The 57250-nt window shown below is 59.5% G+C and carries 50 protein-coding genes (2 of these 50 only partly in view); 34 read left to right on the top strand and 16 right to left on the bottom strand.

Annotated elements, in window-relative coordinates:
• The 4 genes from AC1DWG_RS12945 to AC1DWG_RS12930 all read left to right on the top strand — a co-directional run.
• A protein-coding gene (locus tag AC1DWG_RS12945) for an efflux RND transporter periplasmic adaptor subunit (RefSeq protein ID WP_477763902.1) crosses the window boundary here: on the top strand, nt 1–1056 show its 3' portion. It extends 45 nt beyond the left edge of the window; only the last 1056 of its 1101 coding nucleotides appear in the window; the start codon falls outside the window, past its left edge; the stop codon is at nt 1054–1056.
• A 6-nt stretch (nt 1057–1062) separates the two neighbouring features.
• On the top strand, nt 1063–4128 hold the full coding sequence (locus tag AC1DWG_RS12940; RefSeq protein WP_477763901.1) for an efflux RND transporter permease subunit: 3066 nt from the start codon (nt 1063–1065) through the stop codon (nt 4126–4128).
• A 786-nt stretch (nt 4129–4914) separates the two neighbouring features.
• The gene (locus tag AC1DWG_RS12935) at nt 4915–5196 is read left to right on the top strand and encodes a DUF6124 family protein (protein WP_477787866.1); all 282 of its coding nucleotides are present in this window, start codon (nt 4915–4917) and stop codon (nt 5194–5196) included.
• Nucleotides 5197–5339: 143 nt separating this feature from the next.
• Complete coding sequence (locus tag AC1DWG_RS12930; RefSeq protein ID WP_477787865.1) at nt 5340–6686, top strand: Fic family protein; 1347 nt, start codon at nt 5340–5342, stop codon at nt 6684–6686.
• Between the two features lie 45 nt (nt 6687–6731).
• Here the strand turns inward: AC1DWG_RS12930 and AC1DWG_RS12925 are convergent, their stop codons facing one another.
• The 4 genes from AC1DWG_RS12925 to plsB all read right to left on the bottom strand — a co-directional run bounded on the left by AC1DWG_RS12925 (nt 6732) and on the right by plsB (nt 10948).
• Complete coding sequence (locus AC1DWG_RS12925) at nt 6732–7421, bottom strand: DUF4197 domain-containing protein (protein ID WP_007990313.1); 690 nt, start codon at nt 7419–7421, stop codon at nt 6732–6734.
• A 27-nt stretch (nt 7422–7448) separates the two neighbouring features.
• On the bottom strand, nt 7449–7847 hold the full coding sequence (locus AC1DWG_RS12920; protein ID WP_115947766.1) for a YbaY family lipoprotein: 399 nt from the start codon (nt 7845–7847) through the stop codon (nt 7449–7451).
• A 98-nt stretch (nt 7848–7945) separates the two neighbouring features.
• Nucleotides 7946–8287 carry a YbaY family lipoprotein gene (locus tag AC1DWG_RS12915; protein WP_477763897.1) on the bottom strand — a complete coding sequence of 114 codons (342 nt, stop codon included), beginning with the start codon at nt 8285–8287 and terminating at the stop codon, nt 7946–7948.
• Between the two features lie 168 nt (nt 8288–8455).
• Complete coding sequence (gene plsB, locus AC1DWG_RS12910; RefSeq protein ID WP_477763896.1) at nt 8456–10948, bottom strand: glycerol-3-phosphate 1-O-acyltransferase PlsB; 2493 nt, start codon at nt 10946–10948, stop codon at nt 8456–8458.
• Nucleotides 10949–11448: 500 nt separating this feature from the next.
• On the opposite strand from plsB, the gene AC1DWG_RS12905 reads away from it, so the two are divergent.
• On the top strand, nt 11449–11658 hold the full coding sequence (locus tag AC1DWG_RS12905) for a cold shock domain-containing protein (protein WP_007954750.1): 210 nt from the start codon (nt 11449–11451) through the stop codon (nt 11656–11658).
• A 135-nt stretch (nt 11659–11793) separates the two neighbouring features.
• On the opposite strand, the gene AC1DWG_RS12900 is transcribed toward AC1DWG_RS12905, so the two are convergent.
• From AC1DWG_RS12900 to AC1DWG_RS12885, 4 genes are all read right to left on the bottom strand, one after another.
• The gene (locus AC1DWG_RS12900; RefSeq protein ID WP_223442721.1) at nt 11794–12171 is read right to left on the bottom strand and encodes a hypothetical protein; all 378 of its coding nucleotides are present in this window, start codon (nt 12169–12171) and stop codon (nt 11794–11796) included.
• A gap of 81 nt (nt 12172–12252) precedes the next feature.
• The gene (locus AC1DWG_RS12895; protein WP_477787864.1) at nt 12253–13062 is read right to left on the bottom strand and encodes a putative RNA methyltransferase; all 810 of its coding nucleotides are present in this window, start codon (nt 13060–13062) and stop codon (nt 12253–12255) included.
• Nucleotides 13062–14213 carry a succinyl-diaminopimelate desuccinylase gene (gene dapE, locus AC1DWG_RS12890; RefSeq protein ID WP_477763894.1) on the bottom strand — a complete coding sequence of 384 codons (1152 nt, stop codon included), beginning with the start codon at nt 14211–14213 and terminating at the stop codon, nt 13062–13064. Before dapE ends, AC1DWG_RS12895 begins: the two co-directional genes overlap by 1 nt.
• A 195-nt stretch (nt 14214–14408) precedes the next feature.
• Nucleotides 14409–16997, bottom strand: coding sequence for a glycosyltransferase (locus AC1DWG_RS12885; RefSeq protein ID WP_477787863.1), 2589 nt, complete (start codon nt 16995–16997; stop codon nt 14409–14411).
• Nucleotides 16998–17261: 264 nt separating this feature from the next.
• Here AC1DWG_RS12885 and tcdA point away from each other — a divergent pair, with 264 nt between their 5' ends.
• Nucleotides 17262–18080, top strand: a complete 819-nt coding sequence (gene tcdA / locus AC1DWG_RS12880; protein WP_477763892.1) for a tRNA cyclic N6-threonylcarbamoyladenosine(37) synthase TcdA — start codon at nt 17262–17264, stop codon at nt 18078–18080.
• A gap of 107 nt (nt 18081–18187) precedes the next feature.
• Here the strand turns inward: tcdA and AC1DWG_RS12875 are convergent, their stop codons facing one another.
• From AC1DWG_RS12875 to AC1DWG_RS12860, 4 genes are all read right to left on the bottom strand, one after another.
• Nucleotides 18188–18595, bottom strand: coding sequence for a SufE family protein (locus AC1DWG_RS12875; protein WP_477763891.1), 408 nt, complete (start codon nt 18593–18595; stop codon nt 18188–18190).
• A complete protein-coding gene (locus AC1DWG_RS12870) occupies nt 18592–19797 on the bottom strand; it encodes an aminotransferase class V-fold PLP-dependent enzyme (protein WP_477763890.1) in 1206 nt (401 codons plus the stop codon). The genes AC1DWG_RS12875 and AC1DWG_RS12870 overlap by 4 nt, the downstream gene beginning before the upstream one ends.
• A 165-nt stretch (nt 19798–19962) precedes the next feature.
• Nucleotides 19963–20997, bottom strand: coding sequence for a 2,3,4,5-tetrahydropyridine-2,6-dicarboxylate N-succinyltransferase (gene dapD, locus AC1DWG_RS12865; RefSeq protein ID WP_477755104.1), 1035 nt, complete (start codon nt 20995–20997; stop codon nt 19963–19965).
• A 32-nt stretch (nt 20998–21029) separates the two neighbouring features.
• Entirely contained in the window at nt 21030–21392 is a 363-nt protein-coding gene (locus tag AC1DWG_RS12860) for an ArsC family reductase (protein ID WP_477755105.1), read from the bottom strand.
• 155 nt (nt 21393–21547) lie between these two features.
• On the opposite strand from AC1DWG_RS12860, the gene AC1DWG_RS12855 reads away from it, so the two are divergent.
• Complete coding sequence (locus AC1DWG_RS12855) at nt 21548–21679, top strand: hypothetical protein (RefSeq protein ID WP_477763888.1); 132 nt, start codon at nt 21548–21550, stop codon at nt 21677–21679.
• A gap of 25 nt (nt 21680–21704) precedes the next feature.
• On the opposite strand, the gene dapC is transcribed toward AC1DWG_RS12855, so the two are convergent.
• The 3 genes from dapC to map form a co-directional block, all read right to left on the bottom strand.
• Nucleotides 21705–22904 carry a succinyldiaminopimelate transaminase gene (gene dapC, locus AC1DWG_RS12850; protein WP_477787862.1) on the bottom strand — a complete coding sequence of 400 codons (1200 nt, stop codon included), beginning with the start codon at nt 22902–22904 and terminating at the stop codon, nt 21705–21707.
• A 166-nt stretch (nt 22905–23070) separates the two neighbouring features.
• Nucleotides 23071–25773: a [protein-PII] uridylyltransferase gene (locus AC1DWG_RS12845; protein ID WP_477763886.1), complete on the bottom strand. Its 2703-nt coding sequence runs from the start codon at nt 25771–25773 to the stop codon at nt 23071–23073.
• 41 nt (nt 25774–25814) lie between these two features.
• Nucleotides 25815–26597 carry a type I methionyl aminopeptidase gene (gene map, locus AC1DWG_RS12840; RefSeq protein ID WP_015093761.1) on the bottom strand — a complete coding sequence of 261 codons (783 nt, stop codon included), beginning with the start codon at nt 26595–26597 and terminating at the stop codon, nt 25815–25817.
• A gap of 371 nt (nt 26598–26968) precedes the next feature.
• On the opposite strand from map, the gene rpsB reads away from it, so the two are divergent.
• From rpsB to ispD, 23 genes are all read left to right on the top strand, one after another.
• A complete protein-coding gene (gene rpsB, locus AC1DWG_RS12835) occupies nt 26969–27706 on the top strand; it encodes a 30S ribosomal protein S2 (protein ID WP_003222119.1) in 738 nt (245 codons plus the stop codon).
• A 189-nt stretch (nt 27707–27895) separates the two neighbouring features.
• Complete coding sequence (tsf, locus tag AC1DWG_RS12830; RefSeq protein WP_477755108.1) at nt 27896–28759, top strand: translation elongation factor Ts; 864 nt, start codon at nt 27896–27898, stop codon at nt 28757–28759.
• A 210-nt stretch (nt 28760–28969) separates the two neighbouring features.
• On the top strand, nt 28970–29713 hold the full coding sequence (gene pyrH, locus AC1DWG_RS12825) for a UMP kinase (protein WP_108216656.1): 744 nt from the start codon (nt 28970–28972) through the stop codon (nt 29711–29713).
• Nucleotides 29710–30267 (top strand): ribosome recycling factor, encoded by a 558-nt coding sequence (gene frr / locus AC1DWG_RS12820; RefSeq protein WP_477755109.1) that lies wholly within the window; start codon nt 29710–29712, stop codon nt 30265–30267. The genes pyrH and frr overlap by 4 nt, the downstream gene beginning before the upstream one ends.
• A 13-nt stretch (nt 30268–30280) precedes the next feature.
• The gene (uppS, locus tag AC1DWG_RS12815) at nt 30281–31036 is read left to right on the top strand and encodes a polyprenyl diphosphate synthase (RefSeq protein WP_477755110.1); all 756 of its coding nucleotides are present in this window, start codon (nt 30281–30283) and stop codon (nt 31034–31036) included.
• Complete coding sequence (locus AC1DWG_RS12810) at nt 31036–31842, top strand: phosphatidate cytidylyltransferase (RefSeq protein ID WP_477787861.1); 807 nt, start codon at nt 31036–31038, stop codon at nt 31840–31842. Before uppS ends, AC1DWG_RS12810 begins: the two co-directional genes overlap by 1 nt.
• On the top strand, nt 31839–33029 hold the full coding sequence (gene ispC, locus AC1DWG_RS12805) for a 1-deoxy-D-xylulose-5-phosphate reductoisomerase (protein WP_477787860.1): 1191 nt from the start codon (nt 31839–31841) through the stop codon (nt 33027–33029). The genes AC1DWG_RS12810 and ispC overlap by 4 nt, the downstream gene beginning before the upstream one ends.
• Before the next feature lie 53 nt (nt 33030–33082).
• Nucleotides 33083–34435, top strand: coding sequence for a sigma E protease regulator RseP (rseP, locus tag AC1DWG_RS12800; RefSeq protein WP_477787859.1), 1353 nt, complete (start codon nt 33083–33085; stop codon nt 34433–34435).
• A 74-nt stretch (nt 34436–34509) separates the two neighbouring features.
• The gene (gene bamA / locus AC1DWG_RS12795; RefSeq protein ID WP_477763883.1) at nt 34510–36900 is read left to right on the top strand and encodes an outer membrane protein assembly factor BamA; all 2391 of its coding nucleotides are present in this window, start codon (nt 34510–34512) and stop codon (nt 36898–36900) included.
• 45 nt (nt 36901–36945) lie between these two features.
• Nucleotides 36946–37449, top strand: coding sequence for an OmpH/Skp family outer membrane protein (locus AC1DWG_RS12790; protein ID WP_046041136.1), 504 nt, complete (start codon nt 36946–36948; stop codon nt 37447–37449).
• A gap of 3 nt (nt 37450–37452) precedes the next feature.
• Nucleotides 37453–38508, top strand: a complete 1056-nt coding sequence (gene lpxD / locus AC1DWG_RS12785; protein ID WP_108216664.1) for a UDP-3-O-(3-hydroxymyristoyl)glucosamine N-acyltransferase — start codon at nt 37453–37455, stop codon at nt 38506–38508.
• Between the two features lie 108 nt (nt 38509–38616).
• The gene (fabZ, locus tag AC1DWG_RS12780) at nt 38617–39057 is read left to right on the top strand and encodes a 3-hydroxyacyl-ACP dehydratase FabZ (protein ID WP_007978374.1); all 441 of its coding nucleotides are present in this window, start codon (nt 38617–38619) and stop codon (nt 39055–39057) included.
• Complete coding sequence (lpxA, locus tag AC1DWG_RS12775) at nt 39054–39830, top strand: acyl-ACP--UDP-N-acetylglucosamine O-acyltransferase (RefSeq protein WP_046041139.1); 777 nt, start codon at nt 39054–39056, stop codon at nt 39828–39830. The genes fabZ and lpxA overlap by 4 nt, the downstream gene beginning before the upstream one ends.
• Before the next feature lie 2 nt (nt 39831–39832).
• Nucleotides 39833–40963, top strand: a complete 1131-nt coding sequence (gene lpxB / locus AC1DWG_RS12770; protein WP_477787858.1) for a lipid-A-disaccharide synthase — start codon at nt 39833–39835, stop codon at nt 40961–40963.
• A gap of 11 nt (nt 40964–40974) precedes the next feature.
• Complete coding sequence (gene rnhB, locus AC1DWG_RS12765) at nt 40975–41601, top strand: ribonuclease HII (protein ID WP_477755709.1); 627 nt, start codon at nt 40975–40977, stop codon at nt 41599–41601.
• 77 nt (nt 41602–41678) lie between these two features.
• A complete protein-coding gene (dnaE, locus tag AC1DWG_RS12760; RefSeq protein ID WP_477763881.1) occupies nt 41679–45200 on the top strand; it encodes a DNA polymerase III subunit alpha in 3522 nt (1173 codons plus the stop codon).
• 139 nt (nt 45201–45339) lie between these two features.
• Nucleotides 45340–46287: an acetyl-CoA carboxylase carboxyltransferase subunit alpha gene (locus AC1DWG_RS12755; RefSeq protein WP_477763880.1), complete on the top strand. Its 948-nt coding sequence runs from the start codon at nt 45340–45342 to the stop codon at nt 46285–46287.
• Nucleotides 46288–46419: 132 nt separating this feature from the next.
• On the top strand, nt 46420–47748 hold the full coding sequence (gene tilS / locus AC1DWG_RS12750) for a tRNA lysidine(34) synthetase TilS (protein WP_477763879.1): 1329 nt from the start codon (nt 46420–46422) through the stop codon (nt 47746–47748).
• 274 nt (nt 47749–48022) lie between these two features.
• Nucleotides 48023–49654: a CTP synthase gene (locus AC1DWG_RS12745; RefSeq protein WP_223458857.1), complete on the top strand. Its 1632-nt coding sequence runs from the start codon at nt 48023–48025 to the stop codon at nt 49652–49654.
• 5 nt (nt 49655–49659) lie between these two features.
• Entirely contained in the window at nt 49660–50505 is an 846-nt protein-coding gene (gene kdsA / locus AC1DWG_RS12740) for a 3-deoxy-8-phosphooctulonate synthase (protein ID WP_015093773.1), read from the top strand.
• A gap of 171 nt (nt 50506–50676) precedes the next feature.
• On the top strand, nt 50677–51966 hold the full coding sequence (gene eno, locus AC1DWG_RS12735; RefSeq protein ID WP_056720952.1) for a phosphopyruvate hydratase: 1290 nt from the start codon (nt 50677–50679) through the stop codon (nt 51964–51966).
• A gap of 171 nt (nt 51967–52137) precedes the next feature.
• The gene (gene ftsB, locus AC1DWG_RS12730) at nt 52138–52416 is read left to right on the top strand and encodes a cell division protein FtsB (protein ID WP_007996937.1); all 279 of its coding nucleotides are present in this window, start codon (nt 52138–52140) and stop codon (nt 52414–52416) included.
• A complete protein-coding gene (ispD, locus tag AC1DWG_RS12725) occupies nt 52413–53120 on the top strand; it encodes a 2-C-methyl-D-erythritol 4-phosphate cytidylyltransferase (protein ID WP_477763878.1) in 708 nt (235 codons plus the stop codon). Before ftsB ends, ispD begins: the two co-directional genes overlap by 4 nt.
• A 103-nt stretch (nt 53121–53223) precedes the next feature.
• On the opposite strand, the gene AC1DWG_RS12720 is transcribed toward ispD, so the two are convergent.
• Nucleotides 53224–54120, bottom strand: a complete 897-nt coding sequence (locus tag AC1DWG_RS12720) for a LysR family transcriptional regulator (RefSeq protein ID WP_477763877.1) — start codon at nt 54118–54120, stop codon at nt 53224–53226.
• A 107-nt stretch (nt 54121–54227) separates the two neighbouring features.
• Between AC1DWG_RS12720 and AC1DWG_RS12715 the strand changes: the two genes are divergently transcribed.
• The 4 genes in view from AC1DWG_RS12715 to truD are tightly spaced (at most 43 nt apart) and all read left to right on the top strand, a layout consistent with a single transcriptional unit that may run on beyond the window.
• Nucleotides 54228–55340, top strand: coding sequence for an S-(hydroxymethyl)glutathione dehydrogenase/class III alcohol dehydrogenase (locus AC1DWG_RS12715; protein WP_477754886.1), 1113 nt, complete (start codon nt 54228–54230; stop codon nt 55338–55340).
• Between the two features lie 8 nt (nt 55341–55348).
• Nucleotides 55349–56194 carry an S-formylglutathione hydrolase gene (fghA, locus tag AC1DWG_RS12710; protein ID WP_477763876.1) on the top strand — a complete coding sequence of 282 codons (846 nt, stop codon included), beginning with the start codon at nt 55349–55351 and terminating at the stop codon, nt 56192–56194.
• Between the two features lie 43 nt (nt 56195–56237).
• On the top strand, nt 56238–56711 hold the full coding sequence (gene ispF, locus AC1DWG_RS12705; RefSeq protein WP_007970721.1) for a 2-C-methyl-D-erythritol 2,4-cyclodiphosphate synthase: 474 nt from the start codon (nt 56238–56240) through the stop codon (nt 56709–56711).
• Nucleotides 56708–57250: the 5' portion of a tRNA pseudouridine(13) synthase TruD gene (gene truD / locus AC1DWG_RS12700; RefSeq protein ID WP_477763875.1), read on the top strand. Its footprint extends 516 nt past the window's final position; 543 of the gene's 1059 nt are visible here — the first part of the coding sequence; its start codon is at nt 56708–56710; its stop codon lies off the right edge, out of view. Before ispF ends, truD begins: the two co-directional genes overlap by 4 nt.

Genomic DNA, 57250 nt, shown 5'->3' with positions numbered 1-57250 from the left:
TTTTTATTGTCTGCGTGTGGTCACGAAGAGGCACCGCCAGTCAGCGTGCGCCCGGCCATGGTGGTCCAGCCAGAGCCTTCGGCGCAGGCCATGGAAAGCTATCCCGGTGAAGTTCGCGCGCGGTATGAGCCGGACCTGGCGTTCCGTATCGGCGGTAAAGTCAGCCGACGACTGGTCGAGGAGGGGCAGCGGGTCAAGGCCGATCAACCCTTGGCGGAGCTCGACCCTCAGGACGTGCGCCTGCAACTGGAGGCCACCCGGGCCCAGGTCGCCGCCGCTGAAGCCAATCTGAACCTGGTGCGTTCCGAGCGTGATCGCTACAAGACCCTGATGGAACGCCAACTGGTCAGCCGCTCGCAGTACGACAACGCCGAAAACCTCTACCGCTCCGGCGAAGCGCGCCTCAAGCAAATCAAAGCCGAATTCAACGTTTCCAATAACCAGGCCAGCTACGCCGTGTTGCGTGCGCCGCAGGACGGCGTCGTGGCCAAGCGTCTGGTGGAGGTCGGGCAAGTCGTGGCCGCCGGGCAAACGGTGTTCACACTGGCGACCGATGGTGAGCGCGAAGTGTTGATCAGCCTGCCGGAGCAGAACTTCGGCCGCTTCAAGGTCGGTGAACCGGTCTCGGTAGAGCTCTGGACCCAGCCCGACCAGCGTTTCGAAGGGCGTATCCGTGAGCTGTCCCCAGCGGCCGATCCAAAGTCCCGCACGTTCGCAGCGCGCATCGCCTTCGCATCCGGCAAGGTTCCGGTGGAACTGGGGCAGAGCGCCCGGGTGTTCGTGCAGGCTGCCGACGTGGTGCCACTGTCCGTTCCGCTGTCTGCGCTGACGGCGGAAAACGGCGTGACTTATGTCTGGGTCGTCAGCGCCAACAACACCTTGAAAAAGACTCCAGTGCGGGTCGGTGCTTTCGGCGAAAAAACCGTACCGGTGCTCGAAGGGCTCAACGCCAGCGACTGGGTAGTGGCCGCTGGTGTCCATGTGCTTCTCGAAGGGCAGCAGGTGCGCCCGGTGGATCGCTCCAATCGTGTGGTCAATCTGGCGGACAAGGAGTAAGCCCCGATGCGCTTCAACGTTTCCGAATGGGCGCTGCGTAATCGCCAGATCGTCCTGTTCCTGATGCTGTTGCTGGCCATCGTCGGCGCACTGTCCTACACCAAGCTCGGCCAGAGTGAAGACCCGCCGTTCACCTTCAAGGCCATGGTGATTCGCACCAATTGGCCGGGAGCGACCGCCGAGGAAGTCTCGCGCCAGGTCACCGAACGCATCGAAAAGAAACTGATGGAAACCGGCGAGTACGAGCGCATCGTGTCGTTCTCCCGTCCCGGCGAATCCCAGGTGACCTTCATCGCTCGCGACTCCATGCATTCGGTGGAGATCCCGGAGCTCTGGTATCAGGTGCGCAAGAAGATCAGCGACATCCGTCATACCCTGCCGCCGGGGATTCAGGGGCCGTTTTTCAACGATGAATTCGGCACCACTTTCGGCAATATCTACGCCCTGACAGGCGCGGGTTTCGACTACGCCGTGCTCAAGGATTACGCCGACCGCATCCAGATCCAGCTGCAACGGGTCAAGGATGTGGGCAAGGTCGAACTGCTGGGGGTGCAAGACGAGAAAATCTGGATCGAACTCTCCAACGTCAAACTCGCCACCCTCGGCTTGCCGCTGGCTGCCGTCCAGCAAGCCCTTGAAGAACAGAACGCGGTGTCCACGGCAGGTTTCTTCGAGACCAGCAGCGAGCGATTGCAGCTACGGGTGACGGGGAATTTTCAGACGGTCGACGAGATCAAGAACTTCCCGATCCGCGTCGGTGATCGCACCTTCCGCATCTCCGACGTGGCCGACGTGCGCCGTGGTTTCAATGATCCACCGGCACCGCGCATGCGCTTCATGGCGCAAGACGCCATTGGCCTGGCGGTGGCGATGAAGGATGGCGGTGACATTCTCGTGCTGGGCAAGGCGCTGGAAGTCGAGTTCGCCCGCATCCAGAAAAACCTCCCGGCCGGTATGGAGTTGCGCAAAGTCTCCGACCAACCGGCCGCGGTGAAAACCGGTGTCGGCGAGTTCGTGCAAGTACTGGTCGAGGCGCTGGCCATTGTGTTGCTGGTGAGCTTCTTTTCCCTGGGTGTGCGCACCGGCATGGTGGTGGCCCTGGCGATTCCGCTGGTGCTGGCGATGACGTTCGCGTGCATGTATTACCTGGGCATCGGCTTGCACAAGATCTCCCTTGGCGCGCTGGTGCTGGCCCTGGGTTTGCTGGTGGACGACGCGATCATCGCCGTGGAAATGATGGCGATCAAAATGGAGCAGGGTTTCGACCGGGTCAAAGCAGCGAGTTATGCCTGGACCAGTACCGCGTTCCCGATGCTCACCGGTACGCTGATCACTGCGGCCGGTTTCCTGCCGATCGCCACGGCGCAATCGGGCACGGGCGAATACACCCGTTCGATCTTCGAGGTGGTCACCATTGCGCTGCTGGCGTCGTGGGTGGCCGCCGTGGTTTTCGTGCCGTATCTGGGGGAAAAACTCCTGCCGGACCTGGCGAAAATCCACGCCGCCAAACACGGTGCCGGTCAGCCCGATCCGTATGGCACACCGTTTTATCAGCGCGTCCGGCGTCTGGTGGAGTGGTGCGTACGCTGGCGCAAAACCGTGATCCTGGCGACCGTGCTGTTGTTCATCGCCTCCATCGTGCTGTTCAAGTTTGTGCCGCAGCAGTTCTTCCCGGCATCGGGTCGCCTGGAGTTGATGGTCGACCTGAAACTGGCCGAAGGCGCTTCGCTGAGCAATACCGCCGACGAGGTCAAACGCCTCGAGGCGCTGCTCAAGGACAAGGCGGGGATCGACAATTACGTGGCCTACGTCGGTACCGGTTCGCCGCGTTTTTACCTGCCGCTGGATCAGCAACTGCCGGCGGCGAGCTTCGCCCAATTTGTCGTCCTGGCAAAAAACATCGAGGAACGCGAGGCTCTGCGCATCTGGTTGATCGCCACGCTCAATGAACAATTCCCGGCCTTGCGCTCGCGGGTCACGCGCCTGGAAAACGGTCCGCCGGTTGGTTACCCGGTGCAGTTCCGCGTGACCGGGGAGCACATCGAGGAGGTGCGGGCGCTGGCGCGCAAAGTTGCGGCCAAGGTGCGCGAGAACCCACATGTGGTCAACGTCCACCTGGACTGGGAAGAACCGAGCAAGGTGGTGTACCTGAACATCGATCAGGACCGCGCGCGGGCGCTGGGCGTGAGCACGGCGAACCTGTCGAGGTTCCTGCAAAGCTCCCTGACCGGTTCCAGCGTCAGCCAGTACCGCGAAGACAACGAGTTGATCGAGATCCTGCTGCGCGGCACCTTGCATGAGCGCACCGAGTTGTCATTGCTGCCGAGCCTGGCGGTACCGACCGATAACGGTCGCAGCGTCGCGCTGTCGCAGATCGCGACCCTGGAGTACGGCTTCGAAGAGGGCATCATCTGGCACCGCAATCGCCTGCCCAACGTGACGGTTCGCGCCGACATCTATGACAAGGAGCAACCGGCGACGCTGGTGCAGCAGATCATGCCGACCCTCGATCCGATCCGCGCCGAACTGCCCGACGGCTACTTGCTGGATGTCGGCGGCACGGTGGAAGACTCCGCGCGCGGACAGAACTCGGTGAAGGCCGGCGTGCCGTTGTTCATCGTGGTGGTGTTGACCTTGCTGATGCTGCAACTGCGCAGTTTCTCGCGTACGGCGATGGTGTTTCTGACGGCACCGCTGGGGTTGATCGGGGTGACGCTGTTTCTGTTGGTGTTCCGCCAGCCGTTCGGTTTCGTGGCCATGCTGGGGACCATCGCGTTGTCGGGGATGATCATGCGTAACTCGGTGATTCTGGTGGATCAGATCGAGCAGGATATCGCTGCCGGGTTGAAGCCTTGGCAGGCGATCATCGAGGCGACGGTGCGGCGGTTCCGGCCGATTGTGTTGACGGCGCTGGCGGCGGTGCTGGCGATGATTCCTTTGTCGCGCAGTGTGTTTTTCGGGCCGATGGCGGTGGCGATCATGGGGGGGTTGATTGTGGCCACGGCGTTGACGCTGCTGTTTTTGCCTGCCCTTTATGCTGCCTGGTTTCGGGTTCGCAAAGAGTCGGTTTGAGGGTTTGACCTTGGCGGCCTTCGGGCCGACCAAGTGCTTGTGGATGGTGTACATATCCATTCCTGCGGTAACGGCCACTGGCGGTTTCGCCCTTACGGCGACTCACTTTTTTTAACAAGCGCCTCAAAAAAAGTAAGCAAAAAAAGCGCTCGCCCCGAACGTCCGGCCCCTCGCTAAGGCTCGGCGTTCCTTCGCTCCGGTATTCATCCGGGGGCATTGCCCTCCGGTCGGCTTCGCTTCGACCTACATGCAATGAGTTCGACTGCGTCGAACGGCGCTGCGCGCCCATCCCCGGATGAACACCTCCACTCAGCCTCCCGAGGGGGCGGGTGGATCAAGATCAAAAGCTGCAGGCGAGCTAACGCTCGGCCTGATGAGTGGTGACGAGCGTCTGTGTACGCTGCTCTGTTTTTGCTTTTCTGTGGGAGCGAGCTTGCTCGCGATGGCTGCCCAACAGTCAACAGTGTTTATCGCCAATGCCAACCATTCAGACCATTCCCACAAGACTTTCAGGTTGCCTGTCGGAAGCACGATCTCTAGCCTCTGACGGTCGCTGCCAATTCAGCGACCGGGACTGCAAGCCCGCCAATAGTTTGTTAGGCGCCCACTGGCGCACCTATAATCGTGGCGCTTTTTTAGCGACCACCGATTTATGGTGGCTGTGTGCGGGAGATCTTCGGGTCTGCCGAGGTTGCCTAACGACTCGGTCTTGCAGACCTGCACACAGCTGCCACCCATCATCTGCAAGTGATGCTGGCTGCTCCAACTTTCGTTAGGAGCTTCACAATGATCAAACCCAGCCCAAACCCCCCGGCTTCAGAGCCCGAAGAGCATTTCGGCACTTCAAGTCGCCCCTGTCCAATTTTCACCATCCGCCCTGGCATTAATTCCGAAACGCTGCTGGTCCACGCCTACGAAACCCTCGCCTCAGCCAACGTGATGGCGACCGAGTTGTCATCCAGCCTGATCGGCCCAACCTGCAATCTGGCACTCGGCGTTCAGCAGATGATTGTCCTGGCGCAGCTATCAGTGAATCGCGTCCTCGATCAGTTGGATCTGCAGCAATAGCAAAAGGAAAAAGCCCGCTGAACCTGTACCGGCCAGCGGACATTCATTGTTCCTACATTGATCTCGGACCCGTCTGATATTGAGGCTAAAAAGCTCAGGTGTTGTACTCAGAGCCCGGTTTCACGCATGTTTGAGACAGCGCCATGAAAAATCCACCCACATTGAGGGGGCGGTCCAATCCGGTGTTTGATCGGCTGTTGCGATCGCCCCACAAGGAACGCCTTTCGCAATACCTCGCCTTGCTCAAGCCCCTGGACGATCAGGGGCGTTACCTGCCATTCGATTCATTGCGCTACCGCTGGGCGCCTGGGCTGGATTCGAACCTGTGCTGGGCTTTGGTCAAGAAAGCGCGGACTGCACAGTATTCGAGCCTTTTGCCATTGGGTGAACCGGCGTGCTGGCTGAAGTTCATGCTGACGCCGCAGGCGCAAAAAGCCATTTCCGTAGTGGATCGTCAGGCGACAACCGCAGTGCTGGAATACATGACCGGCCAGATTGGCGAGCGCGCTCATTTCAGCTATTTGCTCAATGATCTGATCGAAGACGAGGCCATCAGCAGCAGCCAGCTCGAAGGTGCGGCCACCACGACGCGGGTGGCCAAGGACATGCTCAAGCGCCATCGTTCGCCGCGCACGCCGGATGAGCGAATGGTCATCGGTAACTTCAAGATGATGAACTTCGCCTGGGAGCAGCGTTACGAGCCACTGAGCGTTGAGCTGATTGCAGCCATGCATCGAGTTGGCGTCGAGGGTATCGACGATTCGCAGTACTCGCCTGGAGCATTCAGGACCAACGATGACGTCGTAGTCCAGGATGGCCAGGGCAACACCGTGCATTCGCCACCGCCTGCAACAGGGCTCGTGTCACGTTTGCAGGTGCTGGCCAAGTGGATCAACCAACCTCACAACAACTCTCATCAAGCGGACTACCTTCATCCATTGATCAAAGCCATCGCGCTGCATTTTGTCTTGGGTTACGAGCATCCTTTTCGCGACGGCAACGGTCGGGTAGCGCGCGCGTTGTTTTACTGGTTCATGTTCAAAAATGACTTCTCGGCGTTTCGCTACATCGCCATCAGTGTTTTGTTGCGCAATGCGCCGTTGAAGTACGGGCGGTCGTATTTGAATACCGAGGCGGATGATCTGGATCTGACGTACTTCATCGATTTCCAGTGTTCGGTGGTGTTGCGGGCTGTGGGCAGTTTTACCGGGGTGTATCGGAAAAGTCTGGACGATGCGCAGCAATTTGATTGCTGGTTGCGTGAAAGTGGTTTTCTCGACCAGCTCACCGAGAAACAGCGGGCGTTGTTTCAAGTGGCCAGGAGCGGAATGGCCAAGGAGTTCACGGCGGTCAATGTGAAGGAGAATCTGGGTTGTTCTTACAACACAGCGTCAGCCACGCTCAATGGGCTGGTCGCGTTGAAGTTGTTCGAGAAACGCAAGATGGGGCGCGAGTGGGTATTCTTTCTAAGACCCGTATCAGCGGCCTGAACCTTTGTGGGAGCAAGCCTGCTCCCACAGGTTTTGTGTTGCGGCTCAGAGCGTCCCAAACACCTTCTTCGCTAAACTGGTCGCCGCAGCCGCCGGGTTCTGGCGGATGGTTTCTTCCTGTTTGCCGATCATCTCGAACAAGCCATTCAACGCCTGCTCGGTGACGTAGTTTTCGACGTTGGCGTTTTTCGCATCCACTACGCCCATGGTCGCCGCTTGCCCGGCGAACGAGTTGTACTGCTGGGCCAGGCCAACCTTGTCGGTAGCTTGCTTGACGATCGGCAGGAACTTGGCGCGGATCTGTTCGCGGCTGGTCTTGTTCAGGTATTGGGTGGCCGAGTCGTTGCCGCCGCTGAGGATGCCCTTGGCGTCTTCAACGGTCATTTTCTTCACAGCATCGACAAGGATTGGCTGGGCCTGGGTGACGGCGGTTTCGGCTGCCTTGTTCATGCTGGCTTCCAGCTCATCGACCTGATCGCCCATGCCGAACTGTTTCATTTTGCTGGCGACTTTGCCCAGTTTGCCCGGCAGTTCGATTTTCACGTCGGGGTTGTTGCTGAAGCCGCCCGGGGTGCCGAGTTGCTTTACGGCCAGTTGCGCACCTTGGGTCAGTGCGTCCTTGAGCCCGCCGGTGGCGTCTTTTTGCGACAGGTCGCTGAGGGACAGCGCCAGGGCGCTGGCGGAGATCATCAAGCCTGCGCACAGGCCGGCAAAGCGGAGGGTAGGGCGGAGCATGGCAGCTTCCTTGTTCAAAAAAGAGAGTTAGCGAACGGCGTCGACGCGGATTTTCAGCGGTTGCGGGTCTTTGCCATCAAGCTGCACGGCATGGTTTTCGGTGGTGATGAACATCAGCTTGCCGTCGACTTCGATGCGCGCGCTGACCGAGTAGCGATGGCCTGGTTTGACCTGCGCCGGATCGTAACTCAGATGAAACGGCAGTGGCACCTGGCCTTTGACTTGACCTTTCTGTTCGTCGAGGACAATGGCCGGTGCGTCGGCCAGGGACACGTCCTGCAAGCTTACGCTCAGGGTGGCGGTGGGCGGCAGGGCGCTGCGTTGCAGGTAAAAGACTTCGCCGTCGAGGCTGGCTTTCGGGGCAGATTGCATGGATTGGCAGGCGCCGAGCAAAACCGTAAGCCCGAGGAGAGAGAGTTTTTTCATGAAGCGGATCCTTGTCGTTGGCGCCTGAAGAAAACCGGCGCCAACGACAATTTAGCGGATTTTGCCGGGGATATCGCCCAACTTGCCTCGGGGCGTTCTCAGACGCGGCTGACCAGCACTTCCTGCCCCTTCACATAATCGACACCCAATTCCACCCGGTGTTGTTGAGTGGTGGTGAAGATCAGACGGTCTTCGTGGGTGATGCTCGCGCTGATTGCATAGGTATGGTCGGGCAGGACATCGGCAAGCTTGTACGTCAGGTTGAAGTTCAGCCCGACATTTTCTGCATTGGGAGTGATCTGTACGGCCAGTTCCTTCGCGGCGACATCTTGCAGGCTGACATCCAGCAGGCGGACATGAAGCGTTGAGTTGGGCAGCAGTCCAATCTTTTCGAGATAATGTACTTTGCCATCAATGGTTTTTACGGTTTCGCTGCTCATATTGATTTCCCTATCGATTGATCGTCGGTATTGACGAGCGCCCAGCATAGGTTCGATGCAGCGATTTCTATGTAGGGGAATTCCTGCAAGCAGGGGCGAAGAGGGCGTGGCATGAGTCAGAAGCGTCCTTGCTTCAGCCATAAACCTGCGTGCAGTGATCCGATGAAATCAGAGCGGTGTTACCAACTCCGCCGCATCTTCACTACGATGCAACGCCACCTGCCGAATCGACAAGCGAATCTCCGCCGGCAACACCCGTTTGGCCGCGCCTTCAGCCAGTTCACCGAGCAGTTCGTGATAGCTCAACTTGCCCGCTTCATCGCGCTTGAGCACGTCGAGGTCAAGCATGGTCTGGATGAAGTGGCGGAACAGGCTCTTGTCGAAGAATTCGGGGGCGTTCAGGCCATGCAGGATCGACAGGCGCTGGGCCATGACCGTGCACAGGTCTTCCAGTTCTTCGGCGCTGATGCTGTTTTGGCCGCTGTTGAGCAGCAGGGACACGGTCATGTAGAAGCGTTGCAGGGTCTGGGCGATGCTTTTCGACAGCAGCGTGAGCAGTACGAAATGCCGCGAGCTTGGCGCCGGGCGCAGGTACACATCGTTCTCGAAGCGCAGCAGGCCTTGTTCGACGAAGGCTTCCAGCCATTGATCGATCACCGCATCCAGTTCGTCCAGTGGCCAGCGAGTGAACAGCTCTGCTTGCAGGTACGGATACAGCGCGCGAGTGTAGCGCAGGATCTGCTCGCGGCTCATGCGCGAGGCGCTCTGGAAGAAGCTCGCCAGTAGCGCCGGCAGGGCGAAAATGTGCAGCACGTTGTTGCGGTAGTAGGTCATCAGGACCGCATTCTGCTCGTCCAGATACAGGATCTTGCCCAACGCATCGCTCTGCTCCGAGAGCAGGTCCATGTCCTTCACGTGCTCGATCAGCGCCCGGCCATCGCCTTCTGGCAAGGTGGTGTGCGGCGAATAGGGGACCTTGCGCAGCAGCGCCAGGTACAGGTCGAGCACCCGCGCCATGGCCCGGTCGTCCAGGGCCAGGCGGCTGGTGGACAGCAACGCCAGTGCCACCAGGTTGACCGGGTTGATCGCCGCCGCTTCGTTCAAATGCCGGGCGACTTTCTCACCGAGGCGGTTGGTGGTTTCGTTGAGCCAGGCGGGTCTGAACTGCGGGCCGAGTTCTTGTTGGCGCCAGTCCGGCTGCTCGCCGTCGAGGAATTCCGCCAGCTTGATCGGCTCGCCGAAGTTCACCGCCACCTGGCCGAAGCGCTGTTTGAGCGCGCCGATGACTTTGAAAATATCGAAGATCGACTCTTTCTTCTTGGCCGCACCGCGCAACTCGCCAAGATAGGTTCGACCTTCCAGCACGCGCTCGTAGCCGATGTATACCGGCACGAAGACGATGGGCATGCGCGACGAGCGCAAGAAGCTGCGCAGGGTGATCGCCAGCATCCCAGTCTTGGGTTGCAGCATGCGCCCGGTGCGCGAACGGCCGCCCTCGACGAAGTACTCCACCGGGAAGCCCTTGGTGAACAGGGTGTGCAGGTATTCGTTGAACACCGAGGTGTACAGCGGGTTGCCCTTGAACGTGCGGCGCATGAAGAACGCACCGCCGCGACGCAGCAGGCCGCCGATCACCGGCATGTTCAGGTTGATGCCGGCGGCAATGTGCGGCGGGGTCAGGCCGTTGCGGAACAGCAGGTATGACAGCAGCAGATAGTCGATGTGGCTGCGGTGGCACGGCACGTAGATCACTTCGTGACCCTGGGCGACCTTCTGCACGCCTTCGATGTGATTGACCTTGATACCGTCGTAGATCTTGTTCCAGAACCAGCTCAGCACCACTTCCATAAAACGGATCGCAGTGTAGGTGTAGTCCGAGGCGATTTCGTTGCCGTAGCGTAGCGCTTGAGCTTTGGCCTTCTCCGGTGAAATGTTCTCGCGTTCGGCTTCGTCGAGGATCGCTTGTTTGACCTGCGGCTGGTTCAGCAGGCCTTTGACCAGGTTGCGGCGGTGGGAAATGTCCGGGCCGATCACCGCCGCCTTCAGGTTGCGGAAGTGTACCCGCAGGATCCGCTGGGCCATGCGCACGGTGCGTTCATGGCCCTTGTCGTGCTCGATCAGTTCGCGCAGGTGGATCGGCGCGGAGAACTGCACGCGGGTCTTGCGTCCCAGCACGATGACGCTCAGCAATCGGCGCAAGCGCCCGGTGACCGCCCAGCTATCGGCGAACAGAAGTTTCCATGGGCTGTTTTCGCTGTCCGGCGACTGGCCCCAGAACACACTGACCGGAATGATCTGCGCATCTTCGGCGGCGTTCTGGCTCAGGGCGCTGACCAGGCGGGTCAGGGTCGGCGGCGCGCCGCGCTTGTCCTGGCGGCCGAGCCAGTCCGGGTCCGGCGTCAGGTAGAAGAACGCGGCGGGTTCCAGCAGGTTGCCCACCGATACCGGCAGCACCGGGCGTGGCAGGCCGGCCTTGCTGCATTCGGTGTCGACCACGGCGAGGTCGGTCAGCGAAGGGTTTTGCAGGACGTAGAACACCGGACGACTGCGGTCGAGGTTGAGGGTGAACGACGACTGGTTGATCGTCTCCGAGCGAACCCAGAGGTACAACAGTCGGCGCAAGGTGCCAAACACAAGACGGCGGAACGGGGAGCGGGTCATACGGCTTCTGCATGAGTGAATAAAACCAAGCAAATGCTCGGGCGGCAGGGGGCGTTCTTCATGAGTTTTCGCCCCGCGTTGTCGCCTTAAAGCGGGCCAGGCAAGGCGCAGGCCGCTGGGAATGGTTGTTCCCTTTCCAAGGCCTGCAACGCAGCCTGGCCCGCTTTAAGGCACAACCCGAAGGGCCGCGCCTGCTGTTGTGCAGGGCTGCGTTGCTCGAAGCTTATTTGGAATGACCAATCCACGCTTCTCGCGCCTTGCCCTGCACAACAGCAGGCACGGCGCGGCGCGAAAACTCATGAAGAACGCCCCCTAGTGTGCCGGATTCGTCGAAAATCGGCAAAAAAGCGCGTAAGTAAACTCCTGTTGAGAGTTTTAACGTCTGTCATATACTCGGCGCTCTGTCGCCGTTGCCCTCATGGGACCGGTATGCGCAGGCTGACGTTCCCGAGGCTTTCCTGCGAAAAGCCCGATCAATAATAAAAAGGGAGTATGAACAAATGGCAACACGCGAAACCGGCAACGTGAAGTGGTTCAACGACGCCAAGGGCTACGGCTTCATTCAGCGCGAGGACGGGGTGGACGTGTTCGTGCACTACCGCGCGATTCGTGGCGAAGGGCACCGCTCGCTGACTGAAGGCCAGCAGGTTGAATACGCGGTGGTGGAAGGGCAGAAGGGGTTGCAGGCTGAGGATGTTGTAGGTCTGTAAACCAAATCTTCAGAACACCCAAAAACACTGTGGGAGCGAGCTTGCTCGCGATGACGTCCTTTCAGCCAACGTAGATGTTGAATGTAAGTCCGCTATCGCGAGCAAGCTCGCTCCCACAGGTTCGATGCTCAGGTTTTAAGCAGTTTTCCAGGTGATCTCTTCTTCACCATCGGCGCTGATGCGAATCCAGCGATCCGCCGTCTCCTCACCTTCCTCCTCGACCCAGCTACCCGGTGCGCAACGCACTTCGACGTTCAGCGCGGCAAACGCAGCGCGGGCGCAGGCGATGTCGTCGTCCCACGGGGTCTGGTCGCTTTCCAGGTACAGGCTGTTCCATTTGCCGACGGCTTTTGGCAGCCAGGTCACTGGCACGTTGCCGGCCTTGCACTTGTAGGTCTGGCCCTTCTGGACCCAATCGGTGCACGGACCCAATGCCGCACCGAGCCAGGCGGAAATGGCTTTGTGGTCGACGTCGGCGTCTTTCAGGTAAATCTCGATATCGGGTTGGCGCATGGATGTCCTCACTGCGGGTCTGAAAAATCCATTCGCGGATTTAGCCGGTCTTGAGCCGTTGCCCGAGACCAAAAATTTAAGTTATTGAAGAACAAAATAATCGTAGCGCATCGACACGGTGACCTCGAACGGCTCGGCCTGCTCGATAACAGCAGCACGGCGCTCGGCACTGGCGCGCCAGCCGTGGGGCGTCATCGCCAACAGGTTCGCCCGGTCCTGACCGCTTTCCAGCGTCAGCTTGAATTCCAGGGTTTCACTGTGGGCCAGCACCATGCCATCCGGTACCAGGGCCAGGTGCTTGTCGTCAGTGTATTCACGGACTTCGTCGTACAGCCGCTCACGCAGTTCCATCAGGTGGCCGCTGGTTGGCCCGACTTTCATCAGGCCGCCGCCAACACTGAGCAGGCGCTTGGCTTCTTCCCAATCCAGCGGGCTGAAGACACTGGCCAGGAACTGGCAACTGCCGGAAGCCAACGGCACCCGGGCCATACTGGCGATCAACCAGGTGAGCTTCGGGTTGCGTTTGCAGGCGCGTTTGACCGCTTCGCGGGAGATGTCCAGGGCATAGCCCTCGGCATCTGGCAGGGCCTCGGCGATTTGCGCGGTGTAGTAACCCTCGCCACATCCGATGTCCAGCCAGTGCTGCGGTGCATAACCAGCAGCCAGCTCCGCCAGACGCTTGGCCACCGGGGCGTAGTGCCCGGCATTCAGGAAGTCGCGGCGGGCTTCGACCATTGCCTGGTTATCCCCAGGGTCACGGCTGTTCTTGTGCTGCACCGGCAACAGGTTCAGGTAACCCTGGCGCGCGCGGTCGAAACGATGCCCGGCGGGGCAGGCCACGCCGTTGTCCACCGCATTCAGCGGCTCACTGCAGATCGGACACGCAAGCATCAGGCGAGCAACTTGATCAGGGTCTGGTAGTAGATTTCGGTCAGTACGTCGAGATCCGCTGCCAGCACACGCTCGTTGACCTGGTGGATGGTCGCGTTGACCGGGCCCAGCTCAACCACTTGGGTGCCCATGGTCGCGATGAAGCGCCCGTCGGAGGTCCCACCGCTGGTGGACGCCTTGGTTTCACGACCGGTGATGTCCTTGATGCTCGCCGACACCGCGTCCAGCAGCGCACCCGGTTCGGTGAGGAACGGCAGGCCGGACAGCGCCCAGTCGATGTGCCAGTCCAGGCCATGTTTGTCGAGAATGTCGGCGACGCGCTTTTGCAGGCCTTCGACGGTGGACTCGGTGGAGAAACGGAAGTTGAACACCGCCACCAGATCACCCGGGATCACGTTGGTCGCACCAGTGCCGGAGTTGACGTTGGAAATCTGGAAACTGGTCGGCGGGAAGAAATCGTTACCGTGGTCCCAGTGCTCGGCGGCCAGTTCGGCCAGGGCCGGGGCGGCGAGGTGGATCGGGTTCTTCGCCAGGTGCGGGTAGGCTACGTGGCCCTGCACACCGTGCACGGTCAGCTTGGCGCCGAGGGAGCCGCGACGGCCGTTCTTGACCACGTCACCCACCAGGGTGGTGCTCGACGGTTCGCCGACGATGCACCAGTCCAGACGCTCCTTGCGCGCGGCCAGGCGTTCAACCACTGCCTTGGTGCCGTGGTGCGCCGGTCCTTCTTCGTCGCTGGTGATCAGGAATGCGACTTTGCCCTTGTGATTCGGGTAGTCGGCGACAAAGCGCTCGGAGGCGACGGTCATGGCGGCGAGGCTGCCTTTCATGTCGGCGGCGCCACGGCCGCAGAGCATGCCGTGTTCATCGATCAGCGCGTTGAACGGCTCGATCTGCCAGGCTGTCACCGGGCCGGTCGGGACCACGTCGGTGTGGCCGGCGAAGCACAGCACCGGACCGTCGTCCTGGCCGTGGGTGGCCCAGAAGTTATCCACATCTTCGATGCGCATCGGTTCCAGGGTGAAACCGGCATCGCCCAGGCGCTGCATCATCTGCTTCTGGCAATCGGCGTCGATCGGCGTCACGGACGGACGGCGGATCAGGTCGATGGCGAGTTGGAGGGTCGGCGAAAGGTCGGCGTGGGCCGTCATGGAAAGCTCCGATGTGTGCAGCACGATAAACCTGTAGGAGCTGCCGAAGGCTGCGATCTTTTAATCCTGATTCTGAAAATCAAAAGATCGCAGCCTTCGGCAGCTCCTACCGAGTGTGTTGGCATTGAAAAGGGCGATCATTCTAAAGCAAAACGGCGACCCGAAGGCCGCCGTTTGACGTTATCTAATAACGGATTACGCTGTTGCAGGTTCTGGCTCAACCACCGGTTTGGGCAGCGACGACAGGAACGCCATGATCAGCGCTGCGACGTACGGCAGCGACTGCACCAGCAACATGGTGATCCAGAAGCGCATGTCGTTGCTCGGCATGCCGTTCACCAGGTAGATCCCCAGGGCCGCGCCCCACAACAGCAGCATGATGAACATCTCTTCCCGGGCTTCCGAAATCGCTACCCAGAAGCCGTGGTTATCGGCGTTTTTCGGCGTTCGGAAGAACGGAATGCTGCTGGTGAAGAATCCGTACAGCACCGCTTTGGCGATGGTGTGGGACAACGCCAGGCCGGCCAGCGCCGCGCAGAAGGCATCCTTCAGGTTCACCCCAACCGCACGACGGTAGAGGAAGATGATCTTGGCAACCTTGAACACGAACAGTGCCAACGGCGGGATTGCGAAAATCAGCAGCGGCGGATCGACCCGTTGCGGCACGATGATCATCGCCGCCGACCACAACAGCGCGCCAACGGTGAAGAAGATGTTCATGCCGTCCGCCACCCACGGCAACCAGCCCGCGAGGAAGTGGTAACGCTGGCCACGGGTCAGCTCGGTGTCCTTGCCGCGCAGCAGGCTGGCGGTGTGGCGTTTGATAATCTGAATCGCTCCGTAGGCCCAGCGGAAACGCTGCTTCTTGAAGTCGATGAAGGTATCGGGCATCAGGCCTTTGCCGTAGCTGGTGTGGTAATACGCCGCCGACAGGCCTTTTTCGAATACCCGCAGGCCAAGCTCGGCGTCTTCACAGATGCACCAGTCGGCCCAGCCCAGCTCTTCGAGCACCGAGCGACGGGTCATGGTCATGGTGCCGTGCTGGATGATCGCGTCACGGTCGTTGCGGGTGACCATGCCGATGTGGAAGAAGCCTTTGTATTCCGCGTAGCAGAGCTTCTTGAAGGTGCTTTCGTTCTGGTCGCGGTAATCCTGCGGCGACTGCACCACGGCGATTTTCGGGTCGGCGAAGTGCGGCACCATGTGCTTGAGCCAGTTCGGGTGCACGCAGTAATCGGAGTCGATCACCGCGATCACTTCTGCGTCCTTGGCGGTGTGCGGGATCAGGTAGTTCAGCGCGCCGCCCTTGAAGCCGACCAGCGGTGCCACATGGAAGAACTTGAAGCGCGGGCCGAGGGTTTCGCAATAATCGCGCACCGGTTCCCAGACCGCCGGGTCCTTGGTGTTGTTGTCGATGATCAGGACTTCGAAGTCCGGATAGTCGAGGTTGGCCAGGGCGTTGAGGGTCTGTTTGACCATCTCCGGCGGCTCGTTGTAGCAGGGCACGTGAATCGACACTTTCGGGCGGTAGCTGGAATCGCCTTCCACCGGCAGGAACTCACGCCGGCGCTTGTGCACCCACACCGCTTCGGCCAGTTCATGGGCTTCGGTCAGCAGCACGATAAACACCCCGAGCGCACCGAGGGCGAGCAAGAAGCCCACCGTCAGGCTGAACCAGGTGCTGTATTGCTGGCTGTAGTCGTAACCGATCCACACCAGCACCGAACCACACAGGAACGCAATGAAGGTCAGGAAAGTACGGCCACGCTGGCGCAGGGCCGAGCCGTCGATCATCAGCAGGGTCAGCGACAACAGCGCCAATACCACCGAACCGATAGCCAACACGCGCCATTGCGGAATCGCCACCACCGGGCCTTCGAAGTTGAACTTCTGCTGGCGCGCGGCGTTGAACACGCCCCAGTAGGCGCCGACGGAACCTTCGTCGCTGGCTTTCCACGGCTGGTCAAACGCTTCGATCACGAAGTAGTTGAAGCCCTGGCGGTTGAGCTTGTTGACCAATGTACGCAGGTAGATCGCCTGGTCTGCCGGTGAGGCGTCGGCGCCACCGCGCATGCGGCCGTTGCTCGGCCAGCCCACTTCGGACAGCAGCAGCGGCTTTTTCGGGAACATTTTTTTCAGGTCGCGGGCGCGGTCGAGGACGAACTGCTGAGCCTTGTCCACCGGGATGAACTCCCAGTAAGGCAGGACGTGCGCGGCGATCAGGTCGACGTGCTTGGCCAGCTCCGGGTGCTCTTCCCAGACGTGCCACTGCTCGGACGTCGTGACCGGCACTTTGACGGCGGCACGCACACGGTCGAGCAACACGCTGAGTTCGGCGGCGGTGATTTCCTTGCGGAAGATCGCTTCGTTACCGACCACCACACGAACCACGCTGCGCGAGGAGTTGGCGATCTCGATGGCGCGGGTGATTTCCCGTTCGTTGCGTTCCTGGTCCGGGCTGATCCAGATCCCCAGGGTCACCCGTAAGCCGAACTCTTCCGCCAGTTTCGGGATGTCTTGCAGGGTGCCATCGACCGAGTAGATGCGGATGTTGTCCGTCAGCTTGCTCATGATCTCCAGGTCGCGACGCATTTGATCGTCGGTCGGGTACTGGTCTTTCTGCGGGAACTGGCCCTGCTGGAATGGCGAGTACGAGAAGCCGGAGATCTGTTCAGGCCAGTTGGGGGCGGTGACCGGGCGGTTGATCAGCGCCCAGAAGCCGGTAAACAAGGCTGCGATGGCAAGCACCACGACCAGGTTGAGTCCAAATTTACGCGATGACATAGTTATTTCGGGTTCCAAAGACTGTGGAACGAAGGAACGGTTGGCGGTCGCCAAGGGGCGCGCATCCTACACCGGGCATTCTCTGGTCGTACAGCGGACAGGGAATTGCCGGACATTGGGCAATCCAAGTCGGGTTAAGTTCTTTCTTTAGAGTGTGTAGGGCAAATCTTTGTTCGATGTAGTTTTCGTGGATGCTGCCTGTTCATAGCGCAATGATGCTCTTGCGCGCCGACGGCCCTATAATGCGCGCCGGTTTTTGGGGTAATGGTCATGAGTACAGAAGATCCGCGGTTTGCTGGCATCGCCCGTTTGTATGGCATCGAAGGCCTTGAGCGCCTGAAAGCGGCCCATGTGGCGATCGTGGGCGTCGGTGGTGTCGGTTCCTGGGCGGCGGAAGCCATGGCTCGTTGCGGCGTGGGCGAGATTTCGCTGTTCGACCTGGACGACGTCTGCGTCAGTAACGCCAATCGCCAGTTGCACGCGCTGGACAGCACGGTGGGCAAGCCCAAGGTCGAGGTGATGGCCGAGCGTCTGCGCGGGATCAACCCGGACTGCACGGTGCACGCGGTGCCTGACTTCGTCACCCGCGACACCATGGCGGAGTACATCACGCCGAACATCGACTGCGTGATTGACTGCATCGACAGCGTCAACGCCAAGGCCGCGCTGATCGCCTGGTGCAAGCGGCGCAAGATCCAGATCATCACCACCGGCGGCGCGGGCGGACAGATTGACCCGACGTTGATCCAGGTCTGCGACCTCAATCGCACGTTCAACGATCCGTTGGCGTCGAAAGTGCGCTCCACGCTGCGCCGCGACTACGGCTTCTCACGCACCGTGACCCGCCATTACAGCGTGCCGTGCGTGTTTTCCACCGAACAACTGCGTTACCCGAAACCGGATGGCAGCATTTGCCTGCAGAAAAGTTTTGTCGGTGATGGCGTGAAGCTCGACTGCGCCGGCGGGTTTGGCGCGGTGATGATGGTGACGGCGACGTTCGGCATGGTTGCGGCGACCAAGGCTGTGGACAAGATCGTGGCGGGTGTGCGGCGGCCGGCGGATCGCATCAAACCTCAAATTTAATGGCGATGACCCCTGTAAGAGCTGCCGAAGGCTGCGATCTTTTGATTTTGCTTTTTAAAAGCAAGATCAAAAGATCGTCCGAACGCGGCCCGAGCCTTCGGCAGCTCCTACACGTCGCTCAGGCTCCGCATCCGCTGAAGCACCGCATTCAAGCCATTACTGCGCGATTCGGACAACTGCCGCCCCAACCCCAACTGATTGAACCAGTCCGGCAAATCCACCTGCTGCAACTCAGCCGCCGACAACCCGTTGACCCGCGCCAGCAGCAACGCCACCAACCCGCGAATCAGCCGCGCATCGCTGTTGGCGCTGAACAGCCAATGACCATCGCGCAATTCGCCCACCAGCCACACCTGGCTTTCACAGCCGTGCACCCGGTTGGCATCACACATCTGCGCATCACTCAAGGCCGGCAGACGCTCGCCCCATTGCATCAGCAGGCGCGCGCGTTGTTCCCAGCCGGCCGCTTTCTGAAAGGTTTCGAGTGCCGTCACGGCATCGGCAGGCAGGTTCATCGCAATAGCTCCAGCGCCTGATCCAAGGCTTCAAAGAACCGCTCCAGGTCTTCGGAATCGTTGTACAGCGCCAACGACACCCGAATCGCCCCGGCCAGTTCAAAGCGTTTAAGCAGCGGCATGGCGCAGTGATGGCCGGCACGCACTGCGATCCCTTGTTCGGTCAGCAAATGCGCGAGATCGGAGTTATGTACGCCCTCGACGGTAAAACTGGCCAGTGCCACTTGCGGCTTGCCCAGCAGGCGAATGCCGTTGCGCGCTTCAAGGCCCTTGAGCAGACAGGCATGCAGCGCCGCTTCATGGACGGACACGGCGTCCTGATCAAGCTCTGCGAGGTAATCCAGGGTTGCTCCCAGGCCGATCACACTGGCAATCGGCGGCGTCCCGGCCTCGAAACCCAGCGGTGCCGGGCGAAAGCGTGCGTCGTGATAATTGGCATCCAGCACCATTTCGCCGCCGAACTGCCAGGGACGCAGCTGTTGCAACGCTGTATTGCGCCCGAACAACACGCCCAGGCCATCGGGGCCGTAGAGCTTGTGGCTGGAGAACACATAAAAATCGCAGCCTAGCGCTTGCACGTCGTGGCGGCCATGGACCACGCCTTGGGCACCGTCGATCACGGTCAGGGCGTTGTGCGCCTTGGCCAGTGCCAGCAATTGAGGCAGTGGCTGCCACGCGCCAATCACGTTGGACAGTTGACTGACGGCCAGCAGACGTGTGCGCGAGCCGATCAAGCCGGTCGCGGCTTCAAGGTCGATCACGCCGTCGGCATCCAGCGGCAGGATCACCAGTTTCAGGTCGCGACGGTGCGCCAGTTGCTGCCACGGCAGCAGGTTGGCGTGATGCTCCAGGGCGCTGATGACAATCTCGTCGCCCGGATTGAAAAGATGTTCCAGGCCGTAGGCCAGGAGATTCAGCGCGGACGTCGAGCCGTGGGTAAAGATGATCTGACCGCAATCGCCAGTATTGAGCCATTGCGCGGCTTTGCGGCGGCTGTCTTCGAAAGCCTGGGTGGCGTGGGCGCCGGGCAAATGCTGCGCCCGATGCACGTTGGCCGCGCCGTTGGCGTAGTAATGCGCCAGGGCATCCAGCAGGGCTTGAGGTTTTTGCGTGGTGGCGGCGTTGTCCAGATAGGTCTGGCCTTGCCGTTGCAGGGCGGCGATGGCCGGAAAATCGGCACGCCAGGGAGAGAGAATCATCATGCTATCGGGCCCTGGTGAGGGTACGCCGTACCCATGTAGGAGCGAGCCTGCTCGCGATGGACGCATGGACGACGCGTGCTGTCTGGTGCCGCGCGTAATCGTTGACGTCCATCGCGAGCAATCGAGCGTCGACCGGCTTCTCCTACACAGGTGATCGTGTAACGCTTAGTTGTGAGCGTGCAGCGCTTCGTTCAGTTCGATGGCCGATTTGTGGGTTTTGCATTCCACGGCACCGGTTTCCGAATTGCGACGGAACAGCAGGTCTGTCTGGCCGGCCAGTTCACGGGCCTTGACCACTTTGACCAGTTGATTGTTTTCGTCCAGCAGCGCGACTTTGGTGCCGGCGGTCACGTACAGGCCCGACTCGACGGTATTGCGGTCGCCCAACGGGATACCGATACCGGCGTTGGCGCCGATCAGGCAGCCTTCGCCGACCTTGATCACGATGTTGCCGCCGCCCGACAGGGTGCCCATGGTCGAGCAGCCGCCGCCCAGGTCCGAACCCTTGCCGACGAATACGCCAGCGGAAACGCGGCCTTCGATCATGCCCGGGCCTTCGGTGCCGGCGTTGAAGTTGATGAAGCCTTCGTGCATCACGGTGGTGCCTTCGCCAACGTAGGCACCCAGGCGCAGACGCGCAGCGTCGGCGATACGCACGCCGGCCGGAACCACGTAGTCGGTCATTTTCGGGAACTTGTCCACCGAGAATACTTCCAGCAGCTCGCCGCGCAGGCGGGCTTCGAGTTGCAGTTCAGCCAGTTCGCTCAGATCGACCGCGCCCTGGCTGGTCCAGGCCACGTTCGGCAGCAGCGGGAAGATGCCGGCCAGGTTCAGGCCGTGTGGCTTGACCAGGCGATGGCTCAGCAGGTGCAGCTTGAGGTAGGCCTCCGGGGTGGACGACAGCTGGGCGTCTTCAGCCAGCAAGGTGGCAACCAGCGGCTTGTGACTCTCGGCCAGGCGGGTCAGCAGGGCGGCCTGGGCAGCATCGACGCTTTTCAGTGCTTCAGCCAGTTGCGAGGCCTGGGCGGTGCTGAACGCAATGGCCTGATTGCCTTCGGTGTAGCCCAGAATCGGTGTGATGGCGGCGAGGACTTCAGCCGATGGCTTGAGTACCGGGGCGGCGTAGAACACTTCCAGCCATGCGCCTTGACGGTTTTGAGTGCCGACGCCGAAGGCCAGGCTGAACAGGGTAGTGGACATGTGTATACCTCTAACAAAATTGAACGGGCTGCTTACTTGAGCGCGGCCGCGTAGATGTCTGGCTTGAAGCCAATCAGGGTTCGGTCACCGAGATCGAGCACCGGGCGCTTGATCATCGAGGGCTGTGCGAGCATCAGTTCGATGGCTTTCGTCTGGTCGAGATCGGCTTTGCGTTCGTCGTCGAGCTTGCGAAAGGTCGTGCCTGCACGGTTCAACACCACTTCCCAGCCGTGCTCGTTGCACCATTGGGTCAGGTGTTCACGGTCGATACCGACCGCTTTGTAATCATGAAAGTCATAGCTGACAGCGTGTTCATCGAGCCAGGTGCGCGCCTTTTTCATGGTGTCACAGGCTTTGATGCCGAAAAGGTGCAACGTTTTGCTTGAAACGGCCAAGGAATCGCCCCCTTTACAGGTGCTGGATTTGAAAGGTGACGGATTATGCCATGGCCGAACGGTTTCGCGGCGGCTGTGGCACAAAACCTGTTGTTGCGTGGCGCTGAAGCCAGTCCGGACGACAAACGGCGTAATGAAGTGCGCGGCGCCTGCGTTTGAAGGCGTTGCGGGCGCAGCGCCTGGAGTTGTACAGCCTCAGTCGTCATCACCAGATTGGCGATGACGTGTTGCGTGAGGTGTTGGGGGAACTGGATTTGAGTGAGGCCAAACTCGGCCAGGTGAAATAACACCTGGCCCTGAGCGGCGGCGCGGTTATTTGCGGCGCTGGATGAACGCGCGAATCCGCTCGGCAGCTTCGACACACTCGGCAAGCGGCGCCACCAGTGCCATGCGCACACGCCCGGCACCCGGGTTGACGCCATCCACATCCCGCGACAGGTAAGAACCCGGCACCACGGTCACGTGTTCCTGCTCGAACAGGTCGCGGCAGAAGGCGGCGTCGTCACCGGCTACATTCGGCCACAGGTAGAAGCTGCCATCCGGGCGCTGTACGTCCATGACCGGGCTGAGGATTTCCAGAACCGCATCGAATTTCTCGCGATACAGTGCACGGTTGGCGCGCACATGCACCTCGTCATTCCACGCGGCAACACTGGCCAGTTGTGTTTGAACCGGCATCGCGCAGCCGTGGTAGGTGCGATAGAGCAGGAAGCCCTTGAGGATGTCGGCGTCACCGGCAACAAAGCCTGAACGCAGTCCCGGCAGGTTCGAACGCTTGGACAGGCTGTGGAATACCACGCAACGCTTGAAGTCCTTGCGACCCAGTTCTGCGCAAGCGCTGAGCAGGCCTGGCGGCGGGGTTTGTTCGTCGAAGTACAGCTCGCTGTAGCACTCATCGGCGGCAATCACGAAGTCATATTCGTCGGCCAGGGCGATCAGCTTTTTCAGGATTTGCACCGGAATCAAAGCACCGGTCGGGTTGCCTGGCGAGCACAGGAACAGGATTTGGCAGCGTTTCCAGATGTCTGGCGACACGGCGTCGAAATCCGGGTTGAAGCTGTTTTCGTCCAGGCACGGGAGGTAATGCGGCTTGGCCCCGGCGAGGAACGCCGCGCCTTCGTAGATCTGATAGAACGGGTTCGGGCTGACCACCAGCGCGTCATCGCCACGGTTGACCACGGTCTGGGTGAAGGCGAACAGCGCTTCGCGAGTGCCGTTGACCGGCAACACGTTGCGCGCGGGGTCGATCCAGCCCTTGGGGACGTCGAAGCGACGCTCGCACCATGCCGCGATGGCTTCACGCAGCTCCGGGATACCGAGTGTGGTCGGGTACACAGCCATTTTTTCCAGATTGCTGGCCAGGGCCTCGGCGACAAAGCTTGGCGAACGGTGTTTCGGCTCGCCGATGGACAGCGCGATCGGACGCTTGTCCGGGTTCGGCGTCACGCTGCCAAGCAGGGCGCGGAGTTTCTCGAACGGGTAGGGCTGGAGCTGGGACAGGGCGTTGTTCATCAATGTATCTCGTTCGGTGTGGGAACGGGCAAGCCCTGTTTCCTGTAGGAGCTGGCTTGCCAGCGATGGTCGTCAACGATAACGCGTGCTTACTGGGTAAGCGCGGCGCTCTTTAGTCCATCGCTGGCAAGCCAGCTCCTACAAAGGGCAGGCTCGCGTTGTTGGTTCAGATGCTGATGCGCGACAGTTTGATATCGGATTCCTGGTTGACGCTCAGTTGTTCGACGATCGCATCCTGCAGGCGGCTGCACAGCAGCGGGTCGGACAGCGGCTGATTGTTGGCGTCGGTGATGAAGAACACGTCTTCCACGCGCTCGCCGAGGGTGGCGATCTTGGCGTTCTGCAGCGACAGGTCGAACTCCAGGAAAATCGTGCCGATCCGCGCCAGCAGGCCCGGGCGGTCGGGCGCCGTGAGCTCCAGTACCGTCACCTGACGCTGGGCATCGTTGTGGATCGTCACCTGTGGCGCAAAGGCGAAATGCTTGAGCTGACGCGGAACCCGGCGCTGGATGATGGTCGGGTAGTCGTCCGGGTTGCGCAGGGCTTCGGTCAGGCCGTCACGGATTTGCTTGATCCGCGCCGGGTTATCGCCAATCGAGTCGCCGTCGGTGTCGAGCACGATGTAGGTGTCGAGGGTGAACTGGCTGCTGGAGGTGATGACCCGGGCGTCGTGAATGTTCAGGTTGAGCTGGTCCATCGCGGCCACGGTCACGGCAAAGAAGTCGTGCTGGTCGGGGGCGTAGATGAAGATTTGCGTGCCACCTTCAAATTCGCGCTGGGTAGTTTCCTTGATCAGTACCAATGGCCCGCCGTCGGTCGGCTGCTGGAGGATCGCGTCGCTGTGCCAGGCCACGTCGCCGGCGGTGTGGCGCAGGAAATAGTCATCACCCAACTGCGCCCACAGTTGCTCGACATCGTCCGGGTCGGTGCCGCCGCGCACCAGGATATCCAGGGCGGCGCTCTGGGTCTGGCGGATCTGTTCTTCGCGGTCCACCGGGTTCTCCAGGCCACGACGCAGGGCGCGCTTGGTCTCGGTATAGAGCTGGCGCAGCAGGCTGGCGCGCCATGAGTTCCACAGGGTCGGGTTGGTGGCGTTGATGTCGGCGACGGTCAGCACATACAGATAGTTGAGGCGGGTTTCGTCGCCGACGATCTGTGCGAAATCGTGGATCACCTGCGGGTCGGACAAGTCCTTGCGCTGGGCGGTGGTCGACATCACCAGGTGGTTTTGCACCAGCCACACGATCAGGCGGCTGTCCCACGTGGGCAGATGGTGGCGCTGGCAAAAGGCCTCGGCATCCACGGCGCCGATGTCCGAGTGATCGCCCTGCCGGCCTTTGCCGATGTCGTGGTACAGGCCGGCCATGTAGATCAGCTCGGGTTTGGGCAGCTTGCCCATGAGCTTGCTGGCCAGTGGGAATTTTTCCGACACCTGGGTGTACTGCAACTTACGCAGGTGTTTGACCAGGTTCAGGGTGTGCGCGTCGACCGTATAGATGTGGAACAGGTCATGTTGCATCTGCCCGACGATAAAGCCGAATTCGGGCAGATAGCGCCCCAGGATGCCGTAACGGTTCATCCGCCGCAGGTTGCGGTGGATGCCGATCTTGCACTTGAACAGCTCGATAAACAGGCTGGTGTTGCGAATATCGTTGCGGAAGTCGTCGTCGATCAGGTGACGGTTTTCCCGCAGCAGACGAATGGTATCGGCGCGCACGCCCTTGATTTCCGGCTGCTGGGCCATCAGCACGAAGATTTCGAGCATGGCGAATGGCGTGCGGCGCAAGACGTTGTTGTTGCGTGCCTCGATATAACCGTCATGCAACTGGAAGCGCGAGTTGATCGGCTGCGGTGGGGCTTCGTCTTCCGGTGCGAGGATGACTTCCTCGAAGTGCTGGATGATCAGGTCGCTGAGCTGGGCGATGCTCATCACCACCCGGTAATACTGCTGCATGAAATTTTCGATGGCTTGCTTGGCGTCGTCGCCTTTGAAACCCAGCAGTCCGGCAATGGTGCGCTGGTGATCGAACAGCAGGCGGTCTTCGGAGCGGCCAGCGAGCATGTGCAGGGCATAGCGAACCTTCCACAGGAACTCCTGGGAAGAGGCGAGCAGGGCGTTTTCACTCTCGACCAGGAATCCTTCGCCCGCCAGTGCCCGCAGGTTCAGGGTACCGTACTCGCGACGGGCCACCCACAGGATCGTCTGGATATCCCGCAGGCCGCCGGGCGAGCCTTTGACGTTGGGTTCCAGGTTGTATTCGGTGTCGTTGTACTTGTGGTGGCGGGCCTTTTGTTCGGCACGCTTGGCCAGGAAGAAGTCCTTGCTCGGCCACATGTGCCCGGTGCTGGTGACGTCCAGCATACGCTGGCGCAGATGCTCGGGGCCGGCGATGGTGCGGCTTTCCATCAGGTTGGTGACGACCGTCAGGTCGGCACGGGCCTCGACGGCGCACTCCTCGACCGAGCGAACGCTCTGGCCGACCTCCAGGCCGATGTCCCACAGCAGCGTCAGAAAACGCTCGATGGAATCGCGGAAAACTTCATGGTCGGCGCTGTCCAGCAGGATCAGCAAATCGATATCGGAATAAGGGTGCAATTCACCACGGCCGTAGCCGCCGACCGCAACCAGCGCGATGTCGGCTTCCTCGCTCCAGCTGAACTGATCCCAGGCTTTTTGCAGGATGTTGTCGACGAACCAGGCGCGATCCTCGATCAGTCGGCGAATGTCGCGGCCGCTACGAAAGCGCGCGTCAAGCACCTCGCGGGCCTGGCGGATCGCCTTCTTGAAGGCCGCGATCGGGCTTGCCTTCAGGGCCAGTTCAGCCTGGAACTGGCCACGGTCGAAGAGTTCGGGATCCACCTGCGGCATCGATTGGCTTTCCTTTCTATAGGCGATGTACGGTAACGGGATCAGGCCGAAACGCGAGGGATGGTGTCATCGCTGCGCAGGGTGAAGATCTCGTAACCGGTTTCGGTCACCAGCAGGGTGTGTTCCCACTGTGCCGAGAGCTTGCGATCCTTGGTAATCGCGGTCCAGCCGTCGCCCAGTACCTTGGTGTCGGCACGGCCCTGGTTGATCATCGGCTCGATGGTGAAGGTCATGCCGGCCTTGAGTTCCATGCCCGTGCCAGCGCGGCCGTAGTGCAGGATTTGTGGCTCTTCGTGGAACACCTTGCCGATTCCGTGGCCGCAGAATTCGCGAACCACCGAGAATCCGTTCTTTTCAGCGTGCTTCTGGATGATTTCGCCGATGTCGCCCAGGCGGCAGCCGGGTTTGACGATTTCAATCGCCTTGTACATGCATTCCTGGGTGACCTGGGACAGGCGCTCGGCCCAGACCGGCACGGTGCCGACGTGGAACATGCGGCTGGTGTCGCCGTGGTAACCGTCCTTGATGACGGTGACGTCGATGTTCAGGGTGTCGCCATCTTTCAGCGGCTTGTCGTTCGGGATGCCGTGGCAGACAACGTGGTTGATCGACGTGCAGATCGACTTCGGATAGCCCTTGTAGTTGAGCGGGGCAGGGATGGCTTTCTGCTCATTGACGATGTAGTCGTGGCAGATCTGGTTCAACTGATCGGTGGTAACGCCCGGCTTGACATGTTCGGCAATCATTTCCAGCACATCGGCGGCCAGTTTGCCGGCGATACGCATTTTGGCGATATCCTCGGGGGTTTTGAGGGTGACGGTCATACAGGCTCTCTCTGCGCCAGGCGGCGCTTTCTAAACGGAAAGGGCGTTGCGCGATTGATCTTCGCAGCCCTGAAAAATGCGATTCTACCAGACGATCAGCGCAAATCTGCGCCTGTGTGCATCGCTTCTCTCTATAGAATGGTGCATTCTTGGCGGATTCCAAGGGATGGAGCAAAGCGTCCGCCAGGATTTCAGAATCCGGGTTCCGTTTTGCCCTGCCTTGTGATATAAAATGCGCCGCTTTCCGGGGATGTCCCGAAAAGCCTAAATCCACACACGTGTCGACACGATGACCTGGGTGCCTTCAGCTGATGCTGCTGGTTGGTCATTGGGATACGTGGAGGCCAAACCCGACTTATTAAGGAACTATCATGTCCCAAGTCAACATGCGCGATATGCTGAAGGCCGGTGTGCACTTCGGTCACCAGACCCGTTACTGGAACCCGAAAATGGGCAAGTACATTTTCGGCGCGCGTAACAAGATCCACATCATCAACCTTGAAAAAACCCTGCCAATGTTCAACGAAGCTCTGACTTTCGTAGAGCGTCTGGCCCAGGGCAAAAACAAGATTCTGTTCGTCGGCACCAAGCGTTCCGCTGGCAAGATCGTTGCTGAAGAAGCGGCACGTTGCGGTTCGCCGTACGTCGATCACCGCTGGTTGGGCGGCATGCTGACCAACTTTAAAACCATCCGTGCTTCCATCAAGCGTCTGCGTGACCTTGAAGTTCAAGCCGAAGACGGTACTTTCGCCAAGCTGACCAAGAAAGAAGCGCTGATGCGCTCCCGTGACCTGGAAAAGCTGGATCGTTCCCTGGGTGGTATCAAGGACATGGGCGGTCTGCCAGACGCTCTGTTCGTTATCGACGTTGATCACGAGCGCATCGCGATCACCGAAGCCAACAAGCTGGGCATCCCGGTTATCGGCGTAGTCGATACCAACAGCAGCCCGGAAGGCGTTGACTACATCATCCCAGGCAACGATGACGCAATCCGCGCTATCCAGCTGTACATGGGTTCGATGGCTGACGCTGTCATCCGCGGTCGCAACAATGTTGCCGGCGGCACCGTTGAGTTCGCAGCTGAAGAAACTCAGGCTGCAGCTGAGTAATTGACGCCTTGGCGTTGACTCAGTAAGCAAAAAGGGGGCTTGGCCCCCTTTTTGCCACCTCGAAAACCATTTGTCGGCGCCCACTGCTCTATCTGTAACGTGCGGCAGCTAACAAGGGTGGTTCGGGAAGAATTGATCGCCCGTTCGATCGGGTGGAATGGTTGAAAACCTATCCAAGAGGATTTTGAAATGGCAGAGATTACTGCAGCGTTGGTCAAAGAACTGCGCGAGCGTACCGGCGAAGGCATGATGGATTGCAAAAAGGCCTTGACCAAGGCTGGCGGCGACATCGAGAAAGCCATTGATGACATGCGTGCTTCGGGCGCCATCAAGGCTGCCAAGAAAGCCGGCAACGTTGCCGCTGAAGGCGCTATCGCCATCAAGGCTGACGACAAGGTAGCCGTGCTGCTGGAAGTGAACTCGCAGACCGACTTCCTGGCCCTGCAAGACGACTTCAAGAACTTCGTTGCTGCCAGCGTAGAAAAAGCCTTCGACGAAAAACTGACCGACGCAGCTCCGCTGATCGCCGCTCAGGAATCGGCTCGTGAAGCCCTGGTGGCCAAAGTTGGCGAAAACGTCAACATTCGTCGCCTGGTACGCGTAGAGGGTGACGTAGTCGGCACCTACCTGCACGGTAACAAGATCGGTGTTGCTGTTGTTCTCAAGGGCGGCGATGTTCAGCTGGCCAAAGAGATCGCCATGCACGTGGCGGCAAGCAACCCTGAGTTCCTGCTGCCATCGCAGGTTTCGCCAGAGGCCATCGAGCGCGAGAAGGGCGTTTTCCTGACCCTGAACGAAGACAAGATGAAAGGCAAGCCAGCTGAAATCGTCGAGAAGATGATTGCTGGTCGTATCACCAAGTTCCTGGCTGAAGCCAGCCTGGTCGAGCAAGCTTTCGTCATGAACCCGGAAGTCACCGTGGGTGCCCTGGCCAAGAAAGCCGGCGCTGAAATCGTTTCCTTCACTTACTTCAAGGTAGGCGAAGGCATCGAGAAGCCAGTGGACAACTTCGCAGAAGAAGTTGCTGCCCAGCTGGCTGCCGCCAAGCAATAAGACGGTTTTTTAACTGTCGCCCAGAAGAGGCTGCCCGCTTACGCGCGCAGCCTCTTTTCAGATGGGGCACCAATTTTTATTTGGTTTCCTTTTGGAACTGGCTTACAAAGCCATGTTCCGATGGCGCTGAAGCAGCGCCAAGCTAGATTGAGCGCCAGCTGTAAACAGCTCGCAAAGAATTTTTAAAATACGCCGCAGGAGAGATTCGCAATGGCTCAGCAGGGCAGTGGTTATCAGGCTCGCTATAAACGCATTCTACTCAAGCTTAGCGGCGAGGCCCTGATGGGCTCGGAAGAGTTCGGGATCGACCCGAAAGTTCTGGATCGCATGGCATTGGAAGTTGGCCAACTGGTCGGCATCGGTGTTCAGGTCGGTCTGGTCATCGGTGGTGGCAACCTGTTCCGCGGCGCGGCGCTCAGCGCGGCGGGCATGGATCGGGTTACCGGCGACCACATGGGCATGCTGGCCACTGTGATGAACGCCCTGGCAATGCGCGACGCGCTGGAACGTGCCAATATCTCGGCCATCGTGATGTCGGCCATTTCCATGGTAGGCGTGACCGATCACTACGATCGCCGCAAGGCCATGCGCCACTTGAACTCCAAGGACGTGGTGATTTTCGCGGCCGGTACGGGTAACCCGTTCTTTACGACGGATTCGGCTGCCTGCCTGCGTGCAATCGAAATCGATGCCGATGTCGTGCTCAAGGCGACCAAGGTCGATGGCGTCTACACCGCTGACCCGTTCAAAGACCCGCATGCCGAGAAGTTCGATCATCTGACCTACGATGAAGTGCTGGATCGCAAGCTGGGTGTGATGGATCTGACGGCCATTTGCCTGTGCCGCGACCACAAGATGCCGCTACGCGTATTTAACATGAACAAGCCCGGCGCCCTGCTGAACATCGTGCATGGCGGCGCTGAAGGAACCCTGATCGAGGAAGGCGAACAATGATCAACGAAATCAAGAAAGACGCTAAAGAGCGCATGCAGAAGTCCGTGGAATCGCTGGCGCACAACTTCGGTCGTATTCGTACCGGCCAGGCGCACCCGAGCATCCTGGAAGGCGTGATGGTGCCGTACTACGGCGCCGACACTCCGATCAAGCAAGTGGCCAACATCTCCGTCAAGGACGCCCGTACCCTGCAAGTCGTCGCCTTCGAGCGCAACATGCTGGGTGCTGTCGACAAGGCGATCGGCAGTGCTGGTCTGAACCTGAACCCGACCAACCTTGGCGAGTTGCTGCTGATCAGCATGCCGGCGCTGACTGAAGAAACCCGTCGTGGCTTCACCAAGCAGGCTCGCGACGTTGCTGAGGATGCCCGTGTAGCGGTGCGTAACATCCGTCGTGATGCCAACAGTTCGCTGAAAGATCTGGTCAAGGAAAAAGAAATCAGCGAAGACGAAGAGCGTCGCGCCACTGGCGAGATTGACGATCTGACCAAGAAGTTCGTGGCCGAAATCGACGCGAAGCTGGCAGAGAAAGAAAAAGACCTGATGGCCGTATAAGGGTCGCGTTTTCATGGAAAAGACCAAGCAGACTGCACCGTCCGCGGTGCCGCGCCATGTCGCGATTATCATGGATGGTAACAATCGCTGGGCGAAAAAGCGCTTTATGCCGGGTGTCGCCGGGCATAAAGCGGGTGTGGATGCGGTGCGTGCGGTCATTGAGGTTTGTGCCGAGGCCAAGGTCGAAGTGTTGACCCTGTTCGCCTTTTCCAGCGAGAACTGGCAGCGTCCGGCCGATGAGGTCAGCGCCTTGATGGATCTGTTCTTCAGGGCGCTGCGTCGTGAGGCCAAGCGCCTCAACGACAACAACATCAGCCTGCGCATCATTGGTGACCGCTCGCGTTTTCATCCGGAGCTGCAGGCTGCCATGCGTGAAGCCGAGGCCATGACGGTTGGCGCCAATCGTTTTATCCTGCAGATCGCCGCCAATTACGGCGGTCAGTGGGATATTGCGCAAGCTGCGCAACGACTGGCACGAGAAGTTCAGGCCGGGCACTTGCGTCCGGAAGACATCACACCTGGTCTGCTGCAGACCTGCCTGGTCACGGGCGACCTGCCGTTGCCGGACCTGTGTATCCGTACCGGTGGCGAGCGCCGCATCAGCAACTTCCTGCTCTGGCAACTGGCCTATGCCGAGTTGTATTTTTCCGACCTGTTCTGGCCGGACTTCAAACACGATGCCATGCGCAATGCGCTGGCCGATTTCGCTTCCCGCCAGCGCCGCTTCGGTAAAACGAGCGAGCAGGTCGAGGCTGGAGCCCGGGTTTAATGCTTAAACAACGAATCATCACCGCGCTGATCCTGCTGCCGATTGCCCTGTGCGGGTTTTTCCTGCTTGAAGGTTTCGGTTTTGCACTGTTCATCGGGCTGGTCGTGACCCTGGGTGCCTGGGAGTGGGCGCGCCTGGCGGGTTTCGCCGCTCAGGCGTTCCGCGTCGGCTATGCCGCCTTGGTCGCTTTTGCACTGTTCCTCATGTACATCCTGCCCGGCCTCGCGCCTTGGGTATTGGGTGCTTCGGTGTTGTGGTGGGCGGTGGCGACGTATCTGGTGCTGACCTATCCGCATTCGAGCGAGCATTGGTCCAATGTGGCGACCAGGTTGGTGATCGGCCTGTTGATTCTCCTGCCGGCCTGGCAAGGTCTGGTGCAGATCAAGCAATACCCGCTGGGTAACTGGCTGATCATGGCGGTGATGGTGTTGGTCTGGGGGGCCGATGTTGGCGCCTACTTCTCTGGTCGTGCTTTCGGCAAGCGCAAGCTCGCACCGCAGGTCAGTCCGGGCAAGAGCTGGGAAGGCGTTTACGGTGGTCTGGCGCTGAGTCTGGTGATTACCGCAATGGTTGCCCTGGTGCGCGACTGGACGGTGGCCGAGCTGCTCAAAGGGCTGATCGGTGCCGCGCTGATCGTGTTCATTTCGGTGGTGGGCGACCTCACTGAGAGCATGTTCAAGCGCCAGTCCGGGATCAAGGACAGCAGCAATCTGCTTCCGGGGCACGGCGGCGTGCTGGATCGTATCGACAGCCTGACAGCAGCGATTCCGGTATTTGCCGTGCTGCTGTGGATGGCGGCCCCATGAGCCGCTCGCAACAGATTACCGTTCTGGGTGCGACCGGCTCGATTGGCCTGAGTACGCTCGACGTCATCGCTCGCCATCCTGACCGTTATCAGGTCTTTGCCTTGAGTGGCTTCAGCCGCTTGAGTGAATTGCTGGCGCTGTGCGTGCGCCATGTGCCGCGATTTGCTGTCGTGCCTGAGGTCGCTGCTGCCCGCACCTTGCAGGATGATTTGCGCGCAGCAGGTCTTTCGACCCGTGTTCTGGTGGGTGAGGAAGGTTTGTGTCAGGTCGCTTCCGATCCGGAAGTCGATACGGTCATGGCGGCCATCGTCGGTGCAGCGGGATTGCGCCCGACACTGGCGGCGGTCGAGGCTGGCAAAAAGATCCTCCTGGCCAATAAAGAAGCACTGGTCATGTCCGGCGCGCTGTTTATGCAGGCGGTGCGCAAGAGCGGTTCGGTGTTGCTGCCGATCGATAGCGAGCACAACGCGATTTTTCAGTGCATGCCGCTCGATTATGCTCGTGGCCTCGAGGCGGTCGGTGTACGTCGGATTCTGCTGACAGCTTCCGGCGGTCCGTTCCGGCAGACGCCAATAGCTGAACTGGCGCATGTTTCTCCCGATCAGGCGTGTGCGCACCCGAACTGGTCCATGGGGCGAAAAATCTCCGTTGACTCGGCCAGCATGATGAACAAGGGGCTTGAGTTGATCGAGGCTTGCTGGCTGTTCGATGCCAGGCCATCCCAGGTCGAGGTGGTGGTTCACCCGCAAAGTGTGATCCATTCGCTGGTCGACTACGTCGATGGTTCTGTTCTGGCGCAGTTGGGTAATCCGGACATGCGCACGCCCATCGCCAATGCCCTGGCCTGGCCGGAGCGGATTGACTCGGGTGTGGCTCCGCTGGATCTGTTTGCCATTGCGCGGCTGGATTTTCAGGCACCGGATGAAGAGCGTTTCCCTTGCCTGCGTTTGGCCCGTCAGGCAGCCGAGGCGGGGAACAGCGCGCCGGCGATGCTCAATGCGGCGAACGAAGTGGCGGTGGCGGCATTTCTCGACGAACGGGTTCGTTACCCGGAAATCGCGAGTATCATCGAAGAAGTATTGAATCTTGAGCCCGTAGTAGCAGTAGGTGATCTCGAGGCAGTGTTCACGGCGGACGCGAAGGCGCGATTGCTGGCCAGACAATGGTTGAGTCGTCACGGGCGCTAAATGCTGCGGATAGTTGACCCAGGCAGCAGCGGATCGGATTGCGGAGAAAGTAGATGAGCGCGCTCTATATGATTGTCGGCACCCTGGTCGCTCTGGGTGTGCTGGTTACCTTCCACGAGTTCGGCCATTTTTGGGTCGCGCGTCGTTGTGGGGTCAAAGTGCTGCGCTTCTCCGTAGGCTTCGGCATGCCTTTGCTGCGCTGGCACGACAAGCAAGGCACCGAGTTCGTCGTCGCCGCCATCCCGTTGGGCGGCTACGTCAAAATGCTCGACGAGCGCGAGGGTGACGTCCCCCTCGATCAGCTCGGCCAGACCTTCAATCGCAAATCCGTTCGTCAGCGCATTGCCATTGTAGCTGCAGGGCCGATAGCCAATTTCCTGCTGGCATTGGTGTTCTTCTGGGGTTTGGCAATGCTCGGCAGCGAGCAGGTGCGTCCAGTCATCGGGGCTGTCGAGTCCGGCAGTATTGCGGCCAAGGCGGGTTTGAGCCCCGGTCAGGAAATCGTGGCCATTGATGGTGAGGCGACTTCCGGCTGGGCGGAGGTGAATCTGCAATTGGTTCGTCGCCTGGGTGAAAGCGGCTCGTTGCAGATAATGGTTCGCGAACAGGGGGGCACAGCTGATTCTCCTCGTGAACTTGCGCTGAACAAATGGCTCAAAGGGGCTGACGAGCCTGACCCTATCCACTCATTGGGGATTCGCCCGTGGCGCCCGGCATTGCCGCCTGTCCTGGCTGAACTCGATCCAAAGGGGCCAGCTCAGGCTGCCGGCCTGAAGACGGGTGACCGGTTGCTGGCGCTTGATGGTCGTACGCTGGATGACTGGCAGCAGGTCGTCGATACCGTCCGTATGCATCCTGATACCAAAATCATGCTGCGGGTTGAGCGCGACGGTGCTCAAATCGACGTCCCGGTGACGCTGGCCGCTCGCGGCGAGCGCAAATCACCCAGCGGATACCTGGGGGCGGGGGTGAAGGCTGTCGATTGGCCGCCGGAGATGATCCGCGAGGTCAGTTACGGGCCGTTGGCAGCGATTGGCGAGGGGGCTCGACGCACCTGGACCATGAGCGTGCTGACCCTTGATTCTCTGAAGAAAATGTTGTTCGGCGAGCTCTCGGTAAAAAACTTGAGTGGACCGATAACCATTGCTAAAGTGGCGGGCGCTTCGGCCCAGTCGGGTGTTGCTGATTTCCTGAATTTCCTTGCTTATCTGAGTATTAGCCTGGGCGTTCTGAATTTGTTGCCCATTCCGGTACTGGATGGGGGGCATTTGTTGTTTTATCTGATCGAGTGGGCGCGTGGTCGTCCCTTGTCGGATCGGGTGCAAGGTTGGGGGGTACAGATCGGTATCAGTTTGGTGATCGGGGTGATGTTGCTTGCTCTGGTCAATGATCTGGGTCGATTGTAACGCTTCGCTGAATTGCGAATCTGCCGCATTTTGCGGCAGTTTGTTTATTGCCAGTTGGAATAAGAAAGGACTTCATGAAACGTCTGCTGCTAACTGCGGTTCTCACCGTATTGATGATCGCCGAAGTTCACGCCGAGTCCTTCACTATCTCTGATATTCGCGTCAATGGCCTCCAGCGGGTCTCCGCGGGTAGCGTCTTTGGTGCTTTGCCGTTGAACGTCGGTGAACAGGCGGATGATCGTCGCCTGGTGGAATCCACTCGTGCGTTGTTCAAAACCGGTTTCTTTCAAGATATCCAGCTGGGCCGCGATGGCAACGTCCTGGTCATCACGGTAGTCGAGCGCCCGTCTGTTGCCAGTATCGAGATCGAAGGTAACAAGGCGATCTCTACCGAAGACCTGATGAAAGGCCTCAAGCAATCCGGTCTGGCCGAAGGCGAGATATTCCAGCGTGCCACCCTTGAAGGTGTTCGTAACGAACTGCAGCGCCAGTACGTCGCCCAGGGTCGCTACTCGGCTACCGTCGACACCGAAGTGGTGCCGCAACCGCGTAACCGCGTTGGCCTGAAGGTCAACATCAACGAAGGTACGGTTGCCGCTATCCAGCACATCAACGTGGTGGGCAACACGGTTTTCCCCGATGAAGACCTGATCGACCTGTTCGAACTCAAGACCACCAACTGGTTGTCGTTCTTCAAGAACGACGACAAGTACGCCCGTGAAAAACTGTCCGGTGACCTGGAGCGTCTGCGTTCCTACTACCTGGACCGTGGCTATATCAACATGGATATCGCTTCGACCCAGGTATCCATTACTCCGGACAAGAAACACGTCTACATCACCGTCAACGTCAACGAAGGCGAGAAATACACCGTTCGTGACGTCAAACTCAGTGGCGACCTGAAAGTCCCTGAAGACCAGGTCAAGTCCCTGCTGCTGGTGCAAAAAGGCCAGGTGTTCTCGCGCAAGCTGATGACCACCACCTCCGAACTGATCACCCGCCGTCTGGGTAACGAGGGCTATACCTTTGCCAACGTCAATGGCGTGCCTCAACCGCACGATGAAGATCACACCGTAGACATCCTGTTCGCGGTCGATCCGGGCAAGCGTGCTTACGTGAACCGCATCAACTTCCGTGGCAACACCAAGTCCGAAGACGAAGTGCTGCGTCGTGAAATGCGCCAGATGGAAGGCGGCTGGGCTTCGACCTACCTGATCGACCAATCCAAGACCCGTCTGGAACGTCTGGGTTTCTTCAAGGAAGTCAACGTTGAAACCCCGGCCGTGCCGGGTGTCGATGACCAGGTGGACGTCAACTACAGCGTTGAAGAGCAAGCCTCCGGTTCGATTACCGCCAGCGTCGGTTTCGCCCAGAGTGCCGGTCTGATCCTCGGTGGCTCGATCACCCAGAACAACTTCCTGGGTACCGGTAACAAGGTCAGCGTCGGCTTGACCAAAAGCCAGTACCAGACGCGTTACAACTTTGGTTTTGTCGACCCCTACTGGACGGCTGATGGCGTGAGCCTGGGTTACAACGCCTTCTACCGCACCACCGACTACAACGACCTCGACGTCGATGTAGCGAGCTATGCCGTGGATAGCCTGGGTGCAGGGGTGAGCGTCGGCTACCCGATCAGCGAGACTTCGCGTCTGACCTTCGGCCTGACTGGGCAACAGGACAAGATCAAGACCGGTCAATACACCGTCGACGAGATTTTCGACTTCGTTAACCGTGAAGGCGATCAGTACCTGAACTTCAAGGCTTCGGCCGGCTGGTCCGAGTCCACCTTGAACAAAGGCGTATTGGCGACCCGTGGTCATTCTCAAAGCTTGACGGCGGAAGTCACCGTACCGGGTAGCGACCTGTCGTTCTTCAAACTCGATTACCGTGGCCAGTTGTTCCAGCCATTGTCTGACAACTACACCATGCGCTTGCACACCGAATTGGGTTATGGCGACGGTTACGGTTCGACCGATGGCTTGCCATTCTATGAAAACTACTATGCTGGTGGTTTCAACTCGGTTCGTGGCTTCAAGGACAGTACATTGGGGCCGCGTAGTACTCCGAGCCGCGGCGCACTCAGCACTGGCAACCCGGGTACTCTTGCTGACCCGGACCAGGATCCACTGCCGTTCGGTGGTAACGTCCTGATTCAAGGTGGTGCTGAGATTCTGTTCCCGCTGCCATTCGTCAAGGATCAACGATCCCTGCGTACCTCGGTATTCTGGGATGTGGGTAACGTGTTCGACTCCAAGTGCGAGCAGACGACCAATACCAACCCTGCGTCGAAGTCCAACACGCAGTGCAACGATGTCAGTCTGAGCAACCTGGCCAGTTCCGTCGGTGTAGGTGTGACGTGGGTCACCGCACTGGGTCCTCTGAGTTTCGCGTTGGCCATGCCAGTCAAGAAACCGGATAACGCTGAGACTCAAGTGTTCCAATTCTCTCTTGGCCAGACGTTCTAAGCGTCTGTCCCAAAATAACGACAATGGATTTTGTAGGAGTGCATCGTGCGTAAGTTGACTCAATTGGTTCTCCTGGCGACCGTACTGGTAGCAGGTCCGGCGTTCGCCGACATGAAAATTGCTGTTCTGAACTATCAGATGGCTTTGCTGGAGTCTGACGCGGCCAAGAAATACGCCGTGGATGCCGAGAAGAAGTTCGGTCCTCAGCTGACCAAGCTCAAGGCGCTGGAAACCAGCGCCAAGGGCATTCAGGACCGCCTGATGGCCGGTGGCGACAAAATGCAGCAGGGCGAACGGGAGCGTCTGGAGCTTGAATTCAAGCAAAAGGCCCGTGACTTCCAGTTCCAGTCCAAGGAGCTGAACGAAGCTAAAGCCGTTGCCGACCGTGAAATGCTGAAACAGCTCAAGCCGAAACTGGACAGCGCTGTGGAAGAAGTCATCAAGAAAGGTGCTTTTGACCTGGTCTTCGAGCGTGGCGCAGTGATTGATGTCAAGCCGCAGTACGACATCACTCGCCAGGTTATCGAGCGCATGAATCAGCTGAAGTAACCTATGACCGTGACCATTAAGCTCGGCCAGCTGGCCGAGTTCCTCGGCGCCACGCTACGTGGCGACCCCGAGAAAGCAATTACTGGGCTAGCCACCTTGCAGGAGGCTGGCCCAGCTCAGTTGAGCTTTCTTGCAAACCCCCAATACCGTAAGTACCTGGCAGGCAGTCAGGCTGCAGCCCTGTTGCTCAAAGCCGCTGACGCCGAAGGTCATTGCGGGGATGTGCTGGTGGTGCCGGATCCGTACGCAGCCTACGCGCGTGTTTCTCACCTGTTCGATCCCAAGCCCAAGGCCGCTGCCGGCATACATCCCACGGCAGTGATCGCTGCGGATGCGGTAGTCGATCCTGCGGCGAGTATCGGTGCTTTTGTGGTGATCGAAAGCGGTGCGCAGGTTGCAGCCGGTACGACTGTCGGCGCGCATTGCTTCATCGGTGCTCGCAGCGTGGTGGGTGAGGGTGGCTGGCTCGCGCCGCGTGTGACCCTGTATCACGACGTTCGCGTCGGCAAACGGGTCGTCATTCAGTCCGGAGCGGTGCTCGGAGGCGAAGGCTTTGGTTTTGCCAATGAAAAAGGTATCTGGCAGAAAATCGCCCAGATCGGTGGCGTGTTGATCGGCGATGACGTTGAAATCGGCGTGAATACAGCTATAGATCGCGGTGCGCTGGCCGATACCATCATCGGCAACGGTGTGAAGCTCGACAACCAGATTCAGATTGCCCACAACGTTCAGGTCGGTGATCACACCGCCATGGCGGCGTGCGTCGGGATCTCCGGCAGCACCAGGATCGGCAAGCACTGCATGCTCGCCGGTGGCGTAGGGCTGGTGGGGCACATCGACATTTGTGACAACGTTTTCATTACCGGGATGACCATGGTAACCCACTCGATTACCGAGCCAGGTGCCTATTCTTCCGGTACGGCCATGCAGCCGGCAGCCGAGTGGCGCAAAAGCGCGGCACGCATTCGTCAGCTCGATGACATCGCGCGACGTCTGCGCCAGCTGGAAAAGCAAGTAGGGGAAGTGACCCCTGACGGTAATGCTTCATCAGATGGCTGATACCATTTCCATATCAAGTGTGCACAGCCGCTAGACTGCCTCCTTGATTTGCTAGAGGGGTGCGCGTCAGTCGCGCGCTCCCAATCTTTACATAGGCTTCCCCCCGAAATGATGGACATCAACGAGATTCGCGAATACCTGCCTCACCGTTACCCGTTCCTGCTGGTGGACCGGGTAGTGGAGCTGGATGTTGAAGGCAAGCGCATTCGTGCCTACAAGAATGTCAGCATCAACGAACCATTCTTCAACGGTCACTTCCCTGCGCATCCAATCATGCCGGGCGTATTGATCATCGAAGCAATGGCTCAGGCTGCCGGGATCCTTGGTTTCAAAATGCTCGACGTGAAACCGGCCGACGGCACGCTCTATTACTTCGTCGGTTCGGACAAGCTGCGCTTTCGCCAGCCGGTTCTGCCAGGCGATCAGCTGATCCTTGAAGCCAAGTTCATCAGCTGCAAGCGTCAGATCTGGAAGTTCGAATGCCAGGCTTCGGTCGATGGCAAGCCTGTCTGCTCCGCTGAAATCATCTGCGCGGAACGCAAGCTATGAGTTTGATTGACCCTCGTGCAATCATCGATCCGACAGCCGTTCTGGCTGACGGCGTCGAGGTCGGCCCGTGGTCGATCGTCGGCGCAGGTGTGGAAATCGGCGAGGGGACAGTCATCGGGCCACACGTGATTCTCAAGGGTCCGACGCGAATCGGTAAGCACAATCGCATCTACCAGTTTTCCTCGGTGGGCGAAGACACACCTGACCTGAAGTACAAGGGCGAGGAAACCCGCCTGGTGATCGGTGATCACAACGTCATCCGTGAAGGCGTGACGATTCACCGCGGCACCATCCAGGACCGTTCGGAAACGACCCTGGGCGATCACAACCTGATCATGGCGTATGCCCACATCGGCCACGACAGCGTTATCGGCAACCACTGCATCCTGGTCAACAACACTGCACTGGCGGGCCATGTGCATGTGGAAGACTGGGCAATCCTTTCCGGTTTTACCCTGGTTCACCAGTATTGCCACATTGGCGCCCACAGCTTCTCAGGCATGGGGACGGCGATCGGCAAGGATGTTCCTGCCTATGTCACTGTGTTCGGTAACCCTGCCGAAGCCCGTAGTATGAACTTTGAGGGCATGCGCCGTCGCGGTTTCAGCGAAGATGCGATCCACGCGCTGCGTCGTGCCTACAAGGTGGTGTACCGCCAGGGTCTGACCGTGGAACAGGCGCTCGTCGAACTGGCCGAGCCTTCTGCGCAGTTCCCGGAAGTAGCGGTGTTCCGCGACTCCATCCAGTCTTCGACCCGCGGCATTACCCGCTAATCATGGCCAATCTGCGTATTGCGCTGGTAGCGGGTGAGGCTTCCGGTGACATTCTGGGTGCGGGTCTCATGCGCGCGCTCAAGGCTCGTCACCCGGCTGTCGAGTTCATCGGTGTGGGTGGTCCGCTGATGCAGGCCGAAGGCCTGACCCCGTACTTCCCGATGGAACGTCTGTCCGTCATGGGCCTGGTGGAAGTGCTGGGCCGGTTACGCGAGTTGCTGGCACGGCGCAAGAAGCTGGTCGCCGACCTGATCGACGCGAAACCCGATGTGTTCATCGGTATCGACGCGCCAGACTTCAACCTCAATATCGAACTCAAGCTGCGTCAAGCCGGGATCAAGACCGTGCATTACGTCAGCCCGTCGGTCTGGGCCTGGCGGCAGAAACGGGTGCTGAAGATTCGCGAAGGTTGCGACCTGATGCTCACGCTATTCCCGTTCGAAGCTAAATTCTACGAAGAGAAGGGCGTACCGGTGCGGTTCGTCGGTCATACCCTGGCCGACGCCATTCCACTCGAAGCCGATCGCACCGCAGCGCGGGCCGAACTTGGTTTGCCTGACGGGCCGCTGGTGGCGTTGATGCCCGGCAGCCGCGGTGGTGAAGTTGGCCGACTCGGCGCGTTGTTCCTTGATACCGCCCAGCGCTTGCGTGCGCTGCGCCCGGGCATGCGGTTTGTCATGCCTTGCGCCAGTCCGCAGCGCCGGGCTCAGTTGGAGGAGTTGCTGGCCGGTCGTGATCTGCCGCTGACCTTGCTCGATGGCAACTCCCATCTGGCCCTGGCAGCCTGCGACGCCGTGCTGATTGCCTCCGGAACCGCAACGCTTGAAGCATTGCTGTACAAGCGGCCGATGGTGGTTGCCTACCGTCTGGCGCCGCTGACGTTCTGGATTCTCAAGCGCATGGTGAAAAGCCCCTACATTTCATTGCCGAACTTGTTGGCCCAGCGTCTGTTGGTACCCGAGTTGTTGCAGGACGATGCCACGGTCGAAGCGCTGGCCCAGACCTTGTCACCGCTGATCGAAGGCGGTGAAGAGCAGACCCGTGGCTTTGATGAGATTCACCGGACCCTGCGTCTGGATGCCTCCAACCAGGCTGCGGACGCAGTTCTGAACCTGATCGGCCAAGTTAAATGAGTAAAACAAGCATGCAGATGGGGCTGGATTTCACCTTGGTCGCGCAAGTCGAAGAGTTGGTTGCCGGTGTCGATGAAGTCGGTCGCGGCCCGCTCTGTGGTGCGGTAGTGACAGCAGCGGTGATCCTTGATCCGAACCGCCCGATCCTCGGCCTGAACGACTCGAAGAAACTCACCGAAGCCCGCCGCGAAAAGCTCTACGACGAAATCTGCGAAAAAGCCCTGAGCTGGTGTATCGCTCGCGCCGAAGTCGAAGAAATCGACGAACTCAATATCCTGCACGCCACCATGCTGGCCATGCAGCGTGCGGTCGCCGGGCTGCATGTCCAGCCGAAACTGGCGATGATCGACGGCAACCGTTGCCCGAAACTGCCGATGCGCTCCGAAGCCGTGGTCAAGGGCGATAGCAAGGTTCCAGCCATCGCTGCCGCATCAATTCTGGCCAAGGTCAGTCGCGACCGAGAAATGGCTGCGTTCGAATTGATTTATCCGGGTTACGGTATCGGCGGGCATAAAGGCTACCCGACGCCCGTTCATCTGGAAGCGCTGGCACGACTTGGGCCGACCCCGATTCACCGGCGTTCGTTTGCTCCGGTGCGGCTGGCGTATGAGGCGCGGGAAGGTCTCATCGAGAGTTAGTCGCGAGGCTGATTTTTTTTACCAAGGCCCGGTACAATCCGGGCCTTGTTGTTTTCATGACTTAACGCAGGATCACTATGCCGGCTTCATTCGTTCACCTACGCCTGCACACTGAATACTCCCTGGTCGACGGTCTGGTGCGGATCAAGCCGCTGGTCAAGACCCTGGTCGGCATGAACATGCCTGCCGTAGCGGTCACCGACCAGAACAACATGTGTTCCCTGGTCAAATTCTATAAAAACGCCATGGGTGCCGGGATCAAGCCGATCTGCGGCGCCGACCTGTGGCTGTCGAACAAGGATCCGGACAACCCGCTGAGCCGGATCAGCCTGCTGGTGATGAACGCCGAAGGCTATCGCAACCTCACCGAACTGATTTCCCGCGGCTATATAGATGGTCAGCGCAATGGCGCGATCATCATCGAGCGCGAATGGGTCGCTGAAGCCAATGCGGGCTTGATCATGCTGTCGGCGGCCAAAGAAGGCGAGATCGGCCAGGCCATGCTCAGCGGCAACTCCGCCGAGGCCGAAACCCTTGCCCGCGAATGGATGGACGTGTTTCCGGATCGTTTCTACCTGGAAATCCAGCGAACCAACCGCCCGAACGATGAAGAACAGCTGCACGGCGCCGTGGCGCTGGCCGAGAAGCTCGGTGCGCCGCTGGTGGCGACCAATGACGTGCGCTTCATCAAGCAGGAAGACTTCGCCGCCCACGAAACCCGCGTGTGCATCGGTGAGGGCCGCGCCCTCGACGATCCGCGGCGTTCGAAGAATTACAGCGATCAGCAGTACCTCAAAAGCGCCGAGGAAATGGCCGAGTTGTTCAGCGATATTCCCGAGGCACTGGAAAACACTGTCGAGATCGCCAAGCGCTGCAACATCGAAGTGAAGCTGGGCACGCACTTCCTGCCCAACTTCCCGATCCCCGATGGCATGACCATCGACGAGTACTTCCGCAAGGTGTCCTTCGACGGCCTGGAAGAGCGCCTTTCCGTTCTGCTGCCCAAGGACACCACCGAAGACTACGAGGCCAAGCGTCAGGTCTATGTCGACCGGCTGAATTTCGAGCTGGATATCATCATCCAGATGGGGTTCCCCGGGTACTTCCTGATCGTGATGGACTTTATCCAGTGGGCCAAGAACAACGGCGTACCGGTGGGCCCTGGCCGTGGATCGGGTGCCGGATCGCTGGTGGCCTACGTACAGAAGATCACCGACCTCGACCCGCTGGAATACGACCTGCTGTTCGAACGGTTCCTCAACCCGGAACGGGTATCGATGCCCGACTTCGACGTCGACTTCTGCATGGACGGTCGTGACCGGGTGATCGACTACGTGGCCGAGAAGTACGGCCGCAACGCGGTAAGCCAGATCATCACCTTCGGCTCCATGGCGGCAAAGGCTGTGGTCCGCGACGTGGCGCGGGTGCAGGGTAAGTCCTATGGCCTGGCGGATCGTCTGTCGAAGATGATTCCGTTCGAAGTCGGCATGACCCTGGAAAAGGCCTACGAGCAGGAAGAGATCCTGCGCGACTTCATCAAGGTCGATGAAGAGGCCGCGGAAATCTGGGAGATGGCCCGAAAGCTCGAAGGCGTTGTGCGTAACGTCGGCAAGCACGCCGGTGGTGTGGTGATCGCGCCGACCAAGCTGACTGACTTCTCGCCGATCTATTGCGACGAGGCCGGTGACGGCCTGGTAACCCAGTTCGACAAGGATGACGTTGAAGCTGCCGGCCTGGTGAAGTTCGACTTCCTCGGCCTGCGGACCCTGACGATCATCGACTGGGCACTGAAAACCATCAACCGCGACCGCGCCAAGGTCAACGAACCGCCGCTGGATATCGCGTTCATCCCGCTGGATGACAAACCGACCTACACCTTGCTGCAAAAAGCCGAAACCACGGCCGTGTTCCAGCTTGAATCCCGGGGCATGAAAGAGCTGATCAAAAAGCTCAAGCCCGACTGCCTGGAAGACTTGATCGCACTGGTGGCACTGTTCCGTCCGGGCCCACTGCAATCGGGCATGGTGGACGACTTCATCAACCGTAAGCACGGCCGCGCCGAGCTGGCATATCCGCACTCGGACTACCAGTACGAAGGCCTCAAACCGGTGCTGGCACCGACTTACGGCATCATCCTGTACCAGGAACAGGTGATGCAGATTGCCCAGGTCATGGCCGGTTACACCCTCGGTGGTGCGGACATGCTGCGTCGAGCCATGGGTAAGAAAAAACCCGAGGAAATGGCCAAGCAGCGCGGCGGCTTCATTGAAGGTTGCGCCACCAACAACATCGATGCGGACCTCGCCGGTAACATTTTCGACCTGGTGGAAAAGTTCGCCGGTTACGGCTTCAACAAATCCCACTCCGCCGCCTATGGCCTGGTGTCGTACCAGACCGCATGGCTGAAAGCGCATTACCCGGCGCCGTTCATGGCCGCGGTACTTTCGGCGGATATGCACAACACCGACAAGGTCGTGACCTTGATCGAAGAAGTGCGGACCATGAAGCTGCGTCTCGACGCGCCGGACGTGAACACGTCCGAATTCAAGTTTACGGTGAACGACGAAGGCCGGATCATCTACGGCCTGGGTGCGATCAAGGGCGTGGGTGAGGGCCCGGTCGAGGCGATCACCGAAGCGCGTCTGGCCGGTCCGTTCAAGGACCTGTTCGATTTCTGCGCCCGGGTCGACCTCAAGCGCATCAACAAGCGCACCCTCGACGGCTTGATCCGCAGCGGCGCGCTGGATCGCCTCGGACCGTATTTCCACGATGAGCAGAAAGCCTACCAGGCCAACATCGACCGCAATCGCGCGGTGCTGCTGACGGCCATGGAAGAAGCGATCAAGGCGGCCGAACAAACTGCACGCACCCAGGACAGCGGTCACTCCGACCTGTTCGGCGGTCTGTTTGTCGAAGAAGACGCCGACGTCTACGCCAATCACCGCAAGGCCAAGGAACTGACCCTCAAGGAGCGGCTGAAAGGGGAGAAAGATACCCTCGGCCTGTACCTGACCGGTCACCCGATCGACGAGTACGAAGGTGAAATCCGTCGCTTTGCCCGTCAGCGCATCATCGACCTGAAACCGGCGCGCGATACCCAGACGGTCGCCGGGATGATCATCGCCTTGCGGGTGATGAAGAACAAAAAGGGCGACAAGATGGGGTTCATCACCCTCGACGACCGCTCAGGACGGATCGAGGCCTCGCTGTTTTCCGAGGCATTCCACTCCGCGCAGTCGCTGTTGCAGACCGACGCGATGGTGGTGGTCGAAGGCGAGGTCAGCAATGACGACTTCTCCGGTGGCCTGAAGTTGCGGGTCAAGCGGGTGATGAGCATGGAAGATGCGCGCACCAACCTGGCCGAAAGCCTGCGCCTGAAGTTGCATGCCAAGGACCTCAAGGGCGATCAGCTACGCTGGCTGGGTGAACTGTTGAAGCGTCACCGCGGTGCGTGCCCGATCACCATGGATTACACCAGCCCTGATGCGAAGGCCTTGTTGCAGTTCGGCGAAGGCTGGCGGATCGATCCGGCGGATGCGTTGATTCAAGCCCTGCGTGACCAGTTCGGGCGAGACAACGTCTTCCTCCAATACCGTTGACCGGCAGGTGATATCAGAACGCCTGCCCGCAACCTGAATTTTTAATCTCGACCTCAACGCGCCTCTCCCTTAAGGTAGGGCGCGAATAGACAACCGGCCGGCCCAAGATCCCTTGGGACTCGACCCAAGACGGACGCCTATGAACCCGAATTTTCTAGATTTCGAACAGCCGATCGCCGACCTGCAAGCCAAGATCGAAGAGTTGCGCTTGGTCGGTAATGACAATTCGCTGAATATCGGCGATGAGATCTCCCGCCTGCAGGACAAGAGCAAAACGCTGACCGAAGACATTTTCGGCAAGCTGACCAGCTGGCAGATCGCACGTCTGGCGCGCCACCCGAAACGTCCGTATACCCTGGACTACATCGAACACATCTTCACCGAGTTCGACGAGTTGCACGGTGACCGTCACTTCTCCGACGACGCTGCCATCGTTGGCGGTATTGCCCGTCTGGACGACCAGCCGGTGATGATCATCGGTCACCAGAAGGGCCGTGAAGTGCGCGAGAAAGTTCGCCGCAACTTCGGCATGCCACGTCCGGAAGGCTACCGTAAGGCTTGCCGTCTGATGGAAATGGCCGAGCGTTTCAAAATGCCGATCCTGACCTTCATCGACACCCCGGGCGCCTACCCTGGCATCGACGCCGAAGAGCGTAACCAGAGCGAAGCGATCGCCTGGAACCTGCGGGTCATGGCTCGTCTGAAAACCCCAATCATCGCCACCGTGATCGGTGAAGGTGGTTCCGGTGGTGCACTGGCGATCGGTGTCTGCGACCAGTTGAACATGTTGCAGTACTCGACCTACGCGGTGATCTCGCCGGAAGGTTGCGCTTCGATTCTGTGGAAAACCGCCGAGAAAGCACCGGATGCCGCAGAAGCGATGGGCATCACCGCCGAGCGCCTCAAGGGCCTTGGCATCGTGGACAAGGTGATTGGCGAGCCATTGGGCGGCGCGCACCGCGATCCGGGCGCCGCAGCCGCATCGATCCGCGCCGAGTTGAGTTCGCAACTGGCGATGCTGAAGAAGTTCGATAACGACGCGCTGCTCAAGCGCCGCTACGATCGACTGATGAGCTACGGTCTCTAACTGACCTCGCGGTATCCTTGTAGGCGCTGCCGCAGGCTGCGATCTTTTGATCTTGTTTTTTTAAAATCAAAGTCAAAAGATCGCAGCCTGCGGCAGCTCCTACAGGGGGTTTATGTGAAGCGATCGATCCTGATGAATCCTTCCGATATTGATTGGCATGCCAGACTCTTGCTGAATCTGAAGCCTTGGCGCAACGCTTTAACCTGGCGCGTCGCCTTCTCTGGCGGCCTGGACTCCACCGTCCTGCTGCACCTTCTTGCACACCTCGCAAAAACCGAATCCCTGCCGGCGCTGAGCGCCATCCACGTTCATCACGGCCTTCAAGTCGTGGCCGATGCGTGGCCGGAGCATTGTCGTTCTGTGTGCGCTGCGCTGGGCGTCCCGTTACAGGTCCTTCGTGTACAGGTGCAGCCCGGTGCCAGTCTGGAGCGTGCAGCCCGGGATGCGCGTTATCACGCGTTCACCGAAGTGACTCGGCCCGGTGAAGTGCTGCTGACTGCCCAGCACCGCGACGATCAGGCGGAAACCCTGTTGTTTCGCCTGTTGCGCGGAGCGGGCGTGCGCGGATTGTCCGGGATGCCGCGTCAGCGCCCGTTGGGCAAGGGGCATTTGCTGCGGCCATTGCTCGATGTCACGCGGGCTGAACTGGAGGCTTATGCCAGTGCGCATGGCTTGAGCTGGATTGAAGATCCCTCGAACCAGGATCGGCAGTACTCGCGCAATTACCTTAGGCATCAAGTCTTCCCCGTGCTGATCCAGCGCTGGCCACAAGCGGTGGCGACCATGGCCCGCAGCGCGGCGCATTTGACTGAAGCGCAGGGGCTGCTCGAAGAACTGGCGGACATGGATTTGCGTGAGGCCAGCTCTGCCAGTGAGTTTGCCTGGCTGGGCTTGCGATCCCTTGAACTGGCGCCGCTTGCGCAATTGTCTGTTGCCCGGCAGCGCAATGCCTTGAGTCATTGGCTCGATCCGCTGACTCGCTTGCCGGATACTGACCATTGGTCGGGTTGGGAGAATTTGCGCGACGCCAACGTCGATACCTGTCCGGTGTGGCAGCTGGCCGATGGCGAACTGCATCGGGCGGGCGGGCGCATCTGGTGGCTCTCCGGTTGCTGGTTGCGCACTGCGCCCTCTGCTGGAGCGTGGCAAAGTCCGGTATCACCGCTGATATTGCCGGATAACGGTGTACTGAGTGTCACCGGCCAAATCCCCGATGGCCCCTTACAGATCCGCTATCGTGAAGGGGGAGAGGTCATGGTTTTGCCAGGCCGCGGCCATCGGGACCTGAAACGTTTGCTCAATGAAAGCGGTGTACCGTCCTTCGTACGCGGCAGATTGCCGCTGCTCTACAAAGACGGGAAACTGCTGGCGGTAGCGAACCTCAAGGGGCTCGATGGTGGTGCGCTCGGCGACTGGCATTTGCATTGGCAGCCACTGAACGAAGATCAAGGTTTGAGCTGAAAGGGGCTTTCCGGTAGACTACGCTCCCTTCTTGATACAACTTCTGTGGATTCGCCTGAATTGCAGGAGTTGCCGATTACCAAGCAGTCTTTGCTGGGCGATTCCAAAAAATGTGTAGCGAGCAACGAACCGGTGTTTCATTTTCCGGTCTGTCCCAACGCGGCGGTTTTTTTGAAAGGTGCGCTGTGATTAATGCAGGTGATCGGGGGCTTCGGCCTTCCTTCGCTTTCCCCGGCGGCTCGGACCGCTTTAACGCAGACTTCTAGGGTTTTTCATGACGCGCTACATATTCGTCACGGGCGGTGTTGTTTCTTCATTGGGGAAAGGCATTGCATCGGCATCATTGGCGGCCATCCTGGAGGCGCGGGGACTTAAGGTCACCATGCTGAAGCTGGACCCGTACATCAACGTCGACCCGGGCACCATGAGCCCGTTCCAGCACGGTGAAGTGTTCGTCACTCACGACGGCGCCGAGACCGACCTGGACCTGGGCCACTACGAGCGGTTCATCCGCACGACCATGACCCAGAACAACAACTTCACCACCGGTCGTGTCTACGAACACGTCCTGCGCAAAGAGCGCCGTGGTGACTACCTGGGTGCAACCATCCAGGTGATCCCGCACATCACCGACGAAATCAAGCGCCGCATCATCAAGGGTGCGGGCGACGCTGACGTGGCAATGGTCGAGATCGGCGGCACCGTGGGTGACATCGAGTCGCAACCGTTCCTCGAGGCGATCCGCCAACTGCGTTTCGAAGTCGGCGCCAAGCGCGCGATGCTGATGCACCTGACACTGGTGCCGTACATCGCCACTGCCGGCGAAACCAAGACCAAGCCAACCCAGCACTCGGTGAAGGAACTGCGTTCCATCGGCCTGCAACCAGACGTGCTGGTCTGCCGCTCCGATCACCCGATCGATATTTCCTCGCGTCGCAAGATCGCGCAGTTCACCAACGTTGAAGAGCGTGCGGTGATCGGCCTGGAAGACGCCGACACCATCTACAAGATCCCGGGCATCCTGCACTCCCAGGGCCTGGACGATTTCGTCGTCGAGCGTTTCGGCCTGCAATGCGGCGGTGCCGATCTGTCCGAGTGGGAAGCCGTGGTCGACGCCAAGCTCAACCCTGAGCACGAAGTCACCATCGCCATGGTCGGCAAGTACATGGAACTGCTGGACGCCTACAAGTCGCTGATCGAAGCGATGAGTCACGCCGGCATCAGCAATCGTACCAAGGTCAACCTGCGCTACATCGACTCTGAAGACATCGAAAACCAGGGCACCGCACTGCTGGAAGGCGTCGATGCAATCCTGGTACCTGGCGGCTTCGGTCTGCGTGGCGTTGAAGGCAAGATCACTGCCGTTCAATACGCTCGCGAAAACAAGGTTCCGTACCTGGGCATCTGCCTGGGCATGCAAGTGGCCGTTATCGAGTTCGCACGTAACGTGATGGGCTGGAAAGACGCCAACTCCACCGAGTTCGATCGTGCAAGCGGTCATCCGGTCGTGGGCCTGATCACCGAGTGGGAAGATGCCACCGGTGCCGTCGAAACCCGTACCGAAACCTCCGATCTGGGCGGCACCATGCGTCTGGGCGCGCAGGATTGCCTGCTGGAGCCGGGTTCCCTGGTCCACGGTTGCTACGGCAAGGACGTGATTGTCGAGCGTCATCGTCATCGCTACGAAGTGAACAACAACCTGCTGCCGCAAATCATGGAAGCCGGTTTGAAAATCTCCGGTCGTTCCGGTGATGGCGCACTGGTTGAAGTGGTAGAAGCTCCGGATCACCCATGGTTCGTCGCTTGCCAGTTCCACCCAGAGTTCACCTCGACGCCACGCGACGGTCACCCGCTGTTCAGCGGTTTCGTCAAGGCAGCGTTGGTTCAACACCAGAAGAAGGCGTAACCCCGATGGCACAGAAGATCATCCGCGTCGGCGACATCGAGATTGCCAACGACAAGCCCATGGTGCTGTTCGGCGGCATGAACGTGCTGGAAAGCCGCGACATGGCAATGCAGGTTTGCGAAGAGTATGTGAAGGTCACCGAAAAGCTCGGTATCCCTTACGTGTTCAAGGCCAGTTTCGACAAGGCCAACCGGTCTTCTGTGACCTCCTATCGTGGTCCTGGCCTGGAAGAAGGCATGCGCATCTTCCAGGACATCAAGCAAGCCTTCGGCGTGCCGATCATCACCGACGTCCACGAGCCGGATCAGGCCGCGGTCGTCGCTGAAGTCTGCGACATCATCCAGTTGCCAGCCTTCCTGTCGCGCCAGACCGACCTCGTGGTCGCGATGGCCAAGACCGGTGCAGTGATCAACATCAAGAAAGCCCAGTTCCTCGCCCCCCAGGAAATGAAGCACATCCTGAACAAATGCGTAGAAGCCGGTAACGATCAGTTGATCCTCTGCGAGCGTGGTTCGAGCTTCGGCTACAACAACCTGGTCGTCGACATGCTCGGCTTCGGCATCATGAAGCAGTTCGAATACCCGGTGTTCTTCGACGTGACCCACGCGCTGCAAATGCCTGGTGGTCGCTCCGATTCCGCCGGCGGTCGTCGCGCCCAGGTCACCGACCTGGCGAAGGCCGGCATGAGCCAGTCCCTGGCCGGCCTGTTCCTGGAGGCCCACCCGGATCCGGACAACGCCAAATGCGACGGTCCTTGCGCCTTGCGCCTGGACAAACTGGAGCCATTCCTGGCCCAGCTCAAAGCCCTGGACGAACTGGTGAAGAGTTTTCCGACGGTAGAAACCGCGTAATCCTCAATTCTCCTGTAGGAGCTGGCTTGCCAGCGAAAGGGCCCTTAAGTCTAGCCGAGATTTTGAGACCGCCTTCGCCGGCAAGCCGGCTCCTACAAAAAGCAATATGACCCACAAGTTATAATTCGAGCGGTACCAAGCGTTTTCGTCAACTTTGGAGTGTTTACAACAATGGCTAAAATCGTCGACATCAAAGGTCGTGAAGTTCTCGACTCCCGTGGCAATCCCACCGTGGAAGCGGACGTGCTTCTCGACAACGGCATCATCGGCAGTGCGTGCGCGCCGTCCGGTGCTTCCACTGGCTCGCGTGAAGCGCTCGAGCTGCGTGATGGCGACAAGAGCCGTTACCTGGGCAAGGGCGTCCTCAAGGCCGTAGCCAACATCAACGGTCCGATCCGCGACCTGTTGAAAGGCATGGACCCAAGCGACCAGAAAGCGCTCGATCTGGCAATGATCAAGCTCGACGGTACTGAAAACAAAGGTTCCCTGGGCGCCAACGCGATCCTCGCCGTTTCCCTGGCCGCGGCCAAGGCAGCAGCACAGGACCAGGACCTGCCGCTGTACGCTCACATCGCCAACCTGAACGGCACCCCGGGTGTTTACTCGATGCCGGTTCCGATGATGAACATCATCAACGGCGGCGAGCACGCCGATAACAACGTCGACATCCAGGAATTCATGGTTCAGCCGGTTGGCGCCAAGTCTTTCTCGGAAGGTCTGCGCATGGGCACCGAGATTTTCCACCACCTCAAAGCCGTGCTGAAGGCACGTGGCCTGAGCACTGCCGTCGGTGACGAAGGTGGTTTCGCGCCGAACTTGGCTTCCAACGAAGACGCTTTGAAAGTGATCTCCGAAGCCGTGGCCAACGCCGGCTACAAGCTGGGCACCGATGTGACCCTGGCCCTGGACTGTGCGGCCAGCGAATTCTACGAAGACGGCAAGTACAACCTGTCCGGCGAAGGCCAGGTGTTCACCGCTGAAGGTTTCGCTGACTACCTGAAAGGCCTGACCGAGCGTTACCCGATCATCTCCATCGAAGATGGCCTGGACGAGTCCGACTGGGCTGGCTGGAAGATCCTCACCGACAAGATCGGCGAGAAGACCCAACTGGTAGGCGACGACCTGTTCGTCACCAACACCAAGATCCTGAAAGAAGGCATCGACAAAAAGATCGCCAACTCGATCCTGATCAAGTTCAACCAGATCGGCACCCTGACCGAAACCCTGGAAGCCATCCAGATGGCCAAGGCTGCTGGTTACACTGCCGTGATCTCGCACCGCTCGGGCGAAACCGAAGATTCGACCATTGCCGACCTGGCCGTGGGCACCTCGGCTGGCCAGATCAAGACCGGCTCCCTGTGCCGTTCCGATCGCGTTTCCAAGTACAATCAACTGCTGCGTATCGAAGAGCAGTTGAACGGCAAAGCCAAGTACAACGGTCGCAGCGAGTTCCGCGGTTAAGCGGTAACTCGTAAAAAAGACAGCGGATTGTGTCGGAAAAATCGCTACAGCGACGTTTTTGCCACTAATCTGATGCCTTACAAGCACAAGCCTGGTTCTTCCAGGCTTCGTGCTATCAGTAGCTTCATGTTTTGGTGTGGCTGTCTTTTTTCACTGGATACCTGATATTCGATGCGCAGTCCCAATTGGTTGTTCCTCGTCTTGCTCCTGCTGCTGGCTGGCCTGCAGTACCGCCTGTGGGTGGGTAATGGCAGCCTGGCGCAAGTAGCCGAGTTGACTCAGCAGATTGCCGATCAGCAAGCTGAGAACCAGGCGTTGCTGGAGCGCAATCGGGTGATGGACGCTGAAGTCAGCGAGTTGAAAAAGGGCATGGAGACCGTTGAAGAGCGGGCTCGCCATGAGTTGGGCATGGTCAAGGACGGTGAAACCCTTTACCAGCTCGCGCAATGAACCAGACGTTACCGGCCTTCTGGGCCGTGATTCCTGCCGCGGGCGTCGGAGCCCGTATGGCCGCGGACCGTCCCAAGCAATACTTGCAACTGGGCGGGCGCACTATTCTCGAACACAGCCTCGGCTGTTTCCTTGATCACCCATGCCTGAAAGGTCTGGTGGTCAGTGTTGCTATTGACGATCCTTATTGGCCGAACCTTGCGTGTGCCAGTGATCCGCGTATTGCCCGGGTCGAGGGCGGTTCCGAACGTTCCGGATCGGTGCTCAATGCCTTGCTGCACTTGCATGCGCAAGGCGCTGATGATGAGGATTGGGTACTGGTTCACGATGCCGCACGGCCGAACCTCAGTCGTGACGATCTGGACAAATTGCTGGCTGAGCTGGCTGACGATCCTGTCGGCGGACTGCTGGCGGTTCCGGCGCGGGATACGCTCAAGCGGGTCGACAAGCACGGTCGTGTGGTCGAAACCGTGGATCGCAGCGTGATCTGGCAGGCCTATACGCCGCAGATGTTTCGCCTTGGGGCGTTGCATCGGGCTTTGGCGGACAGTCTGGTGGCCGATGCCGTGATCACTGACGAAGCTTCGGCGATGGAGTGGGCAGGTTCGGCACCGCGACTGATCGAAGGGCGGTCCGATAACCTCAAGGTTACGCGTCCTGAAGACCTTGAATGGTTGAGACAGCGTTGGGCCAATCGTCGCTAAAAGATCGCAGCCTGCGGCAGCTCCTACGGAGATCGGGTACGACATCCATTTGCGGATCACCCGAAATCCTGTAGGAGCTGCCGCAGGCTGCGATCTTTTGATCTTAAATCCTGTACTCCTGCCTTTCAGCCAATCCCTCCTTCAAAAAATCCACCAACTTGCGCACCTTCGGCGACAAATGCCGCTGCTGTGGATACAGCGCCCAAACCGCGGTGTTCGGTGGTTGGTGCGCTTCCAGCAACGAAATCAACGCGCCGCTATTCAAATGCTCCAGCACGTAATAGTCCGGCAACTGACACAGTCCTACGCCTTGTAGCGCGGCATCGAGTACGGCTTGCCCACTGTTGCAGCGCCAGTTTCCTTGCACTCGTTGCGAAAATTCCCTCCCGTTCTGCTCCAGTTGCCAGAGGTCCGAGCTGCCGATTAGGCAGTTGTGGCGACTCAGCTCCGACAGACTGTGCGGGCGACCGTAGCGCTCAAGGTAGGACGGCGATGCGCAGAGAAACATACGCCGTGGCGCGAGGCGGGTGGCGACCAGTCGCGAATCTTGCAAACGCCCGAGGCGGATCGCCAGATCGAGGCCTTCGTGCACCAGGTCAAGCTGACGATTGGTCAGTTCGATGTCGATGCGCAGTTGCGGATACAGCCCCATGAAGCGGGTCACCAGCGGCACGATGAAGCGCTCGCCGTAAGCCACGGCGCAGGTCATGCGCAGCATGCCCTTGGGTTCGCTGGTCAGGTCGCCCACCGCGCGCAAGGCCTCTTCGCGGCCGTCCTGCAATCGCTGGCAATGTTGCAGGAAGGTTTGCCCTGCTTCGGTCAGCGTGACCCGGCGAGTACTGCGGTAGAGCAGACGGGTTTGCAGACGTTCTTCGAGGCGTACGATTTGTCGACTGATATGGGAGGAAGAAACCCCCAGGCGTTGCGCGGCAGCGGTGAATTGGCTGCATTCGGCAACGGCGACAAACTCGTCGATCCCTTCCCAGCGATTTTCGGACATCAATGATTATCCCTGTACGGCAATAATATTTTGCATTTACATCGATTATTCATCGTTGAGCCATGTATTACACTCCCTGTCTCGTTTTAATTCACTGGAGAGCCATCATGATCAAGTCGCGCGCCGCCGTTGCCTTCGAGGCCAAGAAGCCCCTCGAAATCGTTGAAGTCGATGTCGCCATGCCCAAGGCCGGCGAAGTCTTGCTGCGCGTGGTGGCCTCCGGTGTCTGCCATACCGATGCCTACACCTTGTCCGGTGCCGACCCGGAAGGCATCTTCCCGTCGATCCTCGGCCATGAGGGTGGGGCGATCGTGGAAGCCATCGGCGAGGGCGTGACTTCCGTTGCGGTGGGCGACCATGTGATCCCGCTGTACACCCCGGAATGCCGTCAGTGCAAATTCTGCCTGTCGGGCAAAACCAACCTCTGCCAGGCGATTCGTGCGACCCAGGGCAAAGGCTTGATGCCGGATGGCACTTCGCGCTTTTCCTACAAAGGCGAAACGATTTTCCACTACATGGGCACCTCGACTTTTTCCGAATACACCGTGCTGCCAGAAATCTCCGTCGCCAAAATTCCTAAAGAAGCACCGCTGGAAAAAGTCTGCCTGCTGGGTTGTGGCGTCACCACTGGCATCGGCGCGGTAATCAATACCGCCAAGGTCAAACCGGGTGACACCGTCGCCATCTTCGGCCTGGGCGGCATCGGTCTGTCGGCTGTGATTGGCGCGGTCAAAGCCAAGGCAGGGCGGATCATCGCCATCGACATCAACCCGGCCAAGTTCGAGATCGCCAAACAATTGGGCGCTACCGATTGTGTAAACCCGAAAGACTTCGATCGTCCGATCCAGGAAGTCATCGTCGACATGACCGACGGCGGCGTGGACTTTTCCTTCGAGTGCATCGGCAACGTGCAGCTGATGCGCGCGGCGCTGGAGTGCTGCCACAAGGGCTGGGGCGAGTCGGTCATCATCGGTGTTGCCGGTGCTGGTCAGGAAATCTCGACACGTCCGTTCCAGTTGGTCACCGGCCGCGTCTGGCGCGGTTCGGCGTTCGGTGGCGTGCGTGGCCGTACCGAGTTGCCGAGCTATGTGGAAATGGCCGAGACCGGTGAGATTCCGCTGGATACCTTCATCACCCACACCATGGGCCTGGAAGATATCAACAAGGCGTTTGACCTGATGCATGAAGGAAAAAGCATCCGCTCCGTCATCCATTTCTGAGGTCCGCCATGAGCCTGGAAAACATCTCCTGCCAGAAAAGCTTCGGCGGCTGGCACAAGCGCTATCGCCATCGCTCCGAAGTGCTCGGCTGCGACATGGTGTTCGCCGTCTACCTGCCACCGCAGGCGGAGCAGGGTGGCAAGCTGCCGGTGTTGTACTGGTTGTCCGGCCTGACCTGCACCGACGAGAACTTCATGCAAAAGGCCGGCGCCATGCGCATGGCCGCCGAGTTGGGGCTGATCATCGTCGCGCCGGACACCAGCCCTCGCGGTCCCGAAGTGCCGGGAGATCCGGATGGCGCCTGGGACTTCGGCCTCGGCGCCGGGTTTTACCTGAACGCCACCCAGGAACCCTGGTCGCGCCACTATCGGATGCATGACTATGTCGTGCAGGAATTGCCGACTTTGGTCGAAGCCCATTTCCCTGCTTCCGACAAACGCGGCATCAGCGGTCATTCCATGGGTGGCCACGGTGCGCTGGTCTGCGCATTGCGCAATCCGGGGCGCTATCTGTCGGTGTCGGCGTTCTCGCCAATCAACAATCCGATGGATTGTCCGTGGGGGCAGAAAGCGTTCTCCCGCTATCTGGGAGAGGACCGTTCGAAATGGCGCGAATGGGATGCCTGCGCGTTGATTGCCGAGGCTGATGAAAAGCTGCCACTGCTGGTCGACCAAGGCGATCGCGACGATTTTCTCGCCAACCAACTCAAGCCGGACGCCTTGCAACAGGCGGCCAAACTGGCCGGTCATGCGTTGAGGTTGCGTCTGCAACCCGGCTATGACCACAGCTATTTCTTCATCGCCAGTTTCATTGACGATCACTTGCGGCATCACGCGCATGCTCTAGGTGCCTAATGCAGGTAGAATCACGCCCTGACAAAAATCGGGGCGTTTTTTTATGCGTATTGGCCACGGCTATGATGTGCACCGTTTCGCTGAAGGCGATTTCATCACTCTGGGCGGCGTGCGCATTGCACACAGCTTCGGGCTGCTCGCTCACTCTGACGGTGACGTCCTCTTGCACGCCTTGAGCGATGCCTTGCTCGGCGCCGCGGCGCTGGGCGACATCGGCAAGCATTTCCCGGATACCGACCCGCAATTCAAGGGCGCCGACAGCCGTGCGCTGTTGCGTCATGTCGTTGCACTGGTCCATGCCAAAGGCTGGAAAGTCGGCAACGTCGATAACACCATCGTCGCCCAGGCGCCGAAAATGGCCCCGCATATCGAATCGATGCGCGCGCTGATTGCCGCGGATCTTCAAGTAGAGTTGGATCAAGTGAACGTGAAAGCTACCACCACCGAAAAGCTCGGCTTTGTCGGTCGCGAAGAAGGCATTGCCGTGCACTCCGTTGCCTTGTTGCTGCGCGCATGAACGAACTGCAACTGCTCGGCCCGCGGGCCTATGGTGAGCCCCTCGGCACCGCGGTACTGAAAGCCATCGCGGAAGATTTCCAGGTCGACGAAGTCCTCGACATCCCCCTGAGTGGCGAAGGCGAACACTTGTGGATCTGGGTGGAAAAGCGCGGTCTGAACACAGAAGAAGCGGCACGGCGGATTGCCAAGGCAGCAGGTGTGCCATTGCGCACAGTCAGCTATGCCGGGCTCAAGGATCGTCAGGCGTTGACTCGCCAGTGGTTCAGCGTGCAACTGCCGGGCAAGGCCGACCCCGATCTGTCGGCCGCGCAAAACGATACGCTGAAGATCCTCAAGACCGCCCGCCACAAGCGCAAACTGCAACGCGGTGCGCACTCAGCCAACGGTTTTACGTTGCGCCTGACTCAATTTGCCGGTGACAAGCCTGCTCTTGAACAGCGACTGCAACTGATTGCCAAACAAGGTATCCCCAATTATTTCGGCGCCCAGCGTTTCGGCCATGACGGTGGCAACGTCGTCGACGCACGCGCCTGGGCC

The sequence above is a fragment of the Pseudomonas sp. P4_B3 genome (assembly GCF_056402295.1).
The sequence above is the reverse complement of the archived record's forward strand: the minus strand, read 5'-3'. Positions and strand labels throughout refer to the sequence as shown.

Coding starts and splice junctions, on each gene's coding strand:
- AC1DWG_RS12720 (WP_477763877.1), bottom strand. CDS start 54,120: ATGTCCGAAAATCGCTGGGAAGGGATCGACGAGTTTGTCGCCGTTGCC.
- map (WP_015093761.1), bottom strand. CDS start 26,597: ATGACCGTCACCCTCAAAACCCCCGAGGATATCGCCAAAATGCGTATC.
- AC1DWG_RS12885 (WP_477787863.1), bottom strand. CDS start 16,997: ATGTCATCGCGTAAATTTGGACTCAACCTGGTCGTGGTGCTTGCCATC.
- plsB (WP_477763896.1), bottom strand. CDS start 10,948: ATGACCCGCTCCCCGTTCCGCCGTCTTGTGTTTGGCACCTTGCGCCGA.
- AC1DWG_RS12900 (WP_223442721.1), bottom strand. CDS start 12,171: ATGCGCCAACCCGATATCGAGATTTACCTGAAAGACGCCGACGTCGAC.
- ftsB (WP_007996937.1), top strand. CDS start 52,138: ATGCGCAGTCCCAATTGGTTGTTCCTCGTCTTGCTCCTGCTGCTGGCT.
- AC1DWG_RS12875 (WP_477763891.1), bottom strand. CDS start 18,595: ATGAACCTGCCTGCCGATGCCGTGACGGCACTCGAAACCTTTCAGAAA.
- fabZ (WP_007978374.1), top strand. CDS start 38,617: ATGATGGACATCAACGAGATTCGCGAATACCTGCCTCACCGTTACCCG.
- dnaE (WP_477763881.1), top strand. CDS start 41,679: ATGCCGGCTTCATTCGTTCACCTACGCCTGCACACTGAATACTCCCTG.
- bamA (WP_477763883.1), top strand. CDS start 34,510: ATGAAACGTCTGCTGCTAACTGCGGTTCTCACCGTATTGATGATCGCC.
- pyrH (WP_108216656.1), top strand. CDS start 28,970: ATGGCTCAGCAGGGCAGTGGTTATCAGGCTCGCTATAAACGCATTCTA.
- AC1DWG_RS12905 (WP_007954750.1), top strand. CDS start 11,449: ATGGCAACACGCGAAACCGGCAACGTGAAGTGGTTCAACGACGCCAAG.
- AC1DWG_RS12745 (WP_223458857.1), top strand. CDS start 48,023: ATGACGCGCTACATATTCGTCACGGGCGGTGTTGTTTCTTCATTGGGG.
- uppS (WP_477755110.1), top strand. CDS start 30,281: ATGGAAAAGACCAAGCAGACTGCACCGTCCGCGGTGCCGCGCCATGTC.
- AC1DWG_RS12935 (WP_477787866.1), top strand. CDS start 4,915: ATGATCAAACCCAGCCCAAACCCCCCGGCTTCAGAGCCCGAAGAGCAT.
- ispD (WP_477763878.1), top strand. CDS start 52,413: ATGAACCAGACGTTACCGGCCTTCTGGGCCGTGATTCCTGCCGCGGGC.
- AC1DWG_RS12810 (WP_477787861.1), top strand. CDS start 31,036: ATGCTTAAACAACGAATCATCACCGCGCTGATCCTGCTGCCGATTGCC.
- dapC (WP_477787862.1), bottom strand. CDS start 22,904: ATGAACAACGCCCTGTCCCAGCTCCAGCCCTACCCGTTCGAGAAACTC.
- AC1DWG_RS12920 (WP_115947766.1), bottom strand. CDS start 7,847: ATGAAAAAACTCTCTCTCCTCGGGCTTACGGTTTTGCTCGGCGCCTGC.
- kdsA (WP_015093773.1), top strand. CDS start 49,660: ATGGCACAGAAGATCATCCGCGTCGGCGACATCGAGATTGCCAACGAC.
- AC1DWG_RS12715 (WP_477754886.1), top strand. CDS start 54,228: ATGATCAAGTCGCGCGCCGCCGTTGCCTTCGAGGCCAAGAAGCCCCTC.
- AC1DWG_RS12915 (WP_477763897.1), bottom strand. CDS start 8,287: ATGAGCAGCGAAACCGTAAAAACCATTGATGGCAAAGTACATTATCTC.
- ispF (WP_007970721.1), top strand. CDS start 56,238: ATGCGTATTGGCCACGGCTATGATGTGCACCGTTTCGCTGAAGGCGAT.
- ispC (WP_477787860.1), top strand. CDS start 31,839: ATGAGCCGCTCGCAACAGATTACCGTTCTGGGTGCGACCGGCTCGATT.
- tilS (WP_477763879.1), top strand. CDS start 46,420: ATGAATCCTTCCGATATTGATTGGCATGCCAGACTCTTGCTGAATCTG.
- AC1DWG_RS12940 (WP_477763901.1), top strand. CDS start 1,063: ATGCGCTTCAACGTTTCCGAATGGGCGCTGCGTAATCGCCAGATCGTC.
- dapE (WP_477763894.1), bottom strand. CDS start 14,213: ATGACGGCCCACGCCGACCTTTCGCCGACCCTCCAACTCGCCATCGAC.
- frr (WP_477755109.1), top strand. CDS start 29,710: ATGATCAACGAAATCAAGAAAGACGCTAAAGAGCGCATGCAGAAGTCC.
- AC1DWG_RS12870 (WP_477763890.1), bottom strand. CDS start 19,797: ATGATGATTCTCTCTCCCTGGCGTGCCGATTTTCCGGCCATCGCCGCC.
- rseP (WP_477787859.1), top strand. CDS start 33,083: ATGAGCGCGCTCTATATGATTGTCGGCACCCTGGTCGCTCTGGGTGTG.
- lpxD (WP_108216664.1), top strand. CDS start 37,453: ATGACCGTGACCATTAAGCTCGGCCAGCTGGCCGAGTTCCTCGGCGCC.
- tsf (WP_477755108.1), top strand. CDS start 27,896: ATGGCAGAGATTACTGCAGCGTTGGTCAAAGAACTGCGCGAGCGTACC.
- AC1DWG_RS12755 (WP_477763880.1), top strand. CDS start 45,340: ATGAACCCGAATTTTCTAGATTTCGAACAGCCGATCGCCGACCTGCAA.
- rpsB (WP_003222119.1), top strand. CDS start 26,969: ATGTCCCAAGTCAACATGCGCGATATGCTGAAGGCCGGTGTGCACTTC.
- AC1DWG_RS12895 (WP_477787864.1), bottom strand. CDS start 13,062: ATGCTTGCGTGTCCGATCTGCAGTGAGCCGCTGAATGCGGTGGACAAC.
- lpxB (WP_477787858.1), top strand. CDS start 39,833: ATGGCCAATCTGCGTATTGCGCTGGTAGCGGGTGAGGCTTCCGGTGAC.
- eno (WP_056720952.1), top strand. CDS start 50,677: ATGGCTAAAATCGTCGACATCAAAGGTCGTGAAGTTCTCGACTCCCGT.
- fghA (WP_477763876.1), top strand. CDS start 55,349: ATGAGCCTGGAAAACATCTCCTGCCAGAAAAGCTTCGGCGGCTGGCAC.
- AC1DWG_RS12930 (WP_477787865.1), top strand. CDS start 5,340: ATGAAAAATCCACCCACATTGAGGGGGCGGTCCAATCCGGTGTTTGAT.
- rnhB (WP_477755709.1), top strand. CDS start 40,975: ATGCAGATGGGGCTGGATTTCACCTTGGTCGCGCAAGTCGAAGAGTTG.
- dapD (WP_477755104.1), bottom strand. CDS start 20,997: ATGTCCACTACCCTGTTCAGCCTGGCCTTCGGCGTCGGCACTCAAAAC.
- tcdA (WP_477763892.1), top strand. CDS start 17,262: ATGGTCATGAGTACAGAAGATCCGCGGTTTGCTGGCATCGCCCGTTTG.
- AC1DWG_RS12845 (WP_477763886.1), bottom strand. CDS start 25,773: ATGCCGCAGGTGGATCCCGAACTCTTCGACCGTGGCCAGTTCCAGGCT.
- lpxA (WP_046041139.1), top strand. CDS start 39,054: ATGAGTTTGATTGACCCTCGTGCAATCATCGATCCGACAGCCGTTCTG.
- AC1DWG_RS12925 (WP_007990313.1), bottom strand. CDS start 7,421: ATGCTCCGCCCTACCCTCCGCTTTGCCGGCCTGTGCGCAGGCTTGATG.